General features: G+C 63.8%; 52 protein-coding genes, 1 tRNA gene and 1 riboswitch (2 of these 54 only partly in view). Of the genes, 24 read left to right on the top strand and 29 right to left on the bottom strand.

The annotated features are described in order from the left end of the window. From FJ954_RS08245 to FJ954_RS08235, 3 genes are all read right to left on the bottom strand, one after another. Positions 1-1032: the 5' portion of a UbiA family prenyltransferase gene (locus FJ954_RS08245; RefSeq protein ID WP_140661038.1), read on the bottom strand. The gene continues 402 nt to the left of window position 1, outside the view; 1032 of the gene's 1434 nt are visible here — the first part of the coding sequence; its start codon is at positions 1030-1032; its stop codon lies off the left edge, out of view. A 224-nt stretch (positions 1033-1256) separates the two neighbouring features. Then, positions 1257-1520 (bottom strand): hypothetical protein, encoded by a 264-nt coding sequence (locus FJ954_RS08240; RefSeq protein WP_015317401.1) that lies wholly within the window; start codon positions 1518-1520, stop codon positions 1257-1259. Between the two features lie 135 nt (positions 1521-1655). Next, a complete protein-coding gene (locus FJ954_RS08235; RefSeq protein ID WP_140661037.1) occupies positions 1656-4145 on the bottom strand; it encodes a mechanosensitive ion channel family protein in 2490 nt (829 codons plus the stop codon). Between the two features lie 199 nt (positions 4146-4344). Here FJ954_RS08235 and FJ954_RS08230 point away from each other — a divergent pair, with 199 nt between their 5' ends. From FJ954_RS08230 to FJ954_RS08210, 5 genes are all read left to right on the top strand, one after another. Further along, complete coding sequence (locus FJ954_RS08230; RefSeq protein ID WP_140661036.1) at positions 4345-5604, top strand: sarcosine oxidase subunit beta; 1260 nt, start codon at positions 4345-4347, stop codon at positions 5602-5604. Between the two features lie 24 nt (positions 5605-5628). Further along, on the top strand, positions 5629-5925 hold the full coding sequence (locus FJ954_RS08225; protein WP_140661035.1) for a sarcosine oxidase subunit delta: 297 nt from the start codon (positions 5629-5631) through the stop codon (positions 5923-5925). Next, positions 5922-8915 (top strand): sarcosine oxidase subunit alpha, encoded by a 2994-nt coding sequence (locus FJ954_RS08220; RefSeq protein ID WP_140661034.1) that lies wholly within the window; start codon positions 5922-5924, stop codon positions 8913-8915. The genes FJ954_RS08225 and FJ954_RS08220 overlap by 4 nt, the downstream gene beginning before the upstream one ends. After that, positions 8908-9495: a sarcosine oxidase subunit gamma gene (locus tag FJ954_RS08215; protein WP_140661033.1), complete on the top strand. Its 588-nt coding sequence runs from the start codon at positions 8908-8910 to the stop codon at positions 9493-9495. The genes FJ954_RS08220 and FJ954_RS08215 overlap by 8 nt, the downstream gene beginning before the upstream one ends. Before the next feature lie 160 nt (positions 9496-9655). Beyond that, on the top strand, positions 9656-11098 hold the full coding sequence (locus FJ954_RS08210; protein ID WP_140661032.1) for an MFS transporter: 1443 nt from the start codon (positions 9656-9658) through the stop codon (positions 11096-11098). A 20-nt stretch (positions 11099-11118) separates the two neighbouring features. Here the strand turns inward: FJ954_RS08210 and FJ954_RS08205 are convergent, their stop codons facing one another. After that, entirely contained in the window at positions 11119-11823 is a 705-nt protein-coding gene (locus FJ954_RS08205) for a nitroreductase (protein ID WP_023791818.1), read from the bottom strand. Positions 11824-11994: 171 nt separating this feature from the next. On the opposite strand from FJ954_RS08205, the gene FJ954_RS08200 reads away from it, so the two are divergent. The 5 genes from FJ954_RS08200 (at position 11995) to FJ954_RS08180 (ending at position 19653) form a co-directional block, all read left to right on the top strand. Further along, positions 11995-12591, top strand: coding sequence for an XRE family transcriptional regulator (locus FJ954_RS08200; protein WP_224682457.1), 597 nt, complete (start codon positions 11995-11997; stop codon positions 12589-12591). Between the two features lie 70 nt (positions 12592-12661). Further along, positions 12662-15115 (top strand): FAD-dependent oxidoreductase, encoded by a 2454-nt coding sequence (locus tag FJ954_RS08195; RefSeq protein ID WP_140661030.1) that lies wholly within the window; start codon positions 12662-12664, stop codon positions 15113-15115. Beyond that, on the top strand, positions 15112-16017 hold the full coding sequence (locus tag FJ954_RS08190) for a homocysteine S-methyltransferase family protein (protein WP_015317391.1): 906 nt from the start codon (positions 15112-15114) through the stop codon (positions 16015-16017). The genes FJ954_RS08195 and FJ954_RS08190 overlap by 4 nt, the downstream gene beginning before the upstream one ends. Then, positions 16010-17191 carry a pyridoxal phosphate-dependent aminotransferase gene (locus tag FJ954_RS08185; protein WP_140661029.1) on the top strand — a complete coding sequence of 394 codons (1182 nt, stop codon included), beginning with the start codon at positions 16010-16012 and terminating at the stop codon, positions 17189-17191. Before FJ954_RS08190 ends, FJ954_RS08185 begins: the two co-directional genes overlap by 8 nt. Continuing rightward, on the top strand, positions 17188-19653 hold the full coding sequence (locus FJ954_RS08180; protein ID WP_140661028.1) for an FAD-dependent oxidoreductase: 2466 nt from the start codon (positions 17188-17190) through the stop codon (positions 19651-19653). Before FJ954_RS08185 ends, FJ954_RS08180 begins: the two co-directional genes overlap by 4 nt. Before the next feature lie 48 nt (positions 19654-19701). On the opposite strand, the gene FJ954_RS08175 is transcribed toward FJ954_RS08180, so the two are convergent. The 7 genes from FJ954_RS08175 to FJ954_RS08140 all read right to left on the bottom strand — a co-directional run bounded on the left by FJ954_RS08175 (position 19702) and on the right by FJ954_RS08140 (position 26459). Then, the gene (locus FJ954_RS08175) at positions 19702-20289 is read right to left on the bottom strand and encodes an NAD(P)H-dependent oxidoreductase (RefSeq protein ID WP_140661027.1); all 588 of its coding nucleotides are present in this window, start codon (positions 20287-20289) and stop codon (positions 19702-19704) included. After that, positions 20289-20870 (bottom strand): NAD(P)H-dependent oxidoreductase, encoded by a 582-nt coding sequence (locus FJ954_RS08170; RefSeq protein WP_181177774.1) that lies wholly within the window; start codon positions 20868-20870, stop codon positions 20289-20291. Before FJ954_RS08170 ends, FJ954_RS08175 begins: the two co-directional genes overlap by 1 nt. Positions 20871-21075: 205 nt before the next feature. Then, positions 21076-22479, bottom strand: coding sequence for an FAD-binding oxidoreductase (locus FJ954_RS08160; protein WP_140661191.1), 1404 nt, complete (start codon positions 22477-22479; stop codon positions 21076-21078). Continuing rightward, on the bottom strand, positions 22479-23780 hold the full coding sequence (locus FJ954_RS08155; RefSeq protein ID WP_140661025.1) for a cytosine deaminase: 1302 nt from the start codon (positions 23778-23780) through the stop codon (positions 22479-22481). The genes FJ954_RS08160 and FJ954_RS08155 overlap by 1 nt, the downstream gene beginning before the upstream one ends. 3 nt (positions 23781-23783) lie before the next feature. After that, positions 23784-24632: an ABC transporter permease gene (locus FJ954_RS08150; protein WP_015317384.1), complete on the bottom strand. Its 849-nt coding sequence runs from the start codon at positions 24630-24632 to the stop codon at positions 23784-23786. Further along, the gene (locus tag FJ954_RS08145; RefSeq protein ID WP_140661024.1) at positions 24619-25443 is read right to left on the bottom strand and encodes an ABC transporter ATP-binding protein; all 825 of its coding nucleotides are present in this window, start codon (positions 25441-25443) and stop codon (positions 24619-24621) included. Before FJ954_RS08145 ends, FJ954_RS08150 begins: the two co-directional genes overlap by 14 nt. An 11-nt stretch (positions 25444-25454) precedes the next feature. After that, entirely contained in the window at positions 25455-26459 is a 1005-nt protein-coding gene (locus tag FJ954_RS08140; protein ID WP_015317382.1) for an ABC transporter substrate-binding protein, read from the bottom strand. Positions 26460-26726: 267 nt separating this feature from the next. Between FJ954_RS08140 and FJ954_RS08135 the strand changes: the two genes are divergently transcribed. Both FJ954_RS08135 and FJ954_RS08130 read left to right on the top strand, forming a co-directional pair. Then, complete coding sequence (locus tag FJ954_RS08135; protein WP_140661023.1) at positions 26727-27110, top strand: RidA family protein; 384 nt, start codon at positions 26727-26729, stop codon at positions 27108-27110. A 56-nt stretch (positions 27111-27166) separates the two neighbouring features. Next, positions 27167-27970: a creatininase family protein gene (locus FJ954_RS08130; RefSeq protein WP_140661022.1), complete on the top strand. Its 804-nt coding sequence runs from the start codon at positions 27167-27169 to the stop codon at positions 27968-27970. Here the strand turns inward: FJ954_RS08130 and FJ954_RS08125 are convergent, their stop codons facing one another. Together FJ954_RS08125 and cobD are read right to left on the bottom strand one after the other, a co-directional pair. After that, positions 27971-28480 carry a tyrosine phosphatase family protein gene (locus tag FJ954_RS08125; RefSeq protein WP_140661021.1) on the bottom strand — a complete coding sequence of 170 codons (510 nt, stop codon included), beginning with the start codon at positions 28478-28480 and terminating at the stop codon, positions 27971-27973. It lies immediately after the preceding gene. Further along, positions 28477-29523: a threonine-phosphate decarboxylase CobD gene (cobD, locus tag FJ954_RS08120; protein WP_083883020.1), complete on the bottom strand. Its 1047-nt coding sequence runs from the start codon at positions 29521-29523 to the stop codon at positions 28477-28479. Before cobD ends, FJ954_RS08125 begins: the two co-directional genes overlap by 4 nt. Here cobD and cbiB point away from each other — a divergent pair. Beyond that, complete coding sequence (gene cbiB / locus FJ954_RS08115; RefSeq protein ID WP_140661020.1) at positions 29522-30496, top strand: adenosylcobinamide-phosphate synthase CbiB; 975 nt, start codon at positions 29522-29524, stop codon at positions 30494-30496. The genes cobD and cbiB overlap by 2 nt on opposite strands. Here the strand turns inward: cbiB and cobO are convergent. The 4 genes from cobO to FJ954_RS08095 are packed head-to-tail and all read right to left on the bottom strand — an operon-like array spanning position 30493 to position 32615. Then, positions 30493-31107: a cob(I)yrinic acid a,c-diamide adenosyltransferase gene (gene cobO, locus FJ954_RS08110; protein WP_140661019.1), complete on the bottom strand. Its 615-nt coding sequence runs from the start codon at positions 31105-31107 to the stop codon at positions 30493-30495. The genes cbiB and cobO overlap by 4 nt on opposite strands. A 1-nt stretch (position 31108) precedes the next feature. Continuing rightward, positions 31109-31624 carry a bifunctional adenosylcobinamide kinase/adenosylcobinamide-phosphate guanylyltransferase gene (gene cobU / locus FJ954_RS08105; protein ID WP_140661018.1) on the bottom strand — a complete coding sequence of 172 codons (516 nt, stop codon included), beginning with the start codon at positions 31622-31624 and terminating at the stop codon, positions 31109-31111. Beyond that, positions 31617-32420 (bottom strand): CbtA family protein, encoded by an 804-nt coding sequence (locus tag FJ954_RS08100; protein WP_015317374.1) that lies wholly within the window; start codon positions 32418-32420, stop codon positions 31617-31619. Before FJ954_RS08100 ends, cobU begins: the two co-directional genes overlap by 8 nt. A 15-nt stretch (positions 32421-32435) precedes the next feature. Next, positions 32436-32615 (bottom strand): CbtB domain-containing protein, encoded by a 180-nt coding sequence (locus FJ954_RS08095; RefSeq protein WP_015317373.1) that lies wholly within the window; start codon positions 32613-32615, stop codon positions 32436-32438. Positions 32616-32650: 35 nt separating this feature from the next. After that, positions 32651-32850, bottom strand: a riboswitch (cobalamin riboswitch). A gap of 143 nt (positions 32851-32993) precedes the next feature. Between FJ954_RS08095 and FJ954_RS08090 the strand changes: the two genes are divergently transcribed. Then, on the top strand, positions 32994-34169 hold the full coding sequence (locus FJ954_RS08090; protein ID WP_140661017.1) for an aromatic ring-hydroxylating dioxygenase subunit alpha: 1176 nt from the start codon (positions 32994-32996) through the stop codon (positions 34167-34169). 3 nt (positions 34170-34172) lie between these two features. Here FJ954_RS08090 and FJ954_RS08085 read toward each other — a convergent pair whose 3' ends face one another. Then, the gene (locus FJ954_RS08085) at positions 34173-35372 is read right to left on the bottom strand and encodes an MFS transporter (protein ID WP_015317371.1); all 1200 of its coding nucleotides are present in this window, start codon (positions 35370-35372) and stop codon (positions 34173-34175) included. 236 nt (positions 35373-35608) lie between these two features. On the opposite strand from FJ954_RS08085, the gene FJ954_RS08080 reads away from it, so the two are divergent. Both FJ954_RS08080 and FJ954_RS08075 read left to right on the top strand, forming a co-directional pair. Next, complete coding sequence (locus tag FJ954_RS08080; protein ID WP_140661016.1) at positions 35609-36607, top strand: DUF1624 domain-containing protein; 999 nt, start codon at positions 35609-35611, stop codon at positions 36605-36607. Further along, positions 36604-37110, top strand: a complete 507-nt coding sequence (locus FJ954_RS08075) for an isoprenylcysteine carboxylmethyltransferase family protein (protein WP_140661015.1) — start codon at positions 36604-36606, stop codon at positions 37108-37110. Before FJ954_RS08080 ends, FJ954_RS08075 begins: the two co-directional genes overlap by 4 nt. 6 nt (positions 37111-37116) lie before the next feature. Here FJ954_RS08075 and FJ954_RS08070 read toward each other — a convergent pair whose 3' ends face one another. Both FJ954_RS08070 and mgtE read right to left on the bottom strand, forming a co-directional pair. Continuing rightward, positions 37117-37503 carry a MerR family DNA-binding transcriptional regulator gene (locus FJ954_RS08070; RefSeq protein ID WP_006203215.1) on the bottom strand — a complete coding sequence of 129 codons (387 nt, stop codon included), beginning with the start codon at positions 37501-37503 and terminating at the stop codon, positions 37117-37119. A 139-nt stretch (positions 37504-37642) separates the two neighbouring features. Then, entirely contained in the window at positions 37643-39061 is a 1419-nt protein-coding gene (gene mgtE / locus FJ954_RS08065) for a magnesium transporter (protein ID WP_015317368.1), read from the bottom strand. Positions 39062-39449: 388 nt separating this feature from the next. On the opposite strand from mgtE, the gene FJ954_RS08060 reads away from it, so the two are divergent. From FJ954_RS08060 to lipB, 7 genes are all read left to right on the top strand, one after another. Next, the gene (locus FJ954_RS08060; RefSeq protein WP_140661014.1) at positions 39450-40118 is read left to right on the top strand and encodes a response regulator transcription factor; all 669 of its coding nucleotides are present in this window, start codon (positions 39450-39452) and stop codon (positions 40116-40118) included. Between the two features lie 123 nt (positions 40119-40241). Beyond that, positions 40242-41432, top strand: coding sequence for an aminotransferase class V-fold PLP-dependent enzyme (locus tag FJ954_RS08055; RefSeq protein WP_140661013.1), 1191 nt, complete (start codon positions 40242-40244; stop codon positions 41430-41432). An 11-nt stretch (positions 41433-41443) separates the two neighbouring features. Then, complete coding sequence (locus tag FJ954_RS08050; protein WP_140661012.1) at positions 41444-42406, top strand: CoA ester lyase; 963 nt, start codon at positions 41444-41446, stop codon at positions 42404-42406. Between the two features lie 21 nt (positions 42407-42427). Continuing rightward, positions 42428-43612 carry a malate--CoA ligase subunit beta gene (locus FJ954_RS08045; RefSeq protein WP_140661011.1) on the top strand — a complete coding sequence of 395 codons (1185 nt, stop codon included), beginning with the start codon at positions 42428-42430 and terminating at the stop codon, positions 43610-43612. Positions 43613-43626: 14 nt separating this feature from the next. Next, positions 43627-44526: a succinate--CoA ligase subunit alpha gene (gene sucD, locus FJ954_RS08040; RefSeq protein WP_140661010.1), complete on the top strand. Its 900-nt coding sequence runs from the start codon at positions 43627-43629 to the stop codon at positions 44524-44526. Positions 44527-44714: 188 nt separating this feature from the next. Beyond that, positions 44715-44799, top strand: a tRNA-Leu gene (locus FJ954_RS08035). A gap of 143 nt (positions 44800-44942) precedes the next feature. Beyond that, complete coding sequence (gene lipB / locus FJ954_RS08030) at positions 44943-45686, top strand: lipoyl(octanoyl) transferase LipB (protein WP_140661009.1); 744 nt, start codon at positions 44943-44945, stop codon at positions 45684-45686. 20 nt (positions 45687-45706) lie between these two features. Here the strand turns inward: lipB and FJ954_RS08025 are convergent, their stop codons facing one another. The 6 genes from FJ954_RS08025 to mce all read right to left on the bottom strand — a co-directional run bounded on the left by FJ954_RS08025 (position 45707) and on the right by mce (position 52235). Beyond that, positions 45707-46957: a site-2 protease family protein gene (locus FJ954_RS08025; RefSeq protein ID WP_140661008.1), complete on the bottom strand. Its 1251-nt coding sequence runs from the start codon at positions 46955-46957 to the stop codon at positions 45707-45709. Positions 46958-47605: 648 nt separating this feature from the next. Next, positions 47606-48334: an ABC transporter ATP-binding protein gene (locus tag FJ954_RS08020; RefSeq protein WP_181166285.1), complete on the bottom strand. Its 729-nt coding sequence runs from the start codon at positions 48332-48334 to the stop codon at positions 47606-47608. Then, positions 48286-49572, bottom strand: a complete 1287-nt coding sequence (locus tag FJ954_RS08015) for a lipoprotein-releasing ABC transporter permease subunit (protein ID WP_015317359.1) — start codon at positions 49570-49572, stop codon at positions 48286-48288. The genes FJ954_RS08020 and FJ954_RS08015 overlap by 49 nt, the downstream gene beginning before the upstream one ends. Beyond that, positions 49569-50897: a proline--tRNA ligase gene (proS, locus tag FJ954_RS08010; protein WP_015317358.1), complete on the bottom strand. Its 1329-nt coding sequence runs from the start codon at positions 50895-50897 to the stop codon at positions 49569-49571. Before proS ends, FJ954_RS08015 begins: the two co-directional genes overlap by 4 nt. A gap of 652 nt (positions 50898-51549) precedes the next feature. Beyond that, a complete protein-coding gene (locus FJ954_RS08005; RefSeq protein ID WP_015317356.1) occupies positions 51550-51834 on the bottom strand; it encodes a DUF1467 family protein in 285 nt (94 codons plus the stop codon). Further along, positions 51831-52235, bottom strand: coding sequence for a methylmalonyl-CoA epimerase (gene mce, locus FJ954_RS08000; protein ID WP_015317355.1), 405 nt, complete (start codon positions 52233-52235; stop codon positions 51831-51833). The genes FJ954_RS08005 and mce overlap by 4 nt, the downstream gene beginning before the upstream one ends. Positions 52236-52360: 125 nt before the next feature. Here mce and FJ954_RS07995 point away from each other — a divergent pair, with 125 nt between their 5' ends. Further along, entirely contained in the window at positions 52361-53251 is an 891-nt protein-coding gene (locus FJ954_RS07995; RefSeq protein WP_140661007.1) for an MBL fold metallo-hydrolase, read from the top strand. Here the strand turns inward: FJ954_RS07995 and FJ954_RS07990 are convergent. The 3 genes from FJ954_RS07990 to nuoN all read right to left on the bottom strand — a co-directional run. Further along, positions 53241-54911: a ribonuclease J gene (locus tag FJ954_RS07990; protein ID WP_015317353.1), complete on the bottom strand. Its 1671-nt coding sequence runs from the start codon at positions 54909-54911 to the stop codon at positions 53241-53243. The genes FJ954_RS07995 and FJ954_RS07990 overlap by 11 nt on opposite strands. Positions 54912-55001: 90 nt before the next feature. After that, a complete protein-coding gene (locus tag FJ954_RS07985; protein WP_140615830.1) occupies positions 55002-55823 on the bottom strand; it encodes a biotin--[acetyl-CoA-carboxylase] ligase in 822 nt (273 codons plus the stop codon). 4 nt (positions 55824-55827) lie between these two features. Continuing rightward, positions 55828-56539: the end of an NADH-quinone oxidoreductase subunit NuoN gene (gene nuoN, locus FJ954_RS07980; RefSeq protein WP_140661006.1), read on the bottom strand. 725 nt of this gene lie beyond the right edge of the window; the window shows 712 of its 1437 coding nt (coding positions 726-1437); its start codon lies off the right edge, out of view; the stop codon is at positions 55828-55830.

The raw sequence follows: 56539 nt of genomic DNA, 5'->3' as shown, positions 1-56539 counted from the left end.
GAACGAGACGTCGACGCCCGTGGCGGCCGCGCCGGCGAGCACACGAATGGTGTAGAGGCCGGCAAGCGTCAGCACGTCGACCAGAAGCATGCGCTTGAACGACAGCGAATAGGCCGTGGTAACGACCATGTAGCCGCCGAGCACAGCCAGGAATTCAAGCGACAGGAACAACCCGGTGCCGACGCCGATCGCCAGCAGCACCGCGATTGCGCCAAGGCCGAACGGAATAGACAGCGCACCGCTGGCGAACGGCCTGTTGCGCTTGGTCAGATGCTTGCGATCGAGCGCAAGGTCGAAGAAATCATTGAGGATATAGATCGCCGACGCCACCGCGCTGAACGAGATGAACGCCAGCAGGCATTCCCAGATCATGTTGGAATTGAAATATTCGTGCGACAGCATCATCGGCACGGCGATCAGCGAATTCTTCAGCCACTGGTGGACGCGCAGCATCTTGACGATGGTCCGCAACGTCGGCTTGGGCGCCGGCATCGTTTCGGCGCCATGCGCCGCCTGCCAGCGCGCGGCATGACGGTCCGGCGCCACCACGATCGCGCTGCGTGCCGCGTCGAAGACCTGGAGGTCGTGGCGGCTGTTGCCGGCATAGTCGAAACCGGCATCGCCATAGGCCGCAAGGAGCGAGGCTCGCTTCTTTCCCGAAGTGAGATTGTCGAGACCCTCGGTGGCCAGTACCCGGTCGAAAATGCCGAGATGGACAGCAATGGCGTCGGCGAACTTGCGCGGCGTGCCGGTGGCCAGCACGAGCTTGCGGCCTTCGGCGTGCTCGGTGCGGAGCCGGTCGAGCAGGGGCGCCCGATAGGGCAGCGTGGCGGGATCGATGTCGATGCGTTGGGCGATCGCCTGCTTCAGCCGCGCCGGTCCGCCGGCCGCCCAGAAAGGCACCAGGAAGAAATAGAGCGGGTTCTTCTTGAGGAGGATGAACAATCCTTCCCACAAAAGGTCCGTCGCGATCAGCGTGCCGTCGAGATCGACCGCAAGCGGTATTGCGTTCCTGTCCGACCGCGCGTCCATGCCCGTCCTGCCCTGTCAGCATCTGATCCGGAAACCGGAACCCGTTGAGCGCCGTGTTTCGGCGTCTTGATGCTGGTATAGCGGGGGATCGCCTAGCGAACATTAAAACGTACGGTTGCAAAGGGCTGCCGCCGCGGCATTTCGATCGTCATTGTTAAACAACAGCTACCGGAAACAATAAAAGGCCGAGCAAACGCCCGGCCTTTCCAATCATCACACCGAGATTACTTGATGCGGGCGACGCCGCCTGAAATCTCGACGGTTTCCGAACCGGTCAGGGCTTCAAGGTCGCCATTGGGCAAGGTGACAAAACAGCCGCTCTGGCAGAACTCGACGGTTTCACCGCCGGCCAGCGCAAGCTCGGTCTTGCTGCCGCCCTCGGTCACGACCAGCGTGCGCGTCTCGGCGTCCTTGTTGACCGCGCTGGCGGCATGGGCCGAGCCGCTCACGGCGAGCAAGGCCACGGCAGCGACGAGAGACTTCCACATTTGCAATATCGGTGTTCCCACCGCCTCTGTTGCATTTCCACAAGGCATTCTCGCCTTTGCATGGGAGCTTATATGAGATGGAAGCTGAACCGCAACTGAATGCCGCAATTGGCATGCCGACATGCAATCTCCAATCTAATCCGGATCTGGCTTGCGTGTCTTGCGGCTTGATTTGGCCTGACGCTTTGCGTCCGCCTCGGCTTGTGCCTTGGCCTCTTCCCGTTCGGCGAAATCGACCTCGATCTTGTCGTCGTCGGTCGGCCATGCCACGTGCTTCTTGGCCTCGACGACCGCGCGCGGCGTGGACGGGATTTCGATGTGCTGGTCGTCGAATCTTTCCAGCACGGTGAAGCGGACGTCGTTCTGCACGATGTTGCCGTTCATCACATCGGCCAGGAACACGCGGATCTCGAATTCGAGCGCGGCGGGTCCAAAATTGGAAAACAAGACGAAAGGCTCGGGGTTCTTCAGCACCAGCGGATGGCTGCGCGCGATATCCAGCAGCACCGCGTGGACCTGCTTGACGTCGCTGCCATAGGCGACGCCCACCTTGATGTCGATGCGGCCGAGCTTGTTGCGGTGCGTCCAGTTGCCGACGGCGTTGTTGATCAGGTTCGAATTGGGCAGGATCACCGACTGCCGCTGAAAAGTCTCGATCTCCGTGGCACGCACGCTGATCTTCTTGACCGTGCCGCTGACGTCGCCGGCCACAATCCAGTCGCCGACCTTGAACGGCCGCTCGGCCAGAAGGATCAGGCCGGAGACGAAATTCGACACCACATTCTGCAGGCCAAAGCCGATACCGAGGGAAAGCGCACCCGCGACCAGCGCCAGGCTGGAGAGGTCGATGCCGGCCGCAGAGATGCCGACCAGCGCGGCGAGCGCAACGCCGGCATAGCCGACCGCCAGCCGGATCGAGTTGCGCACTCCGGTGTCGACCTTGCCGCGCGCCATGACCGAGCCGTCGAGCCAGCCCTGGAACCAGCGCGTCAGGAAATAGCCGATAACGAAGACGACGATGCCCGACAGGATGCCAGTGACCGAAATGGTCACCGAACCGATATTGATTCCGGTTGCGAGCTTGTACGCCCACGCCTCGATATCGCCGAGCTGGAAGCCCCACATCAAAAGGATCAACGGCAGAAACACCAGCACGATCATCACGTTGATGGCGATGCTGACGACAAGACCGAGCTGGTCGAGTGCGGTATCTTCATAGCTGGAATTGGCCGACAGCCAACGCCCGACCGAGGTGTTGGCGAAAGCGCCCTCCTCGCCGATCGCCTGCGCCGACAGGAAGCCGATATAGGCCGTTATTAGCGCGGTGCCGGTGACCACGACTTGCAGCGAGACGAACAGGGCAAGGCCGATATACCCGAGCAGCGCCGCGATGATGGTGAAAAGCCCCAGCCCGAGCGAGGTGTAGCGCAGCCAGGCCGGCCACGGGCGCCAGCTTCCGTCACGCGCCCTGAACGGCCTCAGCATCGCCATCAGGATCAGGATGACGCCGACGACGATGGTGGCCACGAAACTGCGCGCGATGGTCAGCGACAGCGGCGACCCCATCTTGTCGTTGACGACCGACAGGAAGGTGTTGAAGCTGATGACCACGGCCATGGCGGTGGTCAGGCGGACCAGCCAGCGCGCCGGCCCGGTTTCGACGGGGATGAGCCGCCAGTTCGGCAAACGCGGCTCGAGTGCAGCGTTGGTCAGCCGATTGACACAGAACACCACGCCGATGACGGTGGCCAACGCATTGAGGAAGAGGCCGATATCGCCGCGCAACACGTTGTAATAATTGAAAAAGAAGATCGTCGAGCCGAGAAAGGCGGCGACCGCCAGCGTCGGCAGCAAGGTCGACCAGAAGGCCACCGACAGGCGGCTGAGATAGGATGGGTCCTCATTGGTCGGATCGGCCTCGAACACCCGCCCGAACAGGCGCCTCCCGCCGACCAGCAGCACCAGCGCCAGGCCGAGCGCCACGAAGGTCGCCGCCAGGATAGCCTGGAACTTGAACTTGATGGCGAAGCTCAGCCAGGACGACACCGCCTTGTAGAAATTGCCGAACTCGTCGCGCGCATCGGAAAACACCTGCGGGCTCAACGCGTCCGAGAGCACGTAGCGCTTGGTGAGGAGATTGCGGAACAGCGCGCTGCGCATGTTGCCGATCTTGTCGATCAGCCCGCTGATGCGGATCGACAAGGATTGAGCTTGCGCGATGACCGCGTTGATCTCGGCCTTTTCGGACGTCAGCCCCTCGCGTTCGGCGCTGACGATGTCGGGCTCAGCCGGTTGGCCGGCGGCGGGCGGCGGCCCGAGCTGTTCGAGCCTGCTGTTGATTTCGCCCAGGCGTGTGCGGAACGCCAGCGCGCTGGTCAGCGATTGCCGTGACAATTCCTCAAGTTGGAGGCGGATGTCCACAAGGTTGCTGTCGTCCTCGCCATCCTGCTGTATCTGCTTCTCGAAATTGTCGGCCTTGGTCGTAAGGCCCTGGATGATCTTCTGCTGGTCGGCGACCAGTCCGGCGGGCGCCTGGCCAACGCCTTGCGCCGCCGCCTCGAACGACAGCGGCGCCGAAACGACAAGCGCCAGGACCAGGATGAGGCGAAGCAATCGAAAAAACATGATGGATTGGCGACTCGCGGACGGCAAAGGCATTCAAAAAGCCTGTCCTTGATAAAGACGGTCATATCATGGGGCAAGTCACCGCGACGGTCGCGCTCATCAAGCGTCGGCCAGTCGAAAGGCGATGGCGCAATATTGGCTTTGTATCAGCCTCCTGCGTCTATAGTCTGCCGCATCGCCCGCAACGGACATCATACACATGGCAGAGTACTCGGCCCTTTCGCTGCTCGCGAACGCGCTCAAGGGAAACAAGGACTGGAAGCCGGCCTGGCGCAAGCCGGATCCGAAGGCATCCTACGACGTCATCATCATCGGCGGCGGCGGGCATGGACTGGCGACCGCCTACTATCTAGCCAAGGAACACGGCATCACCAATGTCGCGGTGCTGGAGAAAGGCTGGCTGGGCTCCGGCAATGTCGGCCGCAACACCACGGCCGTTCGCTCAAATTACCTGCTGCCCGCCAACACCCGCTTCTACGAACATTCGATGAAGCTGTGGGAAAACCTGTCGCACGAGCTCAATTACAACGTCATGTTCTCGCAGCGCGGCTGCCTGAACCTGGCGCATACGCCGGCTCAGTTCGACGACTACGCAAGACGCGGCAACGCGATGCGCCATCTCGGCGTCGATGCGGAATTGATGACACCAGCCGAGATCAAGCGCCTGATCCCGGCGCTCGACATCTCCGATGATGCACGCTTTCCCGTGGTCGGGGGCCTGATGCAGCGGCGGGCCGGCACCGCCCGGCACGACGCCGTCGCCTGGGGCTATGCGCGCGGCGCCGACCGGCGCGGCGTCGACATCATCGAGAATTGCGAGGTCACCGGCTTCCTGCGCGACGGCGACCGGGTTACCGGCGTTGCCACCTCGCGCGGCGATATCAGGGCCAAGAAGGTCGCAGTCGCGGTGGCTGGCAGCACCGGACGGGTCATGCAACTGGCCGGCGTCGAGACGATGCCGATCGAAAGCCATGTGCTGCAGGCCTTCGTCACCGAATCGCTGAAACCCTTCATCGACACGGTCGTGACCTTCGGCATGGGCCATTTCTACATGTCGCAGTCCGACAAGGGCAGCCTTGTCTATGGCGGCGACATCGACGGTTACAACAGCTACGCCCAGCGCGGAAACCTGCCCATCGTCGATGAGGTGATGAGCGAGATGCTGGCGCTTTTCCCGGGCCTTGCGCGTGTGCGCATGCTGCGCTCCTGGGGCGGCGTCTGCGACATGTCGATGGACGGCTCGCCGATCATCACCATGGGGCCCCTGCCCGGCATGTATCTCAATTGCGGCTGGTGCTATGGCGGCTTCAAGGCAACGCCCGCTTCCGGCTGGTGCTTTGCCTGGACCATCGCCAAGGATCAGCCTCACGATTTCAACGCCCCGTTCACGCTGGACCGCTTTCATCGCGGGCTGGTGATCGACGACAAGGGCCAGGGTGCAAACCCGAGGCTCCACTAGACAAGGCTTCATTAGGAACATTCCGTGCTGATCACTTGCCCCTATTGCGGCCCGCGCGATGTCATTGAGTTCACCTATCAGGGTGACGGCAACCGCGAACGTCCCGACCCCGCCTCGCAGAATTTCGAGGCCTGGAATGCCTATGTCTACGACCGGCTGAACCCGGCCGGCGACCACCATGAGATCTGGCAGCATTCCGGCGGCTGCCGCGCGCATCTCAGGGTCGTGCGCAACACGCTGACGCACGAGATTTCCAGCGTCGCCTTCGCGCGCGGCGACCACGGCTCGGCCGCGCGCCGCAAGGCGGAGGACAAGCCATGAGCCCGCGCCGCACCGATACCGGCGGCCGCATAGACCGGCTGAAGACGATCCGCTTCACCTTCGACGGCGTTGCCTATACCGGGCATGGCGGCGACACGCTGGCGTCCGCGCTGCTGGCCAATGGCGTCACCCTGTTCGGGCGTTCTTTCAAATACCATCGGTCGCGCGGCCTGCTGAGCGCGGGCGTCGAGGAGCCCAACGCGCTGGTCACGGTGCTGAAGGGCGAAGTGCGCGAACCCAACATCCCGGCGACCATGGTCGAGATCCATGACGGGCTGGTCGCCGTCAGCCAGAACCGTTTCCCCTCGCTTGCCTTCGACATCCATGCCGTCAACCAGCTCGGCGGAAAACTGCTGTCGGCCGGGTTTTACTACAAGACCTTCATGGGACCGGTTGTCGGCCCGCTGAAAGGCACGCGCTTCTGGATGTTCTGCGAGCATTTCATCCGCCGCGCCGCCGGCCTCGGCAGCGCCGGATCGGCGAAGGACCCGGCCCGCTACGAGCGCATGAACGCCTTTTGCGACGTGCTTGTGGTCGGCTCAGGACCGGCCGGCCTGATGGCCGCCAAGGCAGCCGCCGATCAGGGCGCCCGCGTCACCCTGGCCGATCTCGAGCCGCGCTTCGGCGGTTCGGCCAACTGGTCCGGCGAAACCATCGATGGCGCACCCGCCGCTGATTGGGTGCGGCGCACCGTGGCCCAGCTTGAGGCGCGAGACAATGTCCGGCTTCTGCCGCGCACCACCGTCTGGGGCTACTACGACAACAATACGCTTGCCGCGCTCGAGCGGGTCAGCGACCACAAGGCGCAGCCCGCCAAGGGGGAGCCGCGCCATCGCTACTGGGCGATCCGCACCGGATCCGTCGTGCTGGCCACCGGCGCCTTCGAAAGGCCGCTGGTGTTTCCCGGCAATGACCGGCCCGGCGTGATGCTGGCGCATGCGGCGGAGCGCTACGCCAACGAATTCGGCGTGCTGCCGGGCCAACGGGTCGTGCTGTTCACCAACAATGACAGCGCCTACCGCTCGGCGCTGGCGCTGAAGCAGGCGGGTGCGGCGATCGTTGCCATCGTCGACGTGCGCCCGCAACCATCCGCCGAGATGGGCGTCCTGGCCGGCGAAGCCGAGGCGGAACTGCTTTCCGGCCATGCGGTGGTCGCCACGGAAGGCGGCAAGGCCTTGTCCGGCCTCAAGGTTCAGCGCTTCGACATGGTCGCGGGCGCGCTGAGCGGCGACGCGCGCAGCATCCATGCCGATTGCCTGTTGATGTCCGGCGGCTGGTCGCCGACCATCCATCTGGCCAGCCAGGCCGGCGCCAAGGCTGAATGGAACGCGGCCCGGCAGGCCTTCCTGCCGCCCAAGCCGACGCAAAGCTGGATCGGCGCCGGCGCGTTCACCGGCAGCTTTTCGACGGGAGAGGCAATCGCCGAAGGGCGCGCCGCAGGCCTTGCCGCGAGTGGCGGCACCGCCACGCCGACGGCGCTGCCCACTGTCGAGGCAGCTCCCGGAGATCCAGATCCCGCGCCTGTGTTCGAGATCAGGGCCAAGGGCAAGAGCTTTGTCGACTTCCAGCACGACGTCACGGCGGAAGATGTCCGCCTGGCGCATCGCGAAGGCTTCGTCTCGGTCGAGCACCTGAAGCGCTACACCACACTCGGCATGGCCACCGACCAGGGCAAGAGCTCCAACGTTCCCGGCCTCGCCATCATGGCGGAAGCGCTGGGCAAGCCGATCCCGGAAGTCGGCACCACCCGTTTCCGGCCACCTTTCGCGCCGGTGTCGATCGGCTCGCTGGCAGCGGAGCGCTTCGGCGATCTCAAGCCCGAGCGGCTGACCCCGATGCATGACTGGCATGTCGACAATGGCGCGACCATGTACTCCGCCGGCCTCTGGTACCGGCCGATGATCTACGGGCTTTCGGGCGAAACCGTCGAACAGGCCTATGTGCGCGAAGCCAAGGCGACGCGCGAAAGCGCGGGCATCGTCGATGTCTCGACGCTGGGCAAGATCGCGGTACAGGGTCCCGACGCCGCGGCATTCCTCGACCGTGTCTACACCAACATGTTTTCGACGCTCGCCGTCGGCAAGGCGCGCTACGGGCTGATGCTGCGCGAGGACGGCTTTGCCTTCGACGACGGCACCACATGGCGCCTGGGCGAACAGGATTTCCTGATGACCACCACCACGGCCAATGCTGGCAAGGTGATGCAGCATCTGGAATATTTCCTCGACGTGATCTGGCCGGAACTCAAGGTCCACGTCACCTCGGTGACCGACGAATGGGCGGGAGCCGCCATCGGCGGCCCGAAAGCGCGGCAGATTTTGGCAGCCTGCGTCACCGGCACTGCCGTGGACAACGCCACCTTGCCCTTCATGGGCATCGTGCACGGAGAGATCGCAGGCGTTCCGGTGATGATTTGCCGGCTTTCCTTCTCCGGCGAAATGGCCTTCGAAGTCTATTCCGGCGCCGGCCATGGCACCCATGTCTGGGAAGCACTGGTCGAGGCCGGTAAGCCGTTCGGGCTGGTTACCTACGGCCTCGAGGCGCTGGGCACGATGCGCATCGAGAAAGGCCATGTCACCGGCGCCGAGATTGATGGCCGCACCACGGCGCGCGACCTGCATCTCGACTGGATGCTGTCGAAGAAGAAGCCGTTCATCGGCTCCGCGATGATGGATCGGGAAGGTCTCGTCGCGTCCGAGCGGCTGGAACTGGTCGGCCTGATCGCGCTCGACAACCGGCCGCTCAATGGCGGCGCGCACATTGTCGAGGACGTCGACGAAGCCAATCCGCACGGCTCGATCGGGCACATCACCGCCTGCTGCTATTCGCCGGCGCTCGGCAAGCATATCGCGCTGGCGCTGGTCAAGGGCGGCAAGGCCAGGCACGGCACGCGTGCGCATGTCTCCGATCCCTTGCGCAACCGCTTCGGGCCCGTGGAGATCGTCTCCAACCACTTCTACGATCCGGAAGGGACCCGCATGCATGGCTGAGCGTCAATCGCCCCTCGAGCCGGAGTTCCATGTCGGCTCGCACGGCAATTTCGAACATGGCGTCGAGATCCTGCTCACCGAAACCAGGCCGGGCTCGATCGTGCAACTCGCGGCATGGCCAGGCGAGGAGAAGAAACTGATGGAGGCCATCCGCACCGTCACCGGGCTTGCTCTGCCCGATGACGCCGGCGGCGGCTCGAGCGACGGCGTGAAAGCGGTATTCGGCTTCGCGCCGGGAAAATTCACGGTGACCGATGAAGCCGAAGGACTGGCCCTAGCATTGACCAAGGCGGTAACGCCGGCGATCGGCACGGTGACGGACCTGTCGCATGGCCGCACCGCGATCCGCATTGCCGGGCCGAAAGCCGAATGGGTGCTGTCGAAATTCTTCGCCATCGACTTCGCCCTGCCTGCCTTTCCGGTCGGCGCCGGCCGCTCGACAACGCATCACGATGTCTTCGCCCAGATCCAGCGCACCGGCACCGACCAGTTCGACATCTATGTCTTTCGCTCCTTCGCGCGCTCGTTCTGGAAGGCGCTCTGCCACGCCAGCGAGGAAGTCGGTTACGAGGTGCAGTAGGCATGCGGTCTTAGAGCCGCGGCCTCTGGCCTCAATGCCGGCTGGTTCTGCCGCTAGAGAATCCTGCCGAAGGCGCCCAAGGTGGAAAACGTGGTCGTCCAACCGGCCCGAGGGGTGAAAATCCCGGTTTAGAGTCGGCATATTTGGTTCGAACATCCCCATGACCGCTGAACTATCCACCGGCGCTACCGATCGCGCCGATGTGCCGGCCAGAGCCGTGCTCCTGCTGCCGCTGACGGTCGCCTGCGGCGTGTTCATGACCAGCCTCGACCAGAATGTCGTGGTGACGGCGCTGCCGGGCATCAGCGAAAGCCTTGGCCGTCCGCCAAGCCAGCTCGGCCTGCTGATCACCGTCTACGTCGCCAGCCTGATCATCTCGATGCCGCTCGGCGGCTGGGCGGCCGACCGTTTCGGCCTGCGCAACGTCTATTGCTTTGCCTTGCTGGTGTTTGCCGCTTCTTCGGCCATGTGCGGGCTCTCGAACGACCTCTGGATGCTGGTTAGCGCCCGCGCGCTGCAGGGCTTCGGCGGCGCGCTGATGGGAACGCTCGGCCAGGTCGTCATCCTGTCGACCTTCCCGCGCAGCCGGACCTTGAAGATCAACATGTACATCTCGCTGGCCGGCCAGTCCGGACCGCTGGTCGGTCCGCTCGTCGGCGGCGCGCTGACCACCTACATCTCCTGGCGCTGGATCTTCTTCATCAACGTGCCGTTCGCGCTCGCGGCCGCAATTCTTGCCGCCTCGCTGTTCCCGACAATGACCAAGCCGGTGCGCACGCGGTTCGATTTTCCAGGCTTTTTGCTGGTCGGCAGCGGCATGGTGCTGCTGGTCTTCGGCATGGACTCGCTGGCGGCGAAAGACGCCGCCGGCGGCATGATCGCGGCCGAGCTTGCGCTGGCGCTCATCATCCTGACGGCCGCCTCCTTCTACTGCCTTCGCGTGCGCAATCCGCTGCTCGATCTCAAGCTCCTGCGCATCCGCACCTTCCGCATCTCGTTTCTTACCGGCGGCGGCCTTGACACGATCGGTCTCAGCTCCGTCGTCTTCCTGCTGCCGCTGATGTTCCAGCTCGGCTTCGGCATGAGCGCGGTGCAGGCGGGATCGCTGACCTTCGTGGCGGCGGTCGGTTCGGTGGGTATGCGTATCTTCATGCCACGCCTCCTCAACCGTTTCGGTTTTCGCCGCGTGCTGGTCTTCAACACGCCCGTCGTTGCAGCCATGGTCGCGGGCTTCGCCTTGGTGCAGGCAACGACCCCGGTCTGGATCACGCTCACCTATATCTTCGTCTTCGGCGTCTTCCGCTCGGTGCAATGGGCCTCAACCGGCAACCTCGCCTATTCCGACATCGCGCCCGAACAGCTCGCCCGCTTCAGCGCGCTCTATTATATCCTGTGGCAACTGGCGGTCGCCATCAGCGTCGGGCTGGCGGCTGCGATGCTGTCGTTTCTCGCCGGCGGCGGGCCGGCCGTCGCCAGCGACTTCCGGATCCTGTTCGTGATCGAAGGCGTCATCACGCTCTGCGCGCTATCCGCCTATCTCAAGCTGACGCCGCAGGACGGCGCCCACGTCAGTGGCCACGGCGCGCACATGAATACGGAATAAGGGCTTGCGCCGACGGGAGCCTATTCGCTGAACCTCACCCATTCCTCGAGCGGCTCACGTTCTGTGCGGAAGGCGTTCTCGGGCTTGGAAGTGTCTTCATAGCCGAGCGCCATGCCGCAGACGACGATCTCCTCGTCGGGAATGCCGAGCACCGGCCGGATCTGCCGGTGATAGGGCGCGAAGGCCGCTTGCGGACAGGTATGCAGACCCCTGCCCCGCGCCGCGACCATGATGTTTTGCAGGAACATGCCGTAATCGATCCACGAACCCTGGTTGAGCCGGCGGTCGATGGTGAAGATCATGCCGACCGGCGCGTCGAAGAAAACGAAGTTGCGGTCGTGCTGGGCGCGCATCTTGTCGACTTCCCTACGGCCTATGCCGAGCGCGCCGTACAAGCCGAACCCGTTGGCACGGCGGCGGGTGAGATAAGGCTCGAAGAACTGGGTGGGATAATAGCGATATTCGTCCCAGTCGGCTTTTTCCGCGCGGATGCCGGAATTCATGATGGCATCCGTGATCCGCTGCTTGGTCCCGCCCTTGGTAACGTAGACGCGCCACGGCTGCATGTTGGTGCCGGAAGGAGCGCGCGCCGCAACAGTCAGTATGTCACGGATCGTCTCGTCGTCGATCATGTCGGGCAGAAATGCGCGCACCGAACGGCGCGACATGATCGCATCGTCGACGATTTCGGCGTCAACCGCGATTCGAGCCTTCTTTTCCAGCATGGGCCGTCCCTTAGCCATGTTCTCGATCGGACGTCCCCACTCGCCGCTCGCGGCGGAGGCTTTGCATGAACCGTCAAAATCCTGCAAGCAAATCTTGAGCATTGGTGAAAATCTACTTGATTTTTTCATGAGCTTCATTTCTCATGAAATTCGACTGAAAATTTTCATGAAGTGAGCGATTTGGCCTCCCCTACCGCACGAACATTGCAGGGACCTGACGAACGAGTGCTGGCCGGCGACATCAGGGCATTGCGCCGGGTGCGCGGGCTTACGCTGGCCGAGATCGCGCTGAAACTTGGCCGTTCGGTCGGCTGGGTAAGCCAAGTCGAGCGCGGCCTGTCGACGCCGTCGCTCAGCGACCTCAGGGCCTTCGCCGAGTTGTTCGGCGTGCCGATCAGCCTCTTCTTCAGCCATGACGTGCCCGTGGAAAGCGAGCGCGGCGTGGTGGTACGCGCAGGCAAGCGCCGCACGCTTGGCACCAGCGAATCCGGCCTCGTGGAGGAGCTTCTGTCACCGGACCTCGGTGGTACTTTCGAGATGGTGCGGTCTGTCTTCGCGCCGGGCGCGGAGTTGAAGAACGAGGCCCGCCGGCCGACCGAGGAGGCCGGATACATCGCGTCCGGGCAGTTCGACATCGAGATTGCGGGCGTCTGGCACCGGCTTGGCGAAGGCGACTCCTTCCGCTTCGAAGGCAAGCCTTACCGCTGGCGCAATCCAGGCAGCGAACCGGCGGTTGTCATCTGGGTGGTTTCGCCACCGGTCTATTGATGCATGTCGCCGACGACATGCATCCATAAAGCAAAAGAAGCGCGGCGCGCTTGAAGATTGGGAGAAGAACATGGCGGGTTTGCCGAGCACGGCGCGCGTGGTGATCATCGGAGGTGGCGTTGTCGGCACCTCGTCGCTCTATCACCTGGCCAAGGCCGGCTGGACCGACTGCGTGCTCCTGGAAAAGAACGAGCTGACCTCCGGCTCGACCTGGCATGCGGCCGGCAATGTGCCGACCTTCTCCTCCTCCTGGTCGCTGATGAACATGCAGCGTTATTCGACCGAGCTCTATCGCGGCCTGGCCGACGCCGTCGACTATCCCATGAATTACCATGTCACCGGCTCGCTCAGGCTCGCCCACACAAAGGAGCGCATCCAGGAATTCCAGCGCGCCAAGGGCATGGGCCGTTACCAAGGCATGGACATAGACGTGATCGGGCTCGACGAGATCAAGCGCCGCTACCCCTTCCTCGAAACGCATGAGTTGAAGGGCGCGCTGTACGATCCGAGCGACGGCGACATCGACCCGGCACAGCTGACGCAGGCGCTGGCAAAGGGCGCGCGCGACATGGGTGCGAAAATCATCCGGTTCTGCCCCGTGACAGGCGTGCGCCGCGAAAAGGACGAGTGGGTGGTCGAGACACCGCAAGGCGAGATCCGCTGCGAGATCGTCGTCAATGCAGCCGGCTACCGTGCCGCCGAAGTCGGCAGGATGTTCGGCCGCGAAGTGCCGATGATGGTGATGAGCCACCAGTACATTTTGTTCGAGGAAATCCCCGAACTCGCCGCCTGGTCGAAGGAACAGGGCAAGAAGCTGCCGCTGCTGCGCGACGTCGATACTTCCTATTATCTGCGCCAGGAAAAGGCGGGCATGAATCTCGGCCCCTATGAGCGCAATTGCCGCGCGCACTGGGCCACCCACAACGACCCCATGCCGGACGACTTTTCCTTCCAGCTCTTCCCCGACGACCTCGACCGGCTGGAACATTATCTGGCCGACGCCGTCGCCCGTGTGCCGATCCTTGGCACCGCCGGCCTCTCCAAGGTCATCAACGGCCCGATCCCTTATGCGCCGGATGGCAATCCGCTGATCGGGCCGATGCCCGGCGTTCCCAACGCCTTCGAGGCTTGCGTCTTCACTTTCGGCATCGCCCAGGGCGGCGGTGCCGGCAAGGTGCTGGCCGAATGGGTGACGCAAGGCCAGACTGAATGGGACATGTGGTCGTGCGATCCGCGCCGCTTCACATCCTTTGCTTCCGCGCCGGACTATTGCGTGGCCAAGGGCATGGAGATCTACGGCAACGAATACGCCATCCAGTTCCCGCGCCATGCCTGGCCGGAAGGACGTGACAGGAAACTGTCGCCGATCCACGATCGCATCAAGGCGCTGGGTGCCCGTTTCGACGCCTATAATGGCTGGGAACGCGCTACCTGGTACGCGCGGGACGGCGACGACGTCTCCGAGGAAGCCACGCTGACCTTCCGTCGCGACGGGCCTTGGCAGCAGCGCGTGCGCGAAGAGTGCCTGGCTGTCCGCGACGCCGCCGGCATCCTCGACCTGCCCGGCTTCTCGCGCTTCAATCTCGAAGGCCCTGGTGCCGCCGAATGGCTGAGCCGACAGGTGACCGGCCTGGTGCCGAAGCCCGGCCGCATCGGCCTGGTCTATTTCTCCGATGACAAGGGCCGCATCGTCACCGAAATGTCGGTGGTGCGCCATGGCGAGGAGTCCATGACGCTGATCACCGCGGCGGTGGCACAGTGGCATGACTTCGAATGGCTGAAATCGCACATGCCCGGGGATGCGGCGTTCAAGCTGATCGACCGGACGGAAGAATTCTCCACGCAGATCCTGGCCGGTCCCAACTCGCGAAAAATCCTTGCCGACATCTGTGACGCCGACCTGACCTTGCCTTGGCTGACGCATCAGGAAACCAGGATTGCCGGGCGCTGGGCCAGGCTGGTCCGCGTCTCCTTCGCCGGCGAGCTCGGCTGGGAGATCCACACCAGGGTCGACGACACTGCCGCGATCTTCGATACGATCTGCGCTGCCGGGCAGAATCATGGGCTGAAGCCGTTTGGCATGTACGCACTGGATTCGCTGCGGCTCGAAAAAGGCTACCGCACCTGGAAGGGCGATCTGTCGACCGACTATTCGATCCTGCAGGGCGGTCTGGAGCGCTTCGTCAAATGGGAAAAGCCCGATTTCCGCGGCAAGGCGGCCCTCCAGAACGAAAAACAGCAAGGCGTGAAGAAACGCTTCGTCACGCTGGTGGTCGAAGATCCCGGCGATTGCGACGCGCCTTACATGTCGACCCTTTGGCATGACGGCCAGATCGTCGGCGAGACGACGTCGGGGGGCTGGGGCCATCGCGTCGACAAGTCGATCGCGCTCGGCATGCTGCGCGCCGACCTGACCGAACCCGGCACATCGGTTGAGGTCGAGATCTTCGGCGACCGCTTCAAGGCGATCGTGCAACAGGACGAGCCCTTGTGGGATCCCAGGAACGAAAGACTGCGCGCATGAAGAACGTTATCCTCACCGATGGCGGCATGGGCCAGGAGCTGGTGCGGCGCAGCCAGTCCGAGCCGACGCCGCTGTGGTCGGCCAGGGTGCTGATCGACGAACCGGACCTTGTGCGCGGCCTGCATGCCGAATTCATCAACGCCGGCGCCCGCGTCATCACCATTAACACCTATTCGGCGACGCCCGAACGCCTGGCGCGCGAAGGTGCGGAAGACCTGTTCAAGCCATTGCAGAAGCGTGGCATCGAGCTCGCCAGGCAAGCGCGCGACGAGGCCGGCGATGCGGCGATCGCCGGCTGTCTGTCGCCGCTCTTCGGCAGCTACGCGCCGGCGCTGACGATCTCCTACCAGGAGACGCTCGACATCTACCGCCGCATCGTCGCCGAGCAGGTGGACGGTGTCGACCTGTTCCTTTGCGAGACCATGGCGTCGTCGGAGGAAGCGCGCGCGGCGGTCACCGCCGCATCGGAAAGCGGCAAGCCTGTCTGGGTGTCATGGACGCTGGCCGATCACGGCACGCCGCGCTTGCGCAGCGGCGAGACTATTGCGTCGGCGGCCGATGCGCTCGGAAATCTGCCGGTGGCGGCGCGGCTGCTCAACTGCTGCCGCCCCGAGGCGATTGCGGCGGCCTTGCCTGAACTGATCGAGCTTGGCGGCCTGGTCGGTGCCTATGCCAATGGCTTCACTTCCACCGAAGCGCTCAAGCATGGCGGCACGGTGGATGTACTGCATGCCCGCCACGACCTCGGTCCGGATGCCTACGCCGACCAGGCTGTCGGCTGGGTGGAAGCGGGTGCGGACATCGTCGGCGGTTGCTGCGAGGTCGGTCCTGCCCATATCGCCGCCTTGCGCGACCGGCTGCAACAGGACGGCTACGCGATCACGGGAGTCTCACATGCCTAAACCATCATCACGCATCACCGGCATTGTTCCATCGGGCAAGGACGGCTGGGAAGTTCATTTCGCCGCCTGGGCCCGCAAGGAAGCCGGCGAGGACATCATCATGCTGTCGGTCGGCGACCATGATTTCGACACGCCGTCGGAGACGATCGAAGCCTGCGTTGCGGCGGTTCGCGGGAGCAACCATCGCTATACGCCGCTGCCCGGCCTGCCGCGCCTGCGCAAGGCGATGGCGGCGGCCTCCAGCGCCTGCACCGGTGTCGAGACGACGCCGGAAGAGGTCATTGCCACGCCCGGCGGCCAAGCCGCACTTTACGCGGCCGTGCAGGCCGTTCTCGACCCAGGCGACCACGCCATCGTGATTGCCCCCTACTATGCCACCTATCCCAACACCTTCAGCGCCGCCGGTGCCAGTTTCACCGTCGTCGAGACACCGGCCGAGGATGGGTTCCAACCGCGCGCGGACATGATCCGTGCCGCACTCAAGCCCAACACGCGCGCCATACTGATCAACACGCCGAACAACCCGACGGGTGCCGTCTATTCGCGCGAGCGGCTGGAACAGCTGGCCGAAATCTGCCGCGAGCACGATCTCTGGCTGCTGTCCGATGAGGTCTACTGGACGCTGGGCGGCGGCGAGCATGTCTCGCCGCGCTCGCTGCCCGGCATGGCCGAGCGCACGCTGGTGATCAATTCGATGTCCAAGAGCCACGGCATGACCGGCTGGCGCATGGGCTGGCTGACCGGGCCGGAAAAAATGATCACGCTGCTGATCAATCTCAATTTGGTGACGACCTACGGCCTGCCGGCCTTCATCTCCATCGCTTGCGCCGAGGCGCTGGAGCAGCACTATGGCGTCAAGGACATCGCCGAACGCTACGCGGCGCGCCGCACCGTCCTGCTCGATGCGGTGCGCGGCATGAACGATGTCACCGTGCGCGGTTCCGAAGGCGGCATGTATGTCATGCTCGACATATCTGATGTCGAACCCGACGACGAGAAATTCGCCTTCGCCTTCCTCGACAAGGAGAAGGTCGGCGTCATGCCGGGCTCGAGTTTCGGCGAAGCCGCGGCCGGCCATATCAGAATCAGCCTGTGCCAGCCCGAACCCGTGCTCAGGGAAGCAGCCGCCCGGCTGCGCCGTTTCGTTTCCAGCTACCGTCGTGAGGCCGCATGACCGCGAGGAGCCTTCCCACGAAAGCCATCCCCACCAAGGCAAGGGCCGTCATCATCGGTGGCGGCGTCTCCGGCTGCTCGGTGGCCTACCACCTGGCCAAGCTTGGCTGGACCGACATTGTGCTTCTGGAGCGCAAGCAACTGACCTCGGGCACGACATGGCACGCCGCAGGGCTGATCGGACAGTTGCGCGGCTCGCAGAACATGACCCGGCTGGCGAAATATTCGGCCGATCTCTACGTCAAGCTGGAAGCCGAGACTGAGGTCGGCACCGGCATGCGCCAGGTCGGCTCGATCACCGTGGCGCTGACCGAAGAGCGCAAGCACGAGATCTACCGGCAGGCGTCGCTCGCCCGCGCCTTCGACGTCGACGTGCGCGAGATTTCTCCCAATGAGGTCAAGGAGATGTACCCGCATCTCAATGTCTCGGACGTGGTCGGCGCCGTGCATCTGCCGCTCGACGGCCAGTGCGACCCGGCCAACATCGCCATGGCGCTGGCCAAGGGTGCGCGCCAACGCGGCGCCACAATCGCGGAGAATGTGAAGGTCACCAAGGTCCATACGAAAAATGGCCGCGTCTCCGGCGTGTCCTGGGCGCAAGGCGAAGGCCAGGGCACGATCGAGACCGATATCGTCATCAACTGCGCCGGCATGTGGGCGCGCGACCTCGGCGCCCAGAACGGCGTGAACATCCCACTGCACGCCTGCGAGCACTTTTATCTGGTCACCGAGCCGATCCCCGGCCTTGGCCGCCTGCCGGTGCTGCGCGTGCCGGACGAGTGCGCCTACTACAAGGAAGACGCCGGCAAGATGATGCTCGGTGCCTTCGAGCCGGTGGCCAAGCCATGGGGCATGGACGGCATCCGCGAAGATTTCTGCTTCGACCAGTTGCCGGAGGACATGGACCATTTCGAACCGATCCTCGAAATGGGCGTTACCCGCATGCCGATGCTGGCGACCGCCGGCATCCACACTTTCTTCAACGGGCCAGAAAGTTTCACCCCTGACGACCGCTATTATCTCGGCGAAGCGCCGGAGTTGCGCGGCTACTGGATGGCGACCGGCTACAATTCGATCGGCATCGTCTCGTCGGGCGGCGCCGGCATGGCGCTGGCGCAGTGGATCAACGATGGCGAAGCCCCGTTCGACCTGTGGGAAGTCGACATCCGCCGCACTCAACCCTTCCAGAAGAACCGCCGCTATCTCAAGGAACGCGTCTCCGAAACGCTCGGCCTGCTTTATGCCGACCATTTCCCCTATCGCCAGATGGCAACCTCGCGTGGTGTGCGCCGCTCGCCCCTGCACGAGCATCTGAAGGCGCGCGGCGCCGTGTTCGGCGAAGTCGCCGGCTGGGAGCGTGCCAACTGGTTCGCCCGCGAAGGCCAGGAGCGCGAATATCGCTATTCCTGGAAGCGGCAGAACTGGTTTGATAACCAGCGCGAGGAGCATCTGGCGATCCGCGACAAGGTCGGCCTGTTCGACATGACGTCGTTCGGCAAGATCCGCGTCGAGGGCCGCGACGCCTGCACCTTCCTGCAAAGACTCTGCGCCAACGACATGGACGTGGCGCCGGGCAAGATCGTCTACACGCAAATGCTTAACCAGCGCGGCGGCATAGAGAGCGACCTCACCGTGTCGCGGCTTTCGGATACGGCCTATTTCCTCGTCGTGCCGGGCGCCACGCTGCAGCGCGACCTCGCCTGGCTGCGGCGGCATGCCGGCGACCAGTTCGTCATCATCACGGACGTAACCGCCGCTGAAAGCGTGCTCTGCGTGATGGGCCCGGATGCGCGAAAACTGATCCAGAAGGTCAGCCCCAACGACTTCTCCAACGAGAACAATCCGTTCGGCACGTTCCAGGAGATCGAAATCGGCATGGGCCTCGCCCGGGCGCACCGCGTCACCTATGTCGGAGAGCTCGGCTGGGAGCTTTACATCTCGACCGAACAGGCCGCCCATGTCTTCGAGGCCATCGATGAGGCCGGTGCCGATGTCGGGCTAAAGCTCTGTGGACTGCACACGCTCGATTCCTGCCGCATAGAAAAGGCTTTCCGCCATTTCGGACACGACATCACCGATGAGGACAATGTGCTGGAGGCGGGCCTCGGCTTCGCGGTGAAGACGGCCAAGGGCGATTTCATCGGCCGCGATGCCGTGCTGAAGAAGAAGGAGGCCGGATTGGACCGCCGCCTGGTCCAGTTCCGCCTCAAGGACCCGCAGCCTCTGCTCTTCCACAACGAAGCGATCCTGCGCGATGGCAAGATCATCGGTCCGATCACTTCGGGCAATTACGGCCACCATCTCGGCGGAGCGATCGGGCTGGGCTATGTGCCGTGCCAAGGGCAGAGCGAGGCGGATGTGCTCGCCTCGACTTATGAAATCGAGATCGCCGGCGAACGGTTTGCGGCTGAGGCATCGCTGAAACCGATGTACGATCCGAAATCGGAACGGACGAAGATGTAGCGGCGCTTTTTCCTTCTCCCTCGTTCACGGGGAGAAGGTGCTAATCTTTCAAAACCGCTCCAACTTCGCCCGCACCTTGACCAGAAACGCCGCTCGCGTCTTCGGCGTCGAGGCGTCCATCAAATAATGCGCCAGGAAGAACGTCTTGCAGCGCCTGGCGCACAGCGCCCGCATGCCGCGCAGCAAGGTCTTGCGCCCGGGCTGGCCGACGACGACGCTCCACCAGGTCGGCGCGCCGCAAGTGGTGATGACGCCGACCTTGGTGACATGCGTCATCAGCGACTTGATCCCTCCCCTGCCCGCCGGCAGCTTGAAGGCGACATCGGTCGCCCACACCCGGTCGAGCCAGCCCTTCAGCATCGCCGGCAGCCCGTACCACCAGGTCGGGTAGACGAACAGGATCGCCTCGGCCCAGTTGAGCAGTTCGAAATGCGGTTTCAGCGCCGGATCCTGCGGCGCCTGACTATTGTAGGTACGCCGCTCCTCGCAACTCATCACCGGATCGAACTTTTCGGCGTAGAGGTCGAGCAGCCGCACGTCCCAGCCTCGACGCGTCAGCACATCCACGGCGATGTCGCGAATGGCGGCGCAGAAGCTCTCCGGCACCGGATGGCAATAGACGACAAGCGCACGCATCAGAATGCATCCATGCTGGCCGCGACCTTCGCCGTGAAGGACTTCCGGGTTTCATCGGTCGACAGGTTCATCGAATAATGCGCGAGGTAGGTCACCGGAGCACCCGGCTTTACCGTGGCGCGCAGCATGCGCTTGATCAGTTTTCGCGGCGGGTCGCCCATCAGAAAGGCGCGGAACCGGCTGCCGCCATAGGAGGTGACCGCCGCGACCTTTCTTATGTTGTGCAGCGACGGCTCCACCTTGCCGTCGACCAGCTTGAACGACACGCCCGGCAGGAAGACGCGATCGAAAAACCCTTTCAGGATCGCCGGGAAACCGTAATTCCAGACCGGATAGGAAAGCACCAGCGCATCGGCCCGCAACAGGCGCTCGACGTATGGCGCCGCAGGATCCCCGGGACCGCGGAAATTGTGATAATCCAGCCTCTCCCTGCGCGTCAGACGCGGATCGAAATCCTCGCCGTAGAGATCGCAGTCATCGATCGAATGGCCAGCCATCGTGAGCCGCTCGACGATCATCCGGTGCAGGCCGGCATTGAAGCTGGTCTCGACCGGATGGGCATAGAGGACGAGGATTTTCACGGGAGGATATTCCGCAGGTCGGCGCGAGGCACCCCCCTCTGGCCTGCCAGCCATCTCCCCCGCAAGGGGGGAGATTGGCAGCTTAAACGCTGCCGCCAACCTGCCACGCTGACAATTGGCGAAAGCAATGAGGCAGTCCGATCTCCCCCCTTGCGGGGGAGATGGCCGGCAGGCCAGAGGGGGGTGTTCAAGCGCGAACTTCTCCTCATCCGGTCCTCTGCAACCCCTTGAACAGGAACGTCCGGCCCGAACGGTAGTCATAGTCCGGGTTTTCCCAGGCGATCATCTTGCCGGGATTGAGCAGGCCTTGCGGGTCGGTCTCGCGCTTGAAGGCGAGTTGCACCGCGTCGGTCTGCTTCATGCCGCCCTCTTCCAGCGTGTAGCGGTGCGGGTTGAAGATCGGGCAGCCATTTTCCTCATGCAGGCGGATGATCTCGTTAAGCCGCGCCTCGGTGGTGAACTTGACCAGCGGCAGGCCGAAGCAGGTGATGTTGCCATCCAGCCGCACGAATTCGAGATGCGAGAACACTTCGCCGGGAAACATCGCATCCATTTTCTCTACCAGCGCCAGCTGGTTGGGAAAGGGATAGAGCGACTGCAGGTAGGTGACGGCGGGGTCGACGCGCAGCGCCCGGAGCGTCGTGTGGTTCCAGGCCAGCTCATAGGCCGGCGGCAGGCCCTTTTTCTCCTCCGGCGTCGCCGTGGTGGCGTTGTAGATCACCTCACCCCCGGCGCGGCGCGTAAAGGCCAGAAAAGCATCCAGCCCATGTTGCGCCACCATGACGACGCAGATGCTTTGACCTTCCCTGAAGAATTTCTGGTGCCGCTTGAAATAAAGCTGCGGCACGGGTGCCGCGACCGGCGTGATCAGCTTGGTCAGGATGCCGTCCTGGCAGGCCAGCGCATTGCCATAGCGCGCCGCATCCATGAATTGGTCGAAGCCGACGATGACGTCGATCCAGTCATAGGCCGCCGTCAGCGGCATCTCGACTTCCGAGATGATGCCATTGGTGCCATAGGCGTGGGTCACCTTGTGCAGGTCTTCGCCGGTGAGTTCGAGCACCCTCGGCTCAGCCTCCATCGTCACCACGCGCAGGCGCAGCACATTGCCGACATCACGCAATCCGCCGAAATTGATCGAGCCGACACCGCCGGAGCCGCCGGCGATGAAACCGCCGATCGAGGCGGTGTTGTAGGTGGAGGGCGACAGTCGCAGCTCCTGCCCGGAATGCGCGCGCGTCGCCTTGTCGATGTCGGACAGGACCGCGCCCGGTCCGGTCACCACGCGCCCCGGCGCGATCGACTTGATCTCGTTCATCTCGGCGAGATTAAGCACCACACCGCCCGAAAGCGGCATTGCCTGGCCATAATTGCCGGTGCCGCTGCCGCGCGGCGTCACCGGCACGCCATGGCGATGACAGGCGGCAAGCACGCGCATTAGTTCGGCTTCGTTCCTGGGCGTCACGATGAGGTCGCCGGTGACATGGTCGAGCTGTTGTTTCAGGACCGGACTGTACCAGTAGAAGTCCCGGCTCTTCTGCTGGACGATGGCCGGATTGTCGTCGAGCTTTATCCCGTCGAGATCGCGTTTGAGCGCCGAAACATCCATCATTCCACCATCAGCTCGTCGAGTTCGGCATAGTCGGGCAATTGCCGGTCTATCGCTCGCCCCGCACGCACGACGATGCGATCCGATTCGGGGCGCGACAGCAATTCCGTCCAGCTTCGACCTTTGAACAGCACGAAGTCGGCATCGCCTCCGGCGGTGAGCGTGCCGAAGCCATCGAGCCGCATCACATGGGCCGGCGTCGCGGTGACCGCCTGCGGCCAGTCGCCGACCGGATGATCGAAATGCAGGACGCGCGTCGCCATGCGGTAGACCTCCAGCATATCGAGATCGCCATAGGCATGGAAGGGATCGCGCGTGTTGTCCGAAGCGACGGCCACCGCAATGCCCCTCGCCTTCATCTCATGCAGCAGCGTCACGCCACGCCAGCGCGGTGTGGTTTGGTCAGTGCGACGGTCCTGCAAATAGAGATTGCACATCGGCAGCGACACGATTGCCAGCCCGGCCTTCGCCACCTTGTCCAGCGTGTCCAGCACCTCGAGATCGGGCTGGCGCGCCAGCGAGCAGCAATGGCCGACGAGGATGTTGCCCTCGAAGCCGTTCCACAGCGCCGCCTCGGCGATCTTCTTCAGCGAGATCGCGGCGATGTCGTCGGTCTCGTCGGCATGGAAATCAAGGTCGAGCCCGTGCTTGATTGCCTGCGCGAAAACGTGGTCGAGCAGCTCTTCCAGGTCCGGCACCATATAGGTGACGACGCCCAGCACGCCCTTGGCGGCGGCTACGCGTTTGGCCAGCCTGTCGAACCATTTCTTGTCGCGCACGCCCTCGATGCCGAGCAGGCAGGCACCCTGCAATTCGATGCGGCCACGCCATGCCTCGCGCATCGTCTCGAACACGGGCCAGGAGATTTCCTCCTGCGGCGCGACGCTGTCGATATGAGTTCTAAGCGCCCTGGTGCCATGCGCGTAGGCCGAGCGCAGCGAGAAATCCATGCGACGCGCCACATCCTCGGCGCTCCAGCGCGCCACACGGTCGGCGCCCGTGGCGTTCAGAGCGCCCATGAAGCTGCCGTCTGGATTGGGCTTTCGTGGCCAGATATGGCCCTTGTCGATATGCGTGTGGCAGTCGACGAAACACGGCAGCACGATACGGCCGGCAAGGTCGATGACGCCCGCCGGTAGCTTCGATGCGGCCTGCGCGGCGATGCTGGAAATCTTGCCGTCCGCGACGGTAATGTCGGCAAGGGCGAAACCGTCGCTGTCGAAGGTCGCAGCCAGACCAAGCGTGACAGATTGATGAACACGCGCGTTGGCAAGGCGGTAAGAGCCAGAGGCTGGTATCAAGGTCTACCGCTCCTGCTTCAGCGCGCTTTCGTGCCAGCGCCGCAAAATGAGATGCGAAATCAGCGACAGCACGAGAAAGATCAGGATGCCTGTCAGCGATATCAGGAACAGCGCCGCGAACAGCCTTGGCGCGTTGAGCCGGTAACCCGCTTCGATGATGCGCGAGGCAAGCCCGGACGACTGGCCGGTGGCGCCGGCGACGAACTCGGCCACCACGGCGCCGATCAGCGACAGGCCGCCGGCGATCTTCAGCCCGCCGAGAAAATACGGCATGGCCGCCGGCAGCCTGAGATAGCGCAGTTGCTGCCAGCGCGTCGCGCCGTTGAGCTTGAACAGGTCGCGCAGGTTGCGGTCGACCGAGTTGAGGCCGAGCGTGGTGTTGGACAGGATCGGGAAGAAGGCGACGATCCAGGCGCAGAGCAGGAGCTTGGTCGTCTGGTTGTCGACATAGATGTTGATCAGTGGAAAGATCGCTACGATCGGTGTCACCTGCAGCACGATGGCGAAGGGGAAGAACGACATCTCCACCCATTTCGACTGCGCGAACAAGACCGCCAGGCCGACGCCACCGACCACCGCCAGCAGCAGGCTGAGGAAGGTGATGCGCAAGGTGACCAGCAGTGCGGAAAACAGCAGGCCGGCATCGTTGTAGAGCGTTGTCAGCACAACGCCGGGGCGCGGCAGGATGTATTGCGGGATCTCGTTCCACACGCAGATGCGGTCCCACAGCCAGATCGCCAGGATCATGATCGCCAGCGGCAGAACCCAGCGGCCGATCCGCTCAAACCGCTCCTGGCGCACGCGGCGCGCTTCCTCGGGGTCGAGTTTCAACGTGCCGTCAATGGCCGTCATGATGCGAGCCCACCGTTGAATTGATGGCATTGACCAGCACATCCGAGGCTTGCCGGCAAAGGGCCGCATAGCCAGGCGAAGTGCGAAACGCCTCATCGCGCGGATAGGAGGCCTCGATCGCGAGTTCGTCGAACACCCGCCCCGGCCGAGCCGCCATGACGACGACGCGGTTGGAGAGAAACACGCTTTCGAACACACTGTGGGTGACGAAGACGACGGTGAAGCGCTCGTCTTGCCACAGTTCCAGCAGGTCGTTGTTGAGCTTGAAGCGGGTGATCTCGTCGAGTGCCGCGAACGGCTCGTCCATCAACAGCACGCGTGGCTTGGTCACCATGGCGCGCGCGATCGAGACGCGCATCTTCATGCCGCCGGAGAGTTCGCGGGGCACGGCGTCCTCGAAGCCGGTGAGGTGCACCCGCGCCAGCATCTCCGTTATCGCTGGGGCGGCCTTGGCGCGGGAAATGCCTTTCAGCCTGAGCGGCAGCCAGACATTGTCGAAGACGCTGGCCCAGGGCAGCAGCGTCGGCTCCTGGAAGACGAAGCCGATATTGGCACGGTCGAGCGAGCCGCCGCCGCGCCAGTCGAGCACGCCGGATGTCGGCGTCGACAGGCCGGCAATCAGCCGCAGCGCCGTCGACTTGCCGCAGCCCGACGGTCCGAGCAGGCTGAGGAAATCGCCTTCCCGGATCGTCAGGTCGACATCGCTGAGCGCCGTCACGCCGTTGGAAAAGACCTTGCCGACGCCACGCAGCGCCAGCAAGGTCGGAGCCATGTCCGAGGCGGGCGTTTGCGCCACCTGTTCCCGCATCATGCCGGGCCGGCCTATTTCTTCAGCTCGAGCCCGACCCCCTTGTTGATGAAGGCCAGCGTGTAGGCTTTCGTGATGTCGATGCCTTCAGGCGTGACCTTGGCCTTGACCATCTTGTCGTAGAAGCTCTTGATACGTTCTTCCTTCATGGCGCCGATGCCGAGCTTCTCGGTGTCGCCGGAATCGGCCAGGCCGAACTTCTTCATCTGCTCGATCGAGAAGGCGATCTGCTCGTCGCTCATGTCAGGATTATCTTTCTTGATCATGTCGTTGGCGGCCTTGTTGTCGCCGTAGAGATACTTGTACCAGCCCTTGGCCGAGCCATCGACGAAGCACTGGACCACCTCAGGCTTCTTGTCGATCGTCTCCTGCATCACCTCGATCGTAGTCGAATAGGTGTCCCAGCCGTAGTCGGCGAGCAGGAACTGGTTCGGCACGAAGCCGCCTTCCTTCTTGACCGCGAACGGCTCCGAGGTGACGTAGCCCTGCTGGATCGACTTCTTGTTGGCGAGGAAAGGGGCGGTGTTGTAGGTGTAGGGGACGCGCTTTGAAGCGTCGAAACCGAGCTCGATGACCATCCACTGGAAGAAGGTCTGCACGCCTTCGTCACCCAGAATGTACTGCTCGGCGTTCTTCAGGTCTTCCCATTTGTCGAGCCCCTCGCCTGGGTGGGACATGATGACCTGCGGGTCCTTCTGGAAGTCGGCTGCCACCACACGCATCGGAATGCCTTGCTGGACGGCGTCGAAGGCCGACAGCAGATTGCCGCCCATGTAAAAATCGATCTTGCCGGCGAGCAACATCGGCCGGCCGCTGACCTGCGGGCCGCCCTGCATGATGGTGACGTCGAGACCGCAGGCGGCGTAGGTGCCATCGGCCACGGCCTGGTAATAGCCGCCATGTTCCGGCTCGGCGAGCCAGTTGGTGCCGAAAGTGACTTTTTCATTCGCCGCCGCGCCCAGCGTGCTGGCCGCAAGCAGGGCCACCACCGCGGCCGAAATCTTCTGTTTCACGTACATTGACACCGCCCTTTATTTGCACCGGCGCGTTGCGCGCCGTGCTTGACACCAAAGATTCAAGAAGCAAGACACATGCCACCGGCGTCGCGCGCCGGGACCCGCCCGCCTGCACCACAGCCATCTGCGAAAGCCGGAAAGGTCGTGCTGCACCGAAGGGCATCGTGCCTATTTTTTGAACGCCTGTCCACAATCGCACCGGCGACATGCACCACCATCTTGATGGTGCAATGCATCCGGCCTTAGGCTGGCGATATCCAGGAGATTGCCATGTTCAAATTCCTTACCCCTAAGTCGATCAAGCCACCCTTTGCCCGCTACAGCCACGGCGTCGAGGTGCCGGCCGGCAAGCGTCTGGTGCTGTGCTCGGGTCAGGTCGCCATCACGGCGGACGACCAGATACCGGAAGATGCCGGCGCGCAGGCCGAACTCTGCTTCAGGAACATCGCGGCGGTTCTGGGCGAAGCCGGGCTGGGACTTGGCGACATCGTTCGCATCAACGCCTATGTCACCGACCGCGCGCATCTGCGGCCCTACATGGAGGTTCGCGACCGGCTGTTTTCGTGCCCGGCGCCAGCCTCGACGCTGATGATCGTTTCCGGCTTTGCCCGGCCCGAATTCAAGGTCGAGGTCGAGGCCATCGCGGCCGGGTGATCGACAGGCCGGCCGCACCGCGCTAGGTCTGACCTGCTCATTTGAAGAGGCGCGACATGACTGCTGGCAAGAAACGCGTATGGTGGGGCGACTACCGGACCACCGAATACGCCTCGATCGATCCCGAGGCGACAATCGCGGTGCTGCCGCTGGCGGCTATCGAGCAGCATGGACCGCATCTGCCTGTGTCGACCGACACTTCGATCATGAACGGCATGCTCGACACGGTGATTTCACGCTTGCCCGACGATCTCGACATCCGCATCCTGCCGGTCCAGGCGGTTGGCAAGTCGAACGAGCATCTGCACGCGCCGGGCACTCTCACCTTGCCGGCAACGACGCTGGTCGACGCCTGGACCGAGCTTGGCCTGTCGATCGCGCGCGCCGGCGTGCGCAAGCTTATCGTCGTCAATTCGCATGGCGGCAATGAGGAGATCATGGGCATCGTCACGCGCGAATTGCGCGTGCGCGAAAAGATGCTGGCGGTGAAGACCAGTTGGCAGCGCTTTGGCCGCCCGGCCGGCATGTACACCGAACTCGAGGATCGTCACGGCATTCATGGCGGCGATGTCGAGACGTCGCTGATGCTGCATTTCCGGCCAGATCTCGTCGACATGGGCAAGGCCGACAATTTCGTTTCCAACGTCGCCAAGGCCGAGAAGGAATTCTCGCTGTTGCGCCACACAGGCACCCACGCCTTCGCCTGGATTGCCGGGGATCTCAACCCGAACGGCGTGGTCGGCGACGCCAGCATCGCGACAGCCGAGAAAGGCCGGCTGACCGCGGAATATCAGGCTGACGGGTTCATCAACCTGGTGCGGGATGTGCGCAAGGCCAAGCTCGCGGAGTGGCTGAAATAGCTAACCGTCGATCTGGAGGGCGAACGGCGTGCCTTCAAAGGCGTCGGCGCCGCGCCCGATCGACTCGATCGCCTCGATCATGCGGCCGTTGCGCTCGAGCAGCGCGTCGGCCACCGCGATCAGCCGCGGATTGGGCGTCGCCGAAGGCGATAGCGCTCGCAGCGTCCGCGCCAGTTCCACCTCGTTGCGTTTCGGCGCCAAAGCCGCGGCGATGATATAGGCCGAGGCGGTCGAACGGCTGATGCCGGCATAGCAGTGCACCAGCATTGGTTTCGCCCGGTCCCAGCGGCGTGCGAAATCGAGCAGGTTACGGACATGCTCCTCGCCCGGCATGGTCATGCCGTCCTGCGCCACGGCGATGTCGTGCATGACCAGGTGCAGATGGTTTTTCCTTGGGATCGAGGCCGGTCGGACTACGTCCGTTCCGACGGCGAGCAGCGACAGCATGCGGTCGGCGCCGGTCCTGGCCACCACTTCCTCGATTTTCGCCAATGAGCAGACATGGATCATTGTTTGAAACCTTTCGAACGATCCTCGCGCCGCGACGCCCAAACGGCAAGGGCGGATTCGAGCCTGCGCCATTCCTCCTCGCTCCCCGGCAGTCCGGCGCGCAAGGCATGCGGCCGTTCGGAGAAATGCCGCAGCAGGATACCGCTCTGGCCAAGCCCGGAAAACAGGCCGCCGGCATCGGGCAGGCTGAGATAGCGGAACAGCGTGGTGCCGCCCGCGACGGGAACGCCGAAACGGCTAAACAGCGCGTCGAGCCGCACCGTCGCTTCCGCCAGCGAGGCCCGCATCGCATCCTGCCAGTCGAGATCGGCGAGCGCGCGGATGCCGTATTCCAGGGCCGGTCCTGCGACAGCCCACGGCCCGAACTGCATGTCCAGCCGTTCAGCCGTCGGCGCGTCGGCAAGCGCGAACCCGAGCCGCAGGCCGGCCAAACCAAAGAACTTGCCGAACGAACGCAGCACGACGATGCCGCCCTGGCCGACATCGCCGGCGAGGCTGTGCTCGCGTGGACCCACATCCATGAACGCCTCGTCGACGACCAGCAGCCCGCCCTTGGCGCGAAGTCCAGCGGCCAGCACCAGCAACCGGTCGCGCTCGATGATGCGCCCATCCGGATTGTTCGGATTGACGATGATGGCGAGGTCGGCTTCCGCCAGCGCCGCGAAATCGCTGACCTCGACCACATCGTGCCCGGCAATCGCCGCCGCCCGGGCGTGTTCGGCATAGGTCGGCCCCAGCACCATTGCCTTGCCGGGCCTCACCAGCGAGGCGACCCGCGGCAACAGGATCTGTGTACCAGGGGCCGCCACCACGCTTGCTGGGGAAGGCGCGCCATAGGTGTTGGCCGCGATCTCTACCAGTTCGCGCCCACGCGCGGCCTCTGGCAATCGCCATAGCGAGGTGGCGGGCAGGTCGAAAAGCGGGTAGGAGTGCGGATTGATACCGGTCGAGAGGTCGACGAAAGGCAGCACGGCATTGGGGAAAAGCGCCCTTGCCCGGCCAAGACTTCCACCATGGTCCACCGCTCCTTCAAGAAGCTTCATGTCAGTCCTGATCGCTTTCCTGTCATTAATTGTCGAATTCGCCCTTGGTTATCCCGACTGGCTGTTTCGCGCCATCGGCCATCCGGTGACATGGTTCGGCAGGCTGATATCCTTTCTCGACTTGCGGCTCAACCGCGCCACTGATCCCGACGCGCTGCGTCGCCAACGTGGTGTCCAGGCGCTTCTGGTCATCGTGCTGGTGCCGGCGATAGCGGGCCTTTGCGTGCAGCTTGTTCTGCTCTGGTTCGTCCCCCTGGGGTGGATCATTGCCGTCTTTCTGGCGACATCGTTTCTGTCGCAGAAAAGCCTTTACGAACATGTCGAAGCCGTCGCCGACGCGCTCGACAGCGGAGGCCTCGACATGGGCCGAGCCGCCGTTTCGCGGATCGTCGGCCGTGATCCCGAGACGCTCGACCGCGCCGGCGTCTGCCGCGCGGCGATCGAGAGCCTGGCGGAAAATTTTTCCGACGGCATCGTCGCCCCCGCCTTCTGGACCGGGGTCGGAGGGCTCGCCGGCGGCGCGGCCTACAAGGCGGCCAACACCGCCGATTCGATGGTCGGCCACCGGACTCCGCGCCATGAGGCCTTCGGCTGGGCGGCGGCGCGCTTCGACGACTGGATCAACCTGCCTGCATCGCGGCTGACGGCGCTGCTGATCGTGCTCGCTTCCCTCCTGGTCGAGGGCGCCGACCCCCGCGACGCCTGGAAGGCGGTACGGCGCGACGCGAAAAAACACCGCTCGCCCAATGCCGGCTGGCCGGAAGCGGCCATGGCCGGCGCGCTCGGGCTCGCGCTCGCCGGACCACGCAGCTATGGCGGTGTCATGGTCGATGACATCTTCATGGGCGAAGGCGGCCGCCGCGATGTCGACAGCGGCGATATCAGGCGGGCGCTCAAGCTTTACCGGGTCGCGGACTACCTGCTGATCGGCTTGTTCGGCCTTGTCGCGCTGATCGCCGTTCTGGTTTTCTAGAACTCGATGCCTTGCTGCGCTTTCACGCCAGCCGAGAAATGGTGCTTTGTCACCCCCATCTCGGTGACCAGGTCTGCCGCCTCGACCAGTGCCGGCTTGGCGTTGCGGCCGGTGACGACGACATGCAGGCCTTCGCGGCGGGCCTTGAGCGCCGCAACCACCTTGTCGAGAGCGAGATAGTCGTAGCGCAGGGCAATGTTGAGCTCGTCGAGCACGACAAGGCTGATCGAGGGATCGTCGATCAATTCCAGAGCCTTGGCCCAGGCGGCCTCGGCGGCCGCGATGTCGCGCTTCAGGTCCTGCGTCTCCCAGGTGAAACCCTCGCCCATTGCGTGCCAGACGACACGGTCGCCAAAGACGGCAAAGGCGTCCTTCTCGCCGGTGTGCCACTTGCCCTTGATGAACTGGACGACGCCGACGCGCTTGCCGTAGCCGAGCACGCGCAGCGCGAGACCGAAGGCGGCCGTGGTCTTGCCCTTGCCGGGACCGGTGTTGACGATCAGCAACCCTTTCTCGATCGTCTTGCCCGCAACCTCGGCGTCCTGCACCGCCTTGCGCTTGGCCATCTTGGCGCGATGGCGTTCTTCATCCTTGTCGTGGATATCAGTCATTTCACTTCACCTTGAGCGGTAGCCCCGCCACCATGAGCAGCACCGTGTCGGCTACTGCCGCGACCCGCTGGTTGAGCCGGCCGGCATCGTCACGAAACCGACGCGCCAGCGCGTTGTCGGGCACGATGCCTTGCCCGACCTCGTTCGTCACCACGAACCACGGTCCGCGCGGCCGAGACAGCACGTCCGCCAGCCGCCGGCACGCGGCCTCGACGTCGTGATCGGCCAGCATGTGATTGGTCAGCCACAGCGTCAGGCAGTCGGCAAGCACCGGCTGCCCGTCTGGCAACGCCTCCAGCGCTTCGGCGAGGTCGAGTGGCGCATCGATGGTCGACCAGCCCTCACCGCGCCGCGAGCGGTGCAGCGCGATGCGCTCGCGCATCTCGTCGTCATAGGCTTGCGCCGTGGCGATATAGGCCCATGGCGAGGGCAATGCCGTCATCAGGGTTTCGGCGTGCGCGCTCTTGCCGGAGCGCGCACCACCGATGATGAAGGTCAGCCTGCCGCGATCAGGCAAAGCTGTCGCGCAGGCTGGTCGCCATGCCGGTGAAGCGCCTGCGCACCACGCCCACGATCGCGCCGAGCACCAGCCAGAACACCAGATTGGTCACCGTCACCGCCACCACGAACTGATGGTGCAGGCCTTCCGGGATCGGTGTTTCGAAACTGTCGGGCTGCGGCGCGCCGACGACATGCGGCGCGACGATCAGCAAGACGGCGAGGATGGTCAATGGCAGCGATCTGCGAAAGACGATCAGGCCTAGGCCGATCGCGGTCGCGGCCGCCGTCGCCGTCCACCAGATCTGGCGCGGCAGAAGATCGGCCGCCGGCATTGCCGGCAGTTCCGGCTGCAGTCCGAGACCCGGTGCCAGTGTGAACACGGCAAAGCCGGCCAAACCCCAGAACACACCCTGGCGCCAGTTGCCGACGCCGCCGAAGAACTCGGAAACCGCGACCAGGACCAGTGCGAAGCCGATGCCGGTGACGATATTGGCAACCACGCTAAAGGCGAAACGCTCGAAACCGTCGGCCGGCGCCCAGCCTTCGTCTTCCTCCGCCGGTGTCACGGCATCGGTGCCCGCGGGCGCGGCAGAGCTCATGGCATTCCCAGCGGGCGCCACCGTGCTCATGGCATCATTGGTCGCCGCTGGTGCGGCCGCGTGATCATGGTGGTGGCCGCCGCCGGCCTTTTCGTAGACTTCCGCCTTGAGGATCAGCGGCACGGTGGCATAGGCCTGCATGCAGGCGAGAACGACACCGGCCACGAGCCCCGCGATCGCCGCGACGAACACGACGTTGCGAAACAGATTCATGATGTCGGATCCTCGTTAGTGGCAGGGAAACGCCATCGAGTGGCGATAGTCGTGGGCAGCATTGTGGACCGCATCGATATGCGAGAAGCCGACAAAGCCGACGACGAAGATGCCGAGCAGCGCCGCGAGCGCGAGCTGCATGAAGCGCGACTGCGAGGAGACGGAGGCGCCGAGGGAGACGGAAGCGGTAGTCATGTCTTGTCCTTTCGCCCTCCACCCGAGGGCATCGAAGTCAGTTTCCTGTCGCCGGCAGGTCTCCTGGCTCGCGGATAAGCGCCCTTCCCCACCTTCCCGAAGAAAAATCTTCAGTGGCATATGGAGAGGACTACCGCACACAGTTGCGGGGGCAGCCACGGCATTGGACAGGAATTCCTGCCCGCACCGCATTCCCTCTTGGCTCCAAAAAGGAACCGACGACATCGGGGACTATAGGGAAATTCGCCGCGCCCGGCAAACCAAATTCCGACAGCCGCCAGCGCAGGAGCGCCGTATCGGCGAAGCTGCCCTCATCCCGTCCCGATTGACAAACTTCATGGCCGGGTGTCGGCTGGCACCCCTCACGGGAAGCCAGCCATGCAGCCCAATGCCAGCGAGTGCGTGCCCTATAACGGCCTGACTCGAACCGAGCCGACGCTGCCCTCGTCGGCCTATTGGGACCAGGACAACTATCAGCGCGATCTCGACGCCATCTGGTACAGGAACTGGCTGCTCGTCTGCCGCGAGGCCGACCTTGCCCAGCCTTTGGCGTTCCGCACCTTCCGCGTCGGTACGCAGGAAATCCTCCTGCTGCGCGACGACACCGGCGAGTTGCATGCCTTCCACAACACCTGCCGGCATCGCGGCTCGCAGCTTTGCCAGGAAAGCCAGGGCCGGCTGAAGGCGCGGCTGATCACCTGCCCGTATCATGCCTGGTCCTATTCTCTGCGTGGCGATCTGGTGCGCGTGCCGTCGAAATCGCTGCCTGACGGCTTCGACAAGGCCGATCACCCGCTTTATCGCGTCGCGCACTCGGTGTGGCGGGGCTTCGTCTTCGTCAATCTTGCGGAAGATGCCGCCAGCTCGGCGCAATCCTCCTTCGACCCGGCCTCCGGCGACTTCGGCAACTGGCCGCTGGAAATGCTGGTATCAGGGGACGTGCTGCGCAAGGTGATGAACTGCAACTGGAAGATTTTTTGGGAAAACTTCAACGAGTGCCTGCACTGCCCGGGCGTCCACAAGGACCTGTCGCGGCTGGTGCCGATCTATGGCCGCGGCCTGATGAGCCGGCATGACGATCCCGAATGGCTCCGCCACGCCGACAATGACGCGCCAGAATTCTCCGGCGGCCTGCGCGCCGGGGCTGAGACATGGTCGCGTGATGGGCAGACGCACGGGCCGATCTTCCCGAGCTTGACGCCGGCGGAACGCAGCGCCGGTCAGACCTATGCCACCAGCCTGCCGTCGATGTTCATCGTCGGCCATGTCGACTATGTCAGGACCGTGCGGCTTACGCCGCTCGGTCCCGAACAGACCGAATTGACCGCGGAATGGCTGTTCGCGCCCGAGGCGCTCGCCGAGACCGACATCGACAACATCGTTGCCTTCGGCACACAGGTGCTGGAGGAGGACGCGGCAATCTGCGAGGTCAACCAGAAGGGCCTGCGCTCGATGCGTCATACAGCTGGCGTGCTGATGCCCGAGGAGTACGACCTGCACCGTTTCCACAACTGGGTGCGCGAACGGCACGCTGCGCGCTCACCCGAGGCCTGAAGATCACAGCGACTTCGGCAGATATCGCCAGGTCATGAAGCCGCAAAAGGCTGCCAGTAGCCCAAGCGTGACGAACACCGAGCCCAGGCCGAAGAAGGCCAGCACCACCGAATAGACCAGCGGCGGCGTCAGTTCGGAAAAATCGAGATAGGTGCGGTAGACCGCCGCCATCTGCGCGCGCTCATAAGAGCGCACCGAGCGCATGAAGGCGGTCGAACCCAGCGCGTCGAGCGCGATGGTGAAGAAGGCGCCGCACAGCAGGAAGGCGCCGGTGAGCAACGGCACGGTTTCGCCCACGGCACCGGCCGCCAGCAGCGTCGCCGACATGGCGAAATAGGCAAATGTCATGGTCCTGCGGCCGCCGAAGCGTTTCCCCGCCTTGCCCCAGAAGATCGCCATGAACAGCAGCGCGTTGCCGGCCGAGACCAGCAGGCCGCCGGCCAATTCGCCCTCGCCGGTGATGACCATGAACAGCGGTCCATAGACGAAGAAGGTCGTCCAGAAGCAGGAGCGGCCGAAGGCGATCAGCCAGGCCAATCTCAGCCTCGGCTGGGCGACGAAGCGGCCGATGTTGGCGAGCGGATTGGCCGGTCGTGTCTTGCCCGGGCGGATCGACTGGTTGTCGCTCAGCCGATAGGTCCAGAACAGCGCCAGCAAAGCCATGGCGAACACCGCCACCGCGCCATGCGCGGCATAAATGCCGAAGCGCGTATAGAGAAAAATGCCGAGCGTCGGCCCGCAGGTCCAGGCAACCATCGACCACGCCATGCGCAGCGATTCGGCCTGCATGAAATCGGTCTTGCGGATGTGATCCATGATGTAGAGGTTGAGCGTGATCGACAGCGCGCTGGCGCCCATCACCCGGCACAGCATCCCGGCCAGTTGCCCGGCGAGCGTATGGGTGACGAAGAACAGCGAGCCGATAGCGAGCAGGCAGGCGCCCGCCGTGTAGACCCAGCGCCGCGCGAAGCGGCGGATCAGCATCGGCATGAACAAGGTCACCGACAGGCCGAGCAGGGACACGGCGGTGTAGAGTATCGAGACGATCTGCTCGTTGTGGAGAATCTCGTAGGCCTGGATCGGTATGACGCTCGACACCATGGCGCGGGCGAAGGATTCGACCGCGTAAAGCGAGGCGAAGGTGCGCGCATCCGCGGCCTTGAGGGCCGGAAGCCAGATCGGATGGCGAACATGGGTGGACATTGCTTCCCCAAAGCAGAATCGCGGCGTCGAATCTGCCGTGGACATTTCAGGCCCATTAAGAGGAAACCGACGCACATCCGGCAAAAAGCGAAGCCGGTCAAAGGCTTTTCCGCGCTGGCCCAACCCGGCGGCTGGCGCGGACCCCGCCGCGCGGTCCAGGCCAAGGCGACCGGTCTTCTTCTATCCGGTGCAACCGTGATAGTCGTCGTGGAGGGGCTGAATCAGATCGCGAGACCATGAGCATCCACACGCCGACCGTACCCGTCCCGCAGCCATCGAAGCGCATCGTCGCCATCGATATCTTGCGTGGCATCGCGCTGATCGCGATGGCGAGCTACCACTTCACCTGGGACCTGGAATTCTTCGGTTACACCGATCCCGGCCTCACCGCCTTCGGCTGGTGGAAGTTCTACGCCCGCTGCATCGCATCGACCTTCCTGTTCCTGGTCGGGGTCAGCCTCTATCTCGCCCATGGCCGACAGATCCGCTGGAACGGCTTCTGGAAGCGGTTCGCCATGGTCGCCGGCGCGGCGGTCGCCATTTCGGTCGTCACCCGCATCGCCACGCCCGACGGATTCATCTTTTTCGGCATCCTGCACGAGATCGCGCTCGCCAGCCTGCTCGGCCTCGCGTTCCTGCGCCTGCCGGCGCTGCTGACGCTTGCCGTCGCCGCGCTCGTCATCGCGGCACCAGTCTACCTGCGCTTCGAGGCCCTCGATCATCCCTGGCTCTGGTGGATCGGCCTGTCGGCGATCAACCCGCGCTCCAACGACTACGTTCCGCTGTTCCCCTGGTTCGGCGCCGTGCTTACGGGCATTGCGGTGGCCAAATTCGCTTCCACTTCCGGCATAAGGGCACGCCTGGCGAACCTGGCGCCCGGACGCTGGTCCAACCCGCTGGTCTTCATCGGCCGCCACAGCCTGGCTTTCTACCTGATCCATCAGCCGCTGCTGATCGGCTGCGTCTGGCTGTTCTCGCAAGTGATGCCGGCGCAGGTCGAAACCCCGCAGGTCAATTTCCTGAAAACCTGCCAGCGATCGTGCGAGCAGATGCGCAACGCAACCTTCTGTTCGAGCTATTGCGGCTGCATGCTCGAAACGCTCGAAGGTGAAGCCTCTCTTGATCGGCTCTTCAACAACGACCAGACTGCGGACTTCAGGGCGCATCTGTCCGATCTTGCCGCAACGTGCACCGCCAAGACCGACGACAAGATGACGGAGGGAGGGACACAATGATCGGGCCAAAACCTGGGATCGAACCGAAGCCTGGGACCGGGCCGAAGCCTGGGCTGATACCGTGGCCGCCGGTGATCTACGCCGCCGCCATCCTCATCAGTGTCGTGCTCGGCCTCTACATCCCCCTGCCCTGGATCGGCGATCTCCTTGGCGACATCCTGTTCGCCGCCGGCTGGGTGGCGTTGTTCGCCGTGGCCGTACTCTGGTTCACCGCGATCCGCACCATGATACGGGCCAGGACCACGCTCAATCCCAACGCCGTGCCCGATCATCTCGTCACGACCGGCCCCTTCGGCGTCAGCCGCAATCCGATGTACCTGGCCAACACGCTGCTGTTGATCGGCGTCGCCTTCGTCTCGGGCATCGCCTGGTTCTTCCTGCTTGCCTTCGTCGCCGCCTTCGTCACCCAGAAGGTCGCGATCGAGGGCGAGGAAAAGATATTGGCGGCGAAATTCGGCAAGAAATACCGCGACTATGCAAAAAGAGTCCGGCGCTGGATTTGAGCAGGGCTACGTGTTGACGCCGAGCTCGACCAGCCGCTCGACGCAAGACTCCTCGGCCTGGTCGAGTTCGGCCAGTGTCTCCTCGAGGTCGCGACGTTTCTGCCTGAGGTCTTCGCGCTTTTCCTCGATGCGTTTGATCATCAGCTTGAGCTGCCCGACCTCGCCCGGCGGCTCCTTGTACATCTGGATGATCTCGCGGATCTCGTTGATCGAGAAGCCGAGGCGTTTTCCGCGCATGATCTGCCGGATGAGGTGGCGGTCGGAAGGGCGAAACAGGCGTGTGCGGCCGCGCCGCACCGGCTGCACCAATCCCTCGTCTTCATAGAAACGCAGTGTCCGCGTCGACACGTCGAATTCGCGGGTCAGCTCGGTGATCGAATAATATTCCCGCATTGTCACTCCCTGCCGGAATTCCAGGCGATCGCCATGCGGCGTCTCCCTTCTGTCCCGAACCAAACCCTTGTCCGCCGGAATCGACGCGACACCCCGCACAAGCCTCGCACGGCATTTACGTAAAAGTCAATTGAGACACTTACCGGACGCCGAACCACCAGCTCGCGAGGCCGAGGAAGGCAAAGAATCCAACAACGTCGGTGACCGTGGTGACGAAAACCGCCGAAGCGACCGCGGGATCCACCTTGAACCTGTCGAGCAGCAGCGGGATCAGGATGCCGGCAAGGGCCGCCACGAACATGTTGATGATCATAGCCGCCGCAATGATGCCGCCGAGATTAGGGTCGTGGAACCAACTTGCGGCGACGATGCCGATCAACACGGCGAAGACGATGCCGTTGATGAACCCGACGCCCATCTCGCGGCGGATGATGCGGCCGGCGTTGTAGATGTCGAGATCCCTGGTCGCCAGCGCCCGCACGGTGACGGTCATGGTCTGCGAACCGGCATTGCCGCCCATGCCGGCCACGATCGGCATCAGCACGGCGAGTGCCACGATCCGCTCGATCGTGTGGTCGAACAGGCCGATCACCGATGCCGCCAGGAATGCCGTCAGCAGATTGACGAGCAGCCAGGGAACGCGCGAGCGCGAGGTCGCCAGAATGCTGTCGGAGAGCTCTTCGTCACCGACGCCGCCCATGCGCAGCAGGTCTTCCTCCGCCTCCTGCTGGATGACGTCGACGACATCGTCGATGGTCAGCACGCCGACCAGCCGTTCGTTTTCGTCGACGACCGCGGCCGACAGAAGGTCGTATTGTTCGAATTCCCGCGCCGCCTCTTCCTGGTCCATGGTGGCGGGAATGGCGTGCCGCGTCTCATGCATGACCTCCCCCACCTTGACCGCGCGCTTGGCGCGCAGGATCTGGTCGAGATCGATGGCCCCCAACAACTTGAAGGTCGGATCGATGACGAAGATCTGGCTGAAGCGGTCCGGAAGGTTCTTGTCCTCGCGCATGTAGTCGATGGTCTGGCCGATGGTCCAGAAAGGCGGCACAGCGACGAACTCGGTCTGCATGCGCCGCCCGGCGGTCTCTTCCGGGTAGTCGAGCGAGCGCCGCAGCCTGATCCGCTCGGTGAACGGCAGCTGCGACAGGATCTCGTCCTGGTCTTCCGGCTCGAGGTCTTCGAGAATGTAGACCGCGTCGTCGGAATCGAGTGCCTGCACGGCCTGCGCGATCTGCGCATTGGGCAGATTGTCGACGATATCCATGCGGATCGCCTCGTCGACTTCGGTCAGCGCGGAAAAATCGAAGTCGGCGCCCAGCAGCTCGACCAACGCGCGCCGCTGCTCGGGATGCAGCGCCTCGATGAGGTCGCCAAGTTCCGACTGGTGCAGGTCGTCGACTTCGCGCTTGAGGGTCAGCGTATCGCGGTCGGCGATCGCCGCACCGATCTGGGCAAGGAAGGACGAAAGGACCGCGCCGTCCTCGCCATAGATGTCGGCGTGGGCGTCGTCAGCCGCCTTGGCGGAGGTCGTCTGCTTGTCCTGGCCTTCCACCAGCGTCTCCAGCCATCAGAATCCCGGAAAGGTTGCCAGTCAGGTCTAGACCATGATTCCGAAAAGTGGAAATCGGTTTTGGGTCCGACCACAAACAAGAAATTTGGAGCGGCGGCATGATTCGATTTCGCAGCCCGTCGCTCCAACGCACGGGAATTCCAGCCGAAAAATCCCGCTTGCGCAAAGGCGTCGTTTTCCACCGACGCGACATTGTCCGGCGTGCGCGACCTGGTCGATTCCGTCAAAAGCGGGTGTGCTTGTGGCCCGGCCACGCGACAGCGCATGTCGCTGGGGAAAGAGCACCCGTGCGCGATTGGGGCAGAATTGTCATGATGCAGGTACAGGCATCGGCTGGACCCCCAAGCCGCAACAAAAAAGCCGGAAGCCCTTGAAGATCAGGTCGCGGACAGAAAACAAGGCAATCGACGAGCGGCGCGTTCGCGTGGTCGTGGCCGAACGCAATCCGCTCGTCATATCGGCTCTGCGCGAAATGCTGGACTGCGACGGGCGCTTCGAGCTTTTGGCCTCCGTACAAAGCGGCAGGCATTTCCTGGAGCTGGCAGCGGTCCAGGAGTTCGATGTCGCCGTGATCGGCTGGAAGCTGTCCGACATGGACGGCGCTGATGTCCTGGCCGAGGTCCAGACCCGCAAGCTCGACGTTCGCATCGCCGTCTTTTCAAACGACCATGACATCGGCATCCTGAAACAGTGCGTGCGCCTGGGGGCCCAGGGCTACTGCTTCCAGTTCGACGATCCCGCCATCATCTTCGACACGATCCTGGCTGTCGCGCACGGCCGCATCTGCATACCCTATATCGACATCAACAAGGTCAACGACACGCCTCTATCCCGGCTTACCGTGCGCGAGCGTGAACTGCTGGCGGTACTGTCCGACGGCTGGACCAATTTGCAGATCGCGACCCGGACCGGCATCTCCGAAAACACCGTGAAGTACCATCTCAAGAATCTGTACGACAAGCTGGACGTCCGCAACCGCGCCATGGCGGTCGCGCTCTATTCACGAGAGAGGCGTAGCCAAAGGCAGCCTTTCGGGTAGGGCGACCGGGTAGGCCATACCCACCCGCATGCGGTGAGATCTTACCCGCCAAGGTGTTGTCGGCATCGGCCGCCGAAACGAAACTCCCACCACCGCTTTGCTGGATCAGGAGGAGTTCGCATCATGGCCGGTTTCACCCATCTTTTCATTCCCGGGCCGACCAATATCCCCGAGCAGGTACGCCAAGCGATGAACCTGCCGATGGAGGACATGCGCGCGGCCACCTTTCCCGACCTCACCCTGCCGCTGTTCGAGGACATCAAACGGGTCTTCAAGAACGAGACCGGCCGCGTCTTCATCTACCCGTCCTCGGGCACCGGAGCCTGGGAAGCGGCGATGACCAATGTGCTCAGCCCAGGCGACCGCGTTTTGATGTCGCGTTTCGGCCAGTTCTCGCATCTGTGGGTCGACATGGCCGAACGGCTCGGTTTCGAGGTCGACGTCATCGACTGCGAATGGGGAACCGGCGTTCCGCTGGAACTCTATGCGGAGCGGCTGAAGGCGGACAAGACGCACCGCATCAAGGCGATTTTCTGCACACAGAACGAGACGGCGACAGGCGTCACCAGCGACGTCGCCGGCTGCCGCGCCGCGCTCGACGATGCGAACCACCCTGCCCTTCTTTTCGTCGACGGCGTCTCCTCGATCGGCTCGATCGACTTTCGCCAGGAAGAATGGGGCGTCGACTGCGCCGTCAGCGGCTCGCAGAAAGGCTTCATGCTGCCGGCCGGCCTCGGCTTCCTGTCGGTGAGCAGGAAGGCGCTCGCCGCTTCGAGAACCGCCACCCACCGGCGCTGTTTCTTCTCCTTCGAGGACATGATCCGCGCCAACGATGCCGGCTATTTCCCTTACACGCCGGCGACACAATTGCTGCGCGGCCTGCGCGCCTCGCTCGACCTGATCGCCGAGGAAGGGCTGGAGACCATCTTCTCCCGGCACCATCGCCTTGCCGAAGGCGTGCGCAAGGCGGTCGACGCGTGGGGGCTGAAGCTCTGCGCCAAGGCGCCAAAATGGCATTCGGACACGGTCAGCGCCATTCTCGTGCCGGATGGCATCGACAGCGGCGACGTCGTCAAGCGCGCCTACCAGGCCTACCAGACGTCGCTGGGCGGCGGCCTCAACAAGGTGTTCGGCAAGGTTTTCCGCATCGGCCATCTCGGCTGGCTGAACGAGGTGATGGTGCTGGCCTCGCTTTCGGCGGCGGAAATGGCGCTGCTCGATTGTGGCGTCCGGCTGGCGCCCGGCTCCGGCGTCGGCGCCGCCATCCAGCATTTCCGCGCTTCGGCCGCGCTGCCGGTCGCCGAAGCCGCCTGAGGGAGTCGACCATGAGCCACACCATTAACCACCTCAAGAAACTCAGGCTGCAGCGCAGCGAGCTGGCGGTTCCAGGCTCCAGCCCGGAGATGATCGACAAGGCGGCCAACAGCGCCGCCGACTTCGTCTTCCTCGACATTGAGGACGCCGTCGCGCCGCCCGACAAGGAACGCGCACGCAAGAACATCATCCAGGCCCTGAACGACATCGACTGGCGCGCCAAGGGCAAGACCGTCTCGGTGCGCATCAACGGGCTGGACACGCACTACATGTACCGCGACGTTGTCGACGTCATGGAGCAGGCCGGCGACCGGCTGGACACCATACTGGTGCCCAAGGTCGGCGTTCCGGCCGACCTCTACATGGTCGAGGCCATGGTCAACCAGATCGAGATGGCCAAGGGCTTTAAGACCCGTATCGGCCTGGAAGCCCTGATCGAGACCGCGCTCGGCATGGCCAATGTCGAGGCTATCGCCGCCACCCCTGGACGGCTGGAAGCCATGCATTTCGGCGTTGCCGACTATGCGGCAAGCTGCAAGGCGCGGACCGTCAATATTGGCGGCCTCAACCCCGACTATCCCGGCGACCAGTGGCATTTCGCCCTGTCGCGGATGACCGTCGCCTGCCGCGCCTACGGCCTGCGCGCCATCGACGGACCGTTCGGCGATTTCTCCGACCCGGAAGGCTACAAGGCGGCCGCCAGACGCGCCGCCGCGCTCGGCATCGAAGGCAAATGGGCGATCCATCCCTCGCAGATTGCCTTGGCCAACGACGTCTTCTCGCCGCCGGAGAAGGAAGTCACGCGCGCCCGCCGCATTCTCGAAGTGCTGAAGGAGGCGGAGGCGCAGGGCAAGGGTGCCGCCGCGCTCGACGGCAAGATGATCGACGCCGCGTCGGAACGCATGGCGCGCAATGTTCTGGTGGTCAACGACGCCATCGAACGCGCCGGCCAACAGCACGTCGCGGCACTTTGACGATTTGGGGAGGAGAAAAGAATGGACATCCACGAATACCAGGCCAAGGAGCTGCTCGCCCGGCATGGGATCCATGTGCCGCGTGGCGGCCTGGCCTACAGCCCCGAACAGGCGACCTACCGGGCGCGCGAGATCGGCGGCGGCAAATGGGTGCTGAAGGCGCAGGTTCATTCCGGCGCGCGCGGCAAGGCCGGCGGCATCAAGCTCTGCGCCAATGACGAGGAAATTTCCAGCGCCGCCGAAGCCATGCTCGGGCGCAAGCTGGTGACCCACCAGACCGGCCCGCGTGGCAAGCTGATCTCGCGCCTCTATCTGGAGGAAGCCGTCGAGATCGCGCAGGAGCTCTATCTCGGCTTCGTGCTCGATCGCAAGGAAGAGCGCGTCATGATCGTGGCCTCGGCCGCCGGCGGCATGGAAATCGAGGAGATCGCCGAGAAGGCACCCGATTCGATCATCCGCGCCACCGTCGATCCCGGTGTCGGCATGCAGCGCTTCCAGGCGCGCGAAATCGCCTTCGGGCTCGGCCTGGAGGACAGCCTGATCGGCAAGGCGACCGAGACCATCTTCAGCTGTTACCAGGTGTTCCGCGACTACGACGCCTCGATGCTGGAGATCAATCCGCTGGTGGTGACCCGCGACGGCAGCCTGGTGGCACTCGACGCCAAGATGTCGTTCGATGAGAACGCGCTGTTCCGGCGGCCCGAAATCTCCGAATTGCGCGACAAGAGCCAGGAAGACCCGCGCGAAACCTTCGCCAGCGATCGCGGCCTCTCCTATGTCGGCCTCGACGGCAATATTGGCTGCATCATCAATGGCGCCGGGCTCGCCATGGCGACGATGGACATGATCAAGATCGCTGGCGGCGAGCCGGCCAACTTCCTCGACATCGGCGGCGGCGCTTCGCCCGAGCGGGTCGCGAAATCCTTCCGCGCCGTGCTCGGCGACAAGAATGTCGAGACCATCCTGGTCAACATCTTTGCCGGCATCAACCGTTGCGACTGGGTCGCCGAGGGCGTCATCAAGGCGATCCGCGAGGTCGGCGTCAACGTGCCGCTGGTGGTGCGGCTGTCCGGCACCAGGGCCGAGGAAGGGCGCAAGATCCTGGCCGATTCCGGCGAGGCGGTGATCGTCGCCGACACGCTCGCCGAAGCCGCCGAAAAAGCCGTCGCCGCCTGGCGCGTGGCCACCAACAAAAAAGCAGCCTGAGGGAGGACGGAAAAATGGCAATCCTGCTCAACCGCAGCACACGCGTCATCGTGCAAGGTTTCACCGGCAAGATCGGCAGCTTCCATGCCGAGGACATGAAGCGCTACGGCACCAAGCTCGTCGGCGGCGTCACGCCCGGCAAGGGCGGCCAGACGCATCTCGGCCTGCCCGTCTTCAACACGGTCAAGGGCGCGGTGCGCGAGACCCGTGCCGAAGCCAGCATCGTCTTCGTGCCGCCGCCCTTTGCAGCCGATTCGATCATGGAAGCGGCGGATGCGGGGATAAAGCTCTGCGTCTGCATCACCGACGGCATCCCCTCGCAGGACATGATGCAGGTCAAGCGCTACATGCGCCGCTACCGCTTCGAGGACCGCATGCGGCTGGTCGGGCCGAATTGCGCCGGCATCATCACGCCGGGACAGGCGCTGATGGGCATCATGCCCGGCTCGATCTACCTGCCCGGCCGCATCGGCATCGTCGGCCGCTCGGGAACGCTGGGCTATGAAGCCGCCTCGCAGATGAAGGCGCTCGGCATCGGCGTGTCGACCAGCGTCGGCATTGGCGGCGATCCGATCAACGGCTCCTCCTTCAAGGACGTTCTGAAGCTGTTCGAGCAGGACGACGAGACCGACGCCGTGGTCATGATCGGCGAGATCGGCGGACCGCAGGAAGCCGAAGCCGCGATCTGGGCGCGCGACAATATGAAGAAGCCGCTAATCGCCTACATCGCCGGCCTGTCCGCCCCCAAAGGCCGCCGCATGGGTCATGCCGGCGCCATCATCTCGGCCTTCGGCGAGTCCGCGCAGGAAAAGGTCGAGATCCTGAAAGAGGCCGGCGTCATCATCGTGCCGACGCCGTCATCGTTTGGCGAGGTTGTGGCAGATACGCTGGCGCGAAGGAAGCAGGCGGCGTAGCCGCAGGGTCGGACGAAAGCCGACGCGGCGACGCAGTCTCCAAGACGCGCCGCCGCCTTCGTTTCCGGGCGCGCAAAGCGATTGATCCGTTATAGCCATTCCCAGCGATTAAATACTCGTGGCGCACTTGTTTCGCTGGAAACGATTTGCTACACGCCGCGAGCCGGTCGGTTCCGGCTCTACCACGTGCGGTCGTGGCGGAATTGGTAGACGCGCAGCGTTGAGGTCGCTGTGGGGCAACCCGTGGAAGTTCGAGTCTTCTCGACCGCACCAAATCATCCTGACGACACAGCTGCGAACTGAACCAGCAAGCGCTCATTGTCTTGCCGGCGCGTCGGATGCTCGGCGCCCAAGCGCACGGCGAACTGGACGTTTCCGCCTGATATCGCCATATGGAAGGCGACAAGAGAGACGCCATGCCAGAACGCAGCCAGATTGCCACGTCGTTCCTGCCCTTGCCCGGTTCGGCCCCGGTGGAATGGCTGGTCGAGCCCGGCCTTGTCGCCTATCCCGATGCGCTTGCGTTCATGGAGGCGCGCGCCGAGGCGATCCGCGGCGGGGCTGCCGGCGAAATGGTCTGGCTGGTCGAACATCCGCCGCTCTACACCGCCGGCACCAGCGCCCGCATCGAGGACCTGATCGAACCCGATCGCTTTCCGGTCTTTGCGGCCGGACGCGGCGGCGAATACACTTATCATGGGCCAGGCCAGCGGGTCGCCTATGTCATGCTCGACCTGAAGCGCCGGCGCGAGGACGTGCGCGCCTTCGTCGCGGCGCTCGAACAGTGGATCATCGGCACGCTCGCCGCCTTCAACGTGCGCGGCGAACGCCGCGAGGACCGGGTTGGTGTCTGGGTGGTACGGCCAGATCGCCCTGCTTTGCCCGACGGCTCACCTGCCGAGGACAAGATCGCGGCAATCGGCATAAGGCTGCGGCGGTGGGTGAGCTTCCACGGCATTGCCATCAATGTCGAGCCGGACCTTTCCCATTTCGGCGGCATCGTGCCCTGCGGCGTCCAGGATCACGGCGTCACCAGCCTTGTCGACCTCGGCCTGCCCCTCGGCATGGCCGATCTGGATCTGGCGCTGAAATCAGCCTTCGAGGATGTTTTTGGTCCCGTGGCGGCTTTGCCGGTCGAGGCTGCCCGCAAGACGGGTTGATCCTTTCGGACCCAACCAGCTCAGAGCAACTGCCCTGACGCCCACCACACGCCGCAGCCGTGGATGGCGAACACCGCCAGCAAGGCCCCGGCGATGACCAAACGATCGACAGTGCCGATCGGCTCCAGTTCGTGGCGTGGCTTCACCCCGCTGCCGACGGTGAGCAGGCTGAGAATCGAAAATACCGCACCGGCCGCGAGCAGGAAGCCCAGGGAAAAACCGGCCCGCCAGCCAAGCGCCAGAAAGGCCGAAAGCAGCGAGAAGGACGCCAGCGCCAGGACGACCGGCCCCGGGCAGATCTGTCGCAGCACCTGGCCGCCGTCGAACTTCCACACCGGCACCAGATTGGCGATGTTGAACAGGGCAGCGCAGCCTGCGAGTGCGGCGAGTAGCGCGGCAGCCGCCTTGTGACCCTCACCGCCGGCAAGCACGCTGGCAGCGATGACGATCGGCACCAGGAAGGCGGAAAACCCCGCCCCCATCAACGCCACGAAGGCCACTTCGAAACGGCTGTTATAGGGCCGGCCGCCAATGGCGATGCCGCCAAGCAGCGGGATGAAGATCATCCGCGCCCTGCGATGGCCCGTCAGCCGGAACGCCGCCATGTGGCCGAGTTCGTGCAGCGCCACCACCGATGTCAGGATCGCGGCCAGCGCCAGCCCGCCGAGGTGAAGGCCGAAGAACGGCCACAGCATCAATGCCGACAGCACGGCAAAGCCGACCTGGCTCAGCGGATGCTCGAACCAGCCACCCTTGCGATACTGCCCGGTCCTTGCCCAACGCTGCAGCTTGGAGAGCTCGCGGCGCATGGCGAAATAGCGAAACACCAGGAAAGCCACGCCGCGGTACCGGTCGGTCCGGCTGAGCGTCACGCGCGTGCCGCTGCCCTCCGAAACCAGTTCGGCGGTCTCGCCATAGTCCTTCCAGAACGAGCCATCGAGCGCGGTGTCCTCGATCACCCGCATCGAGAAGCGGCTGCCCTCGACGACATCTTCAAACCGCGCCCTGCGCTCTATCGGCTTGCCATCGCGGCCTTCCCAAGACAGCGTGATGCGGGCGACGCCCTCTTCGTCCAGCGGCTGCGCCGACAGGATCTCGCCGGACCAGCCGGCATCGCTGCCGAGCGGCCACAGCGCCTGCCACAGGCGCTGCCGGTCCATCGCCACGATGCGGCTCGACCGGACCGTGCGCAAACCAAGCGGCACGGTCATCAGGAGAAAGATCAGCCCGAGATTGCTGGCCACGAGAATGGCGGTGACGATGGGCGACACCTGGACGTTGCTCCCTGCCTTGGAGGCGCAATCTAACGTCGTGGCGGCAAGAAAAGCTTAACGGCGGGGCGGCATTGGCCATCGAGAAACAGCGACGGCCGACGCCGCCAAATCACATGGCTCCGATCCAGATCGCCATGGAGACAAGAAACGCGCTCATGCAAACCAGCGAGATGACATCCTGAACCAGATCGGTCATAACTCTCTCCTGTTGTTGATATGTTTCTAATTTGTTCTAATTTTGTTCCATTGTCAACCGCTGGGAGGTATGGCCATGGGCGGGGAACTGTGCACGGTTAGCGAAACGTTAATTGGTCGCTAAGAGAGGGAGTTGGAAGCTTGCCAGGGTAGGCTTCAGCCCGGGAAGAACAAATTAGCGAGCGCTTGTATTAAATTTTGGCTGAGCCGAAAATGCCTGGGCCTGAGGCATTGCTGAGCGATCGACATGGGGAAATACGGAGGCGCAAATCAAGGTGAACGCTGGCGAAAGCGTATGCGACAAGGTCGCCGGCGGCGCCTCTCTCGCAATCTCGTAATTTGGTTGGCCATCCTGGCGACGAGCGCGATATCGTCCACTCTGATCGCAATGAGCGCTCACTGGCGGTTCTAAGCTACCCCCGCGCGGTACACGTCGGGTGAGAATCGTCCTTAGAGCGGCACCACCTTGCCGTCGGCCAACGTGACGCGCCGGTCCATGCGCGATGCAAGCTCGTGATTGTGGGTGGCGATCAGCGCCGCGAGGCCCGATTGCCGCACCAGTGCCTCCAGCGCCTCGAACACGTAGGAGGCTGTGACCGGGTCGAGGTTGCCGGTGGGCTCGTCGGCGAGCAGCACCAGCGGCGCATTGGCGACCGCACGCGCGATGGCGACGCGCTGCTGCTCGCCGCCGGAAAGCTCCGACGGCCGGTGCGACGCCCGTTTGCCGATCTGCATGTAGTCGAGCAGTTGCGCCGCTCGCTCGGACGCTTCCTTGCGCGGCAGGCCCTTGATGAGCTGCGGCATCATGATGTTTTCCAGCGCGGAAAACTCCGGCAGCAAATGATGGAACTGATAGACGAAGCCGACATCGTTGCGGCGGATCGAGGTGCGCTCGTCGTCGGACAGCCGGCCACAGGCGCGTCCGGACAGGATCACGTCGCCGGCATCCGGCCGCTCCAACAGCCCGGCCGTATGCAGCAGCGTCGATTTGCCGGTGCCCGACGGGGCCACCAGCGCCACCATTTCACCGCGCCGCAGCGCGAAATCGGCGCCGTTCAGGATGGTGAGCTTGCGCGGCCCCTGGACGTAGTGCCGTTCGACGCTCTTCAGCTCGATAAGGACCTCGGCCACTACTCGTACCTCAAGGCTTCGACCGGATCGAGGCGGGCCGCCCGCCATGCCGGAAACACCGTTGCCAGGAAGGACAGCGCAAGCGCCATGATGATGACATAGGTCGTCTCGCGCGGATCCATCTTGGCCGGCAACTGGCTGAGGAAATAGAGCTCCGGGTTGAACAGCACCTTGCCGGTCATCCAGGAGAAGAACTGGCGGATCGATTCGATGTTGGTGCAGATCACGACGCCGAGCAGCACGCCGGCGAGCGTGCCCGTCACGCCGATCGCCGCCCCAGTCATCAGGAAGATGCGCAGGATGGCGCCGCGCGAGGCGCCCATGGTGCGCAGGATGGCGATGTCATGCCCCTTGTCCTTCACCAGCATGATCAGTCCGGAAATGATGTTGAGCGCCGCCACCAGCACGATCAGCGTCAGGATCATGAACATGACGTTGCGTTCGACCTGCAGAGCCGAAAAGAAGGTCTCGTTGCGCTGGCGCCAGTCGACCATGTCGATCGGCCGCTGCGCCGCCGCTTCCACCTTGGGTTTCAGCGCGTCGACATCGTCGGGATTGTCGACATAGATCTCGATCGTCTGCGCCCGGCCGTCCATGTTGAAGTAGAGCTGCGCTTCGGAGAACGGCATGTAGACGATCGACGTGTCATATTCAGACATGCCGACCTCGAAGATCGCCGCGATCTTGTAGCCCTTCATGCGCGGTGTGGTGCCGAGCGGCGTCACATCCCCGTCCGGCGAGATCAAGGTAATGGTATCGCCGAGCGTCAGGCCGAGATTCTCGGCCATGCGCTTGCCGATGGCGACACCCTCGCCGGTATCGAAATCGGCGAGCGTGCCTTGCTTGATGTTGCTGGCCACGATGGCGATCTTGCCGAGATCTTCACCCCGGATGCCGCGCACCAGCGCGCCGGTGCCGCCGCCGACATTGCCTTGCGCCAGCACCTGGCCGTCGATCAGCGGGATGGCGTATTTGACCCCGGGTACGCCGTTGATGCGGCTGGCGACCTGGGCATAGTCCTCAAGCGGTGAATCGAGCGGCTGCACGATCAGATGGCCGTTGACGCCAAGGATGCGCGTCAAAAGCTCGGCGCGGAAGCCGTTCATCACCGCCATGACCACGATCAGCGTGGCGACGCCCAGCATGATGCCGAGAAAAGAGATCGAGGCGATCACCGAGATCACCGTCTCCTTGCGCCGCGAACGCAAATAGCGCCAGGCGACCGTGCGCTCGAAGATGGAAAAAGGGCCGGCGCCCGCCGATCGCGCTGCCGCCGCCTCGCTCATGCGGCGGCACCGAAGTGTTTGGCCGCGTCGGCGATCGGCAGCGTCACGCGCTCGCCGGTCTTGCGATTCTTGATCTCGACCTCGCCGGCGGCGACACCGCGCGGCCCGACGATCACTTGCCAGGGCAGGCCGATCAGGTCGGCGGTGGCGAATTTGCCGCCCGGCCGCTGGTCGGTGTCGTCATAGAGCACATCCTTGCCGGCGGCGGTGAAGGCGGCGTTGAGCTCGTCGCAGACGCGATCGCAGTCGGCATCGCCCGCCTTCATGTTGATCAGGCCGATATCGAAGGGCGCCACCGCTTCCGGCCAGATGATGCCGTTCTCGTCATGGCTGGCCTCGATGATCGCCGCGACCAGTCGCGACGGGCCGATACCATAGGAGCCGCCCGACGCGAAATGATCCTTGCCGTCGGGCCCCGTCACCTTGGCCCCCATCGGCTTGGAATATTTCTCGCCGAAGTGGAAGATATGGCCGACCTCGATGCCACGCGCCGAGACCCGGTCGCCTGTCGGAACCTTCTCCCAGGCCGCCTCGTCATGCATCTCGTCGGTGGCGGCGTAAGGCGTCGTCCACGTCTTGACGATATCTGCTATCTCGCCGTCATTGGCGAAGTCGGTGTTCGCGCCGGGCACCGCAAGCGACAGGTAATCGCGATGGCAGAAGACCTGGCTTTCACCAGTGTCGGCCAGGATGATGAACTCGTGGCTGAGATCGCCGCCGATCGGACCGGTGTCGGCCCGCATCGGAATGGCCTGCAGGCCCATGCGCGTGAAGGTCCTGAGATAGGACACGAACATCCGGTTGTAGGCGGCTCTCGCGCCTTCGAAGTCGAGATCGAAGGAATAGGCGTCCTTCATCAGGAATTCGCGCGAACGCATCACGCCGAAGCGCGGCCGCACCTCGTCACGGAACTTCCACTGTATGTGGTAGAGGTTGAGCGGCAGGTCCTTGTAGGATTTGACGTAAGCGCGAAAAATCTCGGTGACCATTTCCTCGTTGGTCGGACCGTAGAGCATGTCGCGGTCCTGCCGGTCCTTGATGCGCAGCATCTCCTTGCCGTAGTCGTTGTAACGGCCGCTCTCGCGCCACAGATCGGCCGACTGGATGGTCGGCATCAGGATCTCCAGCGCACCGGCGCGGTTCTGCTCCTCGCGGATGATCTTGCAGACCTTGTCCAGCACCCGTTTGCCCAGCGGCAGCCAGGAAAAACTGCCTTGTCCCTGCTGGCGGATCATGCCGGCGCGCAGCATCAGCCGATGCGAGACGATTTCGGCCTCGCGCGGATTTTCTTTGAGGATAGGCAGGAAATAGCGCGACAAACGCATGGACAGGTCCGTGAATGAGAATGGCCACGCCAGAATCGGCGCGGCGCAGGCTTGCTTGCCCCGGCTTCATAGCGATTTCATGACCGAATGGAAACCCGGCCATCCCACCACGTAGGCCCCTTCCGAGCCCGAATCCCTCGCTTCCGGATCGACCCGCGCCGACAATGGAACGCACCGAACCTCTTCGGGTTTGGCCGTCAATTCTTTGCGCGCGTCAATTGCGAACATGCCGCAAAGGCTCTGTCGAGCCTGACTGGACGTTTCAAAAGCAAAGCCTGCCGCACTATTGTGCAGTGCAGCACGAGATTGCCCGTTTCAAGGCAAAATTCTTCGTGACATTTTCATTTCCGTTGGGCTAATGTGCCCCGATAACCGAGAGGGCAGAAAAAAATCTGCTCTCCTACGCGGTCAAAGTCTTGGGAGGATGCGATCTAGGCGCGGTTACTCGCTGCCGCCGGATACCGGAAACAGATCGGACGCGTTTAATTGCAAGGCCTTGTGCCTTGCATTTTTTTTGTGCAATCATCTGGTTAGCGCTGCGAATTGGCAGGCTACATGACCTTGCGTCAGCAGCCAGTAGCCGCCGTACAGGGCGGCATCTCAATCCCATCCGCAGCGCTCCGACCTTATCGGAGCACCCTTGCCGCCACGTCTATTTCCCTGGGGTCGGACTGAGTTCCGGCACGATGTGCGGGATGTCGTTGAGGCTGTATCCCAGCCCGTGCGTCAGGCCGTAGAAAATGCCCATCAGGACCGCCGTTGCGATGGTGGTGCGGATCACGGCACGCAGCATATGCGGCCCGCGCGGCGCGCTCGGCACCGTGCCCAGCGTCACGTCGTGATCGTCGTCCTGCGTTCTGACGCTGAACGGCAGGACGGCAAACAGCACCACCCACCAGGTCGCGAAAAACAGCGCGGTGAACGAGACCCAGCTCATGATTGCTCCAGTTCGATCAGCGTGCCGAAGAAATCCTTCGGATGCAGGAACAGCACCGGCTTGCCGTGCGCGCCTGGTTTGGGATTGCCGTCACCAAGCACCCGGGCGCCGGCGGCCTTGAGCTGGTCGCGCGCGGCCAGGATGTCGTCGACCTCGTAGCAGAGATGATGCATGCCGCCCGACGGGTTCTTCTCGAGGAATGCCGCGATTGGCGAGCCCTCGCCAAGCGGCTCCAGCAACTCGACCTTGGTGTTGCCGACATCGACGAACACCACGGTGACGCCATGCTCCGGCAACGCCTGCGGCTCGGTCACTTCGGCGCCGAGCGTGTTGCGGTAAGCTGCAACGGCGGCGGTCAAATCCGGCACCGCAAGCGCGACATGGTTCAGCCGTCCGAGCATGTCCGAGCTTTTCTCCCAGGTCCAACGACTGGCGTCATACGTCAAATCAGCCGAGATCAACAGCCTTTCGCGAGGAGCGCACTGTCGCACCTGTTGCAACCAGCAGCCACAAAGTACAAAGGCCAATGTCCGGAATCAGCCCTGCCCGCCCCCGCGTTTTCACCTTCGATCTCGGGTCGTTCAAAATTGCCGCTCTGCTCGACGCCATCGATGTCAGAGACGGGCTTGCATCGGCCTTCGCGGCCGGACAGTCGCCGGCGGCCGTGCTCGAACTCGCGGTTTCGAACTTCATCGACCAGGATCGCTACGAGCATTGCTTCATCCCGACGCTGATCGATACCGGTTCCGAAAAGATCCTGTTCGACACCGGCTGCGGAGGTGAAGACAGTTCACTCCTGGAGTGCTTGCAAGCCCTTGGGCTCGGCCCTGATGACATCGATGTGGTGGTCATCACGCACGGGCACCCGGACCACATTGGCGGGCTTGTCCGGAATGGCGCATCCGTTTTCAGCCGCGCACGCCTGGTATTCGGCGCAGCGGAATTCGCGTTCTGGACCGAAGGAAATGCGGTGCGTCCGGCCAGGTTGGCCAATCGTGATCTCTTTAGGCGCATTTGCACCGGCTTGGCCGACCGCGCGACGTTCATAGCGCCTGGAGACGAAGTGGTGCCGGGCATCACTGCCATCGACGCGGCCGGTCACTCCGCCGGGCTTTTGGCCTTCCTTGTCGAAAGCGACGGACAGCAATTGCTGATCTGGTCGGACGCTTTCCTGCACTATGTCGTGTCGATCCAGCGTCCGCAGTGGCATGCCGATTTCGACGACGACAAGGAAATGGCGATCGAGACCCGCAAGCGGCTGCTCGGCATGGCTGCCGAGCGGCGCCTGCTCGTCGCCGGCCACCACATGCCGTTTCCGGGTCTGGGCTATGTCGAGCGGACAGACCATTCCTTTCGCTGGATTCCGGTCAGCTATCAGCTGAACATCCGAGCCCCCGACGCCTCCGTCACCGGGTGACGAAAACCGTCACCAGCGGTTTCTTGCCCCAGGCTTCGTTGGCCGCGCCGCGCACCGCGCGCCGCACCGCCTCCTGCACCAGGTCGAGGTCCTTGCGGCGCTGGCGGGGGATCGAATCGACCGCACCGACGGCCGCATCGATCATCAGGTCCTCGAGCGTCTCGCCACGGGCATCGGTTTCGGCGACGCCAATGGCGACCAGATCGGGATCGCCGGCCAGCTCGTACTTGTCATCAAGCACGACATTGACCGCGACATGACCGGCAAAGGACAGCTTGCGCCTGTCGCGAATACCCATCGCCTGATCGGTGCCGATCAGATTGCCGTCCTTGTAGACGCGGCCGAACGGCACCTGGTCGATGATCGTGGCGGGACCGGGAGCGAGCCGCAGCATGTCGCCGTCGCGCACCTGGGCCACCTGGCCGATGCCGGAGGTGGACATCAGCGAGCCCTGCGCCACCAGATGCGCCGCCTCGCCATGCACGGGAACGCCGATTTGCGGACGCACCCATTCATACATCTTGCGCAGTTCGCTGCGGCGGGGGTGGCCGGAGACATGCACCAGCGCATCGCCGTCCTCGATGATCTTGATGCCGAGATCGATGAGGCGGTTCTTGATCTCGAGGATCGCCTTCTCGTTGCCGGGAATGGTGCGCGAGGAAAACACCACCGTGTCGCCCGCCGTCAGCGACACCGATTTCATCTCGTCGCGCGACAGCTTGGCAAGTGCCGCCAACGGCTCGCCCTGGCTGCCGGTGCAGATGATGACCAGGTTCTCGCGCGGGATGAAGCCGAAATCCTCCTCGGCGATGAACTCCGGCAGGCCGTCCATGTAGCCAAGTTCGCCGGCCACATCGATGACGCGCTTCAACGAGCGGCCGAGCACAAGGCACTGGCGGCCGGCATCGCGCGCTGCCCTGGCGATGGAAACGATGCGTCCGACATTGGAGGAGAAGGTGGTAACGGCGACGCGGCCCTTGGCCGCCTGGATGACGCCTTTCAGGCCCTCGCCCACGGCCACTTCCGAAGGCGACTCGCCTTCGCGCAGCGCATTGGTCGAATCGCAGATCAGCGCCAGCACGCCCTTGTCGCCATAGGCGCGGAACCGCGCCTCGTCGGTCTTGGGACCGATCGTCGGCTCCGGATCGATCTTCCAGTCGCCGGTGTGTATGACGGTGCCGGCCGGCGAGGTGATCGCCAGCGACATGGGTTCGGGAATGGAGTGTGCCACCGGAATGGCTTCGATCTCGAAGGGACCGACCGTGAACTTTTCGCCCGCCCGGTAGATCGTCAGCGGGATCTTCGGCGCGCCCTGCTCGCCCTGACGCTTGGCTTCCAGCAGCCCGGCGCTGAACGGCGTCATCCAGACCGGCGCCTTCAGCTTCGGCCAGATGTCGAGCAGCGCGCCGTAATGGTCCTCATGTGCGTGGGTGATGATGATGCCGCGCAGATTAGCGAGGTTCTCCTCTATGAAGCGCGTGTCGGGCAGAATCAGGTCGACGCCCGGATGCGCCGCGTCGGGAAAGGTGACGCCGACATCGATGATGATCCATTCGCGCGCGCTCGGCGGGCCGTAGCCGTAGAGGGCGAAGTTCATGCCGATCTCGCCGACGCCGCCGAGCGGCACGAAGACGAGTTCGGCGTTGTCCGCTTTCGCCATGATTTTTTCCTTCCTGACCCTCAGGCCAAGCCGTTAAAGCATTCCAGCAAGTGCCTACCGGTTTTCCGTCCGGAATGGCTCAAAAACAAATTATATCCGCGCGGACGCCACCGCGCCGAAATGCACATCGCCGGCGGCGACCGTCAGAACAGACCCGTCATCGTCGCGGATCACGAAACGGCAGTCCTCGTCAATGGTCTCGAACACGCCACGCACCACATTACCGTCAATTCTGACAGCAACCTCGCCGCCAAGGCCCGCCGCGCGGGCCAGCCAACGCTTCCTGATGGCGGCAAGGCCACGTCCTTCGTCCCACAGGCGGGCATTCTCGCTCCAGGCATCCGACAGCGCCAGAAACAGCGTTTCGGCATCGCAAGCCGCGCCCAACGCGTGAAGCGATGTCGCGGGATAAGGCAAATCCCGCGGATGCGCCACCACATTGACGCCGATGCCCACCGCCACCGCGAAGCGGCTACCGTCAAGCATCGCCGACTCCAGCAGGATGCCGGCCAGCTTGGCGCCGGAGGCGAGCACATCGTTTGGCCATTTCAGCTCGAAACGGTTCTGTCCCTGGCTCGCTCCGTCGAGGCCTATCGCGATGCGGCCCTTCGGCACCACCGCGTCGAGCGCGTCGGCCAGCGCCAGCCCCGCGACGAAGCCGAGCGTCGCGGCAAGGCGCAATTCGCCGCCGGTGATGAGGAGCAGCGTCGCCGCCAGATTGCCTTCCGGCGTTGCCCAGGCACGGCCACGCCGGCCGCGCCCGCTTTCCTGCTTCTTGGAAACGACCCAGAGCTTGCCTGGGTCGCCCGCCCGGGCATGGTCCAGCGCCAGCGCGTTGGTGGAGCCGACACTGTCATGCGCCTCGAGCCGGAACCCTTCCGACGCCGAGGTTGGAGCCAGCCGAAATGCCATTCCGTCAGAAAAATGTCTTGGCGGCGGCTTCGGCATAGGTGCCGATCGGCCCGCCGATCAGCACATAGAACAGCACGAAGGCGCCGCTAACGCCGAGCACGACACGCAACTCGCTGGCCATCGGCACGAAACCGCCGACCGGCTCATCGAACCACATGATCTTGATGATGCGCAGGTAGTAGTAAGCGCCAACCACGGAAGCGAGCACGCCGATGATTGCCAGCGCATAGAGATTGGCGTTGATGGCGGCGAGGAAGACGTACCACTTCCCCCAGAAGCCGGCGAGCGGCGGAATGCCGGCCAGCGAGAACATCAGGATGGTCAGGATCGTCGCCATGATAGGGTTGGTCGACGAGAGGCCGGCGAGATCGCTGATCTGCTCGACATTGCCTTCCTTGCGCCGCATGGCAAGGATGAAGGCGAAGGTGCCGAGCGTCATCACCAGGTAGATCAGCATGTAGATGGCGACGCCGCGCACGCCGGCCTGGCTGTTGGCGGCAAGGCCGACCAGCGCGTAGCCCATATGGCCGATCGAGGAATAGGCCATCAGCCGCTTGATGTTGGTCTGGCCGATCGCGGCGAAGGAGCCAAGCGCCATCGAGGCGATCGAGATGAAGACGATGATCTGCTGCCAGTCGGAAGCGATCGGCTTGAACGCGCCCATGGTGACGCGCACGATCAGCGCCATCGCCGCCATTTTCGGCGCTGCCGCCAGG

Source organism: Mesorhizobium sp. B2-3-15 (assembly GCF_006442875.1).
Classification (GTDB): Bacteria; Pseudomonadota; Alphaproteobacteria; order Rhizobiales; family Rhizobiaceae; genus Mesorhizobium; species Mesorhizobium australicum.
Note: the sequence above shows the minus strand (reverse complement) of the source record. Positions and strands in the feature narration are given on the sequence as shown.

What these genes read in the sequence shown, in the direction of transcription:
- FJ954_RS08160 (WP_140661191.1), bottom strand. Translation starts at nt 22,479, where the DNA reads ATGGATGTTTCGGCGCTCAAACGCGATCTCGACGGGATAAAGCTCGAC.
- FJ954_RS08175 (WP_140661027.1), bottom strand. Translation starts at nt 20,289, where the DNA reads ATGCGTGCGCTTGTCGTCTATTGCCATCCGGTGCCGGAGAGCTTCTGC.
- FJ954_RS08140 (WP_015317382.1), bottom strand. Translation starts at nt 26,459, where the DNA reads ATGTACGTGAAACAGAAGATTTCGGCCGCGGTGGTGGCCCTGCTTGCG.
- sucD (WP_140661010.1), top strand. Translation starts at nt 43,627, where the DNA reads ATGGCAATCCTGCTCAACCGCAGCACACGCGTCATCGTGCAAGGTTTC.
- FJ954_RS08095 (WP_015317373.1), bottom strand. Translation starts at nt 32,615, where the DNA reads ATGACTACCGCTTCCGTCTCCCTCGGCGCCTCCGTCTCCTCGCAGTCG.
- FJ954_RS08210 (WP_140661032.1), top strand. Translation starts at nt 9,656, where the DNA reads ATGACCGCTGAACTATCCACCGGCGCTACCGATCGCGCCGATGTGCCG.
- FJ954_RS08080 (WP_140661016.1), top strand. Translation starts at nt 35,609, where the DNA reads ATGAGCATCCACACGCCGACCGTACCCGTCCCGCAGCCATCGAAGCGC.
- cobD (WP_083883020.1), bottom strand. Translation starts at nt 29,523, where the DNA reads ATGAAGCTTCTTGAAGGAGCGGTGGACCATGGTGGAAGTCTTGGCCGG.
- FJ954_RS07985 (WP_140615830.1), bottom strand. Translation starts at nt 55,823, where the DNA reads ATGGCATTTCGGCTGGCTCCAACCTCGGCGTCGGAAGGGTTCCGGCTC.
- FJ954_RS08195 (WP_140661030.1), top strand. Translation starts at nt 12,662, where the DNA reads ATGGCGGGTTTGCCGAGCACGGCGCGCGTGGTGATCATCGGAGGTGGC.
- proS (WP_015317358.1), bottom strand. Translation starts at nt 50,897, where the DNA reads ATGCGTTTGTCGCGCTATTTCCTGCCTATCCTCAAAGAAAATCCGCGC.
- FJ954_RS08045 (WP_140661011.1), top strand. Translation starts at nt 42,428, where the DNA reads ATGGACATCCACGAATACCAGGCCAAGGAGCTGCTCGCCCGGCATGGG.
- FJ954_RS08085 (WP_015317371.1), bottom strand. Translation starts at nt 35,372, where the DNA reads ATGTCCACCCATGTTCGCCATCCGATCTGGCTTCCGGCCCTCAAGGCC.
- FJ954_RS08150 (WP_015317384.1), bottom strand. Translation starts at nt 24,632, where the DNA reads ATGACGGCCATTGACGGCACGTTGAAACTCGACCCCGAGGAAGCGCGC.
- FJ954_RS08230 (WP_140661036.1), top strand. Translation starts at nt 4,345, where the DNA reads ATGGCAGAGTACTCGGCCCTTTCGCTGCTCGCGAACGCGCTCAAGGGA.
- FJ954_RS08240 (WP_015317401.1), bottom strand. Translation starts at nt 1,520, where the DNA reads ATGTGGAAGTCTCTCGTCGCTGCCGTGGCCTTGCTCGCCGTGAGCGGC.
- FJ954_RS08205 (WP_023791818.1), bottom strand. Translation starts at nt 11,823, where the DNA reads ATGCTGGAAAAGAAGGCTCGAATCGCGGTTGACGCCGAAATCGTCGAC.
- FJ954_RS08100 (WP_015317374.1), bottom strand. Translation starts at nt 32,420, where the DNA reads ATGAATCTGTTTCGCAACGTCGTGTTCGTCGCGGCGATCGCGGGGCTC.
- FJ954_RS08090 (WP_140661017.1), top strand. Translation starts at nt 32,994, where the DNA reads ATGCAGCCCAATGCCAGCGAGTGCGTGCCCTATAACGGCCTGACTCGA.
- FJ954_RS08190 (WP_015317391.1), top strand. Translation starts at nt 15,112, where the DNA reads ATGAAGAACGTTATCCTCACCGATGGCGGCATGGGCCAGGAGCTGGTG.
- FJ954_RS08050 (WP_140661012.1), top strand. Translation starts at nt 41,444, where the DNA reads ATGAGCCACACCATTAACCACCTCAAGAAACTCAGGCTGCAGCGCAGC.
- FJ954_RS08215 (WP_140661033.1), top strand. Translation starts at nt 8,908, where the DNA reads ATGGCTGAGCGTCAATCGCCCCTCGAGCCGGAGTTCCATGTCGGCTCG.
- FJ954_RS08135 (WP_140661023.1), top strand. Translation starts at nt 26,727, where the DNA reads ATGTTCAAATTCCTTACCCCTAAGTCGATCAAGCCACCCTTTGCCCGC.
- FJ954_RS08055 (WP_140661013.1), top strand. Translation starts at nt 40,242, where the DNA reads ATGGCCGGTTTCACCCATCTTTTCATTCCCGGGCCGACCAATATCCCC.
- mce (WP_015317355.1), bottom strand. Translation starts at nt 52,235, where the DNA reads ATGCTCGGACGGCTGAACCATGTCGCGCTTGCGGTGCCGGATTTGACC.
- FJ954_RS08145 (WP_140661024.1), bottom strand. Translation starts at nt 25,443, where the DNA reads ATGATGCGGGAACAGGTGGCGCAAACGCCCGCCTCGGACATGGCTCCG.
- FJ954_RS08075 (WP_140661015.1), top strand. Translation starts at nt 36,604, where the DNA reads ATGATCGGGCCAAAACCTGGGATCGAACCGAAGCCTGGGACCGGGCCG.
- FJ954_RS08015 (WP_015317359.1), bottom strand. Translation starts at nt 49,572, where the DNA reads ATGAGCGAGGCGGCGGCAGCGCGATCGGCGGGCGCCGGCCCTTTTTCC.
- FJ954_RS08125 (WP_140661021.1), bottom strand. Translation starts at nt 28,480, where the DNA reads ATGATCCATGTCTGCTCATTGGCGAAAATCGAGGAAGTGGTGGCCAGG.
- FJ954_RS07990 (WP_015317353.1), bottom strand. Translation starts at nt 54,911, where the DNA reads ATGGCGAAAGCGGACAACGCCGAACTCGTCTTCGTGCCGCTCGGCGGC.
- FJ954_RS08130 (WP_140661022.1), top strand. Translation starts at nt 27,167, where the DNA reads ATGACTGCTGGCAAGAAACGCGTATGGTGGGGCGACTACCGGACCACC.
- FJ954_RS07995 (WP_140661007.1), top strand. Translation starts at nt 52,361, where the DNA reads ATGTCCGGAATCAGCCCTGCCCGCCCCCGCGTTTTCACCTTCGATCTC.
- FJ954_RS08185 (WP_140661029.1), top strand. Translation starts at nt 16,010, where the DNA reads ATGCCTAAACCATCATCACGCATCACCGGCATTGTTCCATCGGGCAAG.
- lipB (WP_140661009.1), top strand. Translation starts at nt 44,943, where the DNA reads ATGCCAGAACGCAGCCAGATTGCCACGTCGTTCCTGCCCTTGCCCGGT.
- FJ954_RS08235 (WP_140661037.1), bottom strand. Translation starts at nt 4,145, where the DNA reads ATGTTTTTTCGATTGCTTCGCCTCATCCTGGTCCTGGCGCTTGTCGTT.
- cobO (WP_140661019.1), bottom strand. Translation starts at nt 31,107, where the DNA reads ATGACTGATATCCACGACAAGGATGAAGAACGCCATCGCGCCAAGATG.
- FJ954_RS08180 (WP_140661028.1), top strand. Translation starts at nt 17,188, where the DNA reads ATGACCGCGAGGAGCCTTCCCACGAAAGCCATCCCCACCAAGGCAAGG.
- cbiB (WP_140661020.1), top strand. Translation starts at nt 29,522, where the DNA reads ATGTCAGTCCTGATCGCTTTCCTGTCATTAATTGTCGAATTCGCCCTT.
- FJ954_RS08020 (WP_181166285.1), bottom strand. Translation starts at nt 48,334, where the DNA reads ATGGCGGGCGGCCCGCCTCGATCCGGTCGAAGCCTTGAGGTACGAGTA.
- FJ954_RS08070 (WP_006203215.1), bottom strand. Translation starts at nt 37,503, where the DNA reads ATGCGGGAATATTATTCGATCACCGAGCTGACCCGCGAATTCGACGTG.
- FJ954_RS08005 (WP_015317356.1), bottom strand. Translation starts at nt 51,834, where the DNA reads ATGAGCTGGGTCTCGTTCACCGCGCTGTTTTTCGCGACCTGGTGGGTG.
- FJ954_RS08220 (WP_140661034.1), top strand. Translation starts at nt 5,922, where the DNA reads ATGAGCCCGCGCCGCACCGATACCGGCGGCCGCATAGACCGGCTGAAG.